Below are 56,005 nucleotides of genomic sequence, written 5' to 3' on the forward strand. Positions count from 1 at the left end.
CGTTGGTCTTGTTCAGGCTCTGCAGGGCGACCGCAGCGCCGTAGTTGGTGTTGATGCTGTTAGCCATTTTGGCTGTCCTTCTTCACTTCGTGATGGCCGACGCCGTTTTGGCGACGGGAGCGTTTTGCTCGGTGTTGGCGGACGGACGGAGCCGACCCCCGGTTAAGAAGCCTTGGCGCGACCCGCCGAAACGGGCTCACGCCTCCGGGCCTCAGCGGAATAGACTCAGCAGGATCGAGCTGGACGAGTTGGCGATGGACAACGCCTGGACGCCAAGCTGCTGCTTGGTCTGAAGCGCGGTCAGCTTGGCGCTTTCCTTGGCCAGGTCGGCGTCGACCAGGTTGCCGATGCCGGCCTCGGTCGCGTCCTGCAGTTTGTTGACGAAGGTGATCTGACGACCGACCGACTTGGACTGGGTGCCCAGGGTCGCCAGGCTGTCCGTGACTTTCTTGATGGCGGCGTCGACGTTCGCCACCGTCGCATTGGCGGCGGTGACGGCGCCGGTGTTGACGGCGGTCAGGGTCGCATCGGCCGACGGCGCGGCGGCGAAGCCGACGCCGTAGGTTCCGCCCGACGTGTTGGTCGTCAGATTGGTGAGGGCGGCCGTGGTCCACAGGTTCACGCCGTCGAAGCTGGCGCCCGACAGGGCCGAAGCCACCTCCTTGCCCAGGGCGTTGTAGTCGGCCAGGTAAGCCACTTGGGCGTCGCCGGTCGAGGAGGCGATGTTGACCGCCAGGGCCTTCATCTCTTCCAGGGCCGAGGTGGCCGTGTCGCCCGCCGCCAGGGCCACGTCGACGATGGACTGGCCGCGTTGCAGCGAGTTCTTGACCGCATCCATCGCGCCCATGTTGGCGCGCTGGGTCGTGGCGATGGCGAAGATCGCGCCGTTGTCCTTGGCCGAGGACACCTTCATCCCCGTGTTCACCCGGTTCTGGGTCGTCTCCAGGGCGGCGTTGGTCTTGTTCAGGTTTTGCAGCGCGATGGCCGCGCCATAGTTGGTGTTGATGCTGTTCGCCATTTTGGCAGGTCCTTCACTTCGGTGACGTCCGGCGACGTTTTGTCGCCAGGAGCTTTTTGCTCGGTGGGTAAGAAGCAATTGCCGGGCCGCGAGCATGGGCCGACAAATTTCATAAGCTACTGTTTTTGCTAGTTAACCTTTGATTTACCGTCCTTCCTGCCCGGCAGAAGTTGCCGAGGCGAGCCGCACCGCTCGGCAGGATTTGCCGGGCGACGGGCGAGGGGTGGGGCGGGAGGCCCGCCATGCTCGGGCCGTCCGCGTCGGATCGCGCCGAGAACCGTCGCCTTAGCTGCGGAACAGGTTCAGCAGGATCGAGCTGGACGAGTTGGCGATGGACAGCGCCTGCACGCCAAGCTGCTGCTTGGTCTGAAGCGCGGTCAGCTTGGCGCTTTCCTTGGCCAGGTCGGCGTCCACCAGGTTGCCGATGCCCGCCTCGGTCGCGTCCTGCAGCTTGCCGACGAAGGTGAGTTGGCGGCCCACCGATTTGGACTGGGTGCCCAGGGTCGCCAGGTCGGACGTGATCTCCTTGATGGCGGCGTCGACGATGGCGGTCGTGGCCCCGGCGCGCACGGCCGTGCCGGCCGAGACGGCGGTGACGGCGGCGGCGGCGGCCTTGTCCGTCGTGCCGAAGCCGATCTCATAGGTTCCGCCGCTGACGCTGGTGGTCAGGCTGGTCGCCGTGGTGGTGTTCCACAGGTTGACGCCGTCGAAGCTGGCGCCCTTCAGCGCCTTGTCGATCTCGCCGCCCAGGGCGTTGAAATCCTTCAGATAGGCGGTTTCGGCGTCGGAGCCGGCGACGGACGACTGGATGTTGACCGCCAGCTGTTTCATCTCTTCCAGGGCGGCGGTGACGGTGTCGCCGGCGGCCAGGGCCACATCGACGATGGATTGGCCGCGTTGCAGCGAGTTCTTGACCGCGTCCATGGCGCCCATGTTGGCGCGCTGGGTCGTCGCGATGGCGAAGATCGCGCCGTTGTCCTTGGCGGTGGCCACCTTCATGCCCGTGTTGACACGGTTCTGCGTGCGCTCCAACTGGGCGTTGGTCGCATTGAGGTTCTGCAGCGCGATGGCGGCGCCGTAATTCGTATTGATGCTGTTAGCCATTTTGGCTGTCCTTTTTCACTTCGTGTGATGTCCGGCGCCATTTTAGCGCCAGGAGCCTTTTGCTCGGTCGGATCAGGAGCAAGGGCGGGGCCAGGTTCGCCAATGGCCCGCGCGCGCCCCCCATCGCTGTTTTCATTGAACTTATCTCGCCGCCCAGCGAGGCGGCCCGGCAAGTCCGACCGCCGGGCGGGCAGAAGTTGCCGAGCCGTTTCTGCAGGGCGTCTAGCGCCGGCCGCCCTGCCCGCTCCTGTGGGCGTCCTGCATGGCCCTCTCCGCCAGCAGGGTCTCGACCGCCAGGCGGCGAGCGCCGTCGCAGGCGATGATCTGGGCCCCGCGCAGCACATAGGCGGCGTCCAGGTCCGCTGTCGTCGGCTCAGCCGGCAGGGTCGCCAGGGCGCAGGAGCGCGTCGCCGCCGGCGGCAGGGCCAGCCGCGGCGGCGCAACCGTCGAGATCGGGGGCGAGCCGGCACAGCTGGCCGTCATGATCGCGCAGGCGAACAGCGCGGCGGGGGTCCAAGGGGTGGTCGGCGTCATCGGCGCTCCTGGCCTGGACGACAGCGGCGGCGGTCGTCCGCTCCGCCGTCGTCGCGATGTGTTGATAGTGATCCACGCGCAGCGCCTGAGCCGCCGCGCCTTCGGCCTCCAGCCGCCGGGACTCGGCCTGGGCCGCGGCCGCGACGGACGCCTGGCGCGCCTGATCCCGAGCGGCGGCCAGGCGTTTCCGCTGGAGGTCCAGCGGATCCCAGCGAAAGCCCAGCCCGCCCAGCAAAACGGCCCCCAGCGCCAGCGCCGCCGCGCCCGCCGCCAGCCATCCCAAGAGGGTCGGCGCCCGCTTCGCCGCGCCGCTCATGGAAAGGCCTTTCGATCCAGTTCGAAATGCGGCCCGTCGCGCAGCGTCTTCCAATCGCCGCCCCAGACCAGGGGCGTCTTCAGATCGACCGCCGCCGCCTTGAACACCTCGGCGATCCGGCCATACAGCGGCCAGTCCCAGCGCACCTGCCCCTCCACCAGGGCGGCGACGTCCACGGCATGGCCGGTCAGGTGACGCGATCTCCGGGTCCGGCTGGCTCCGGCCTTGACCAGAGCCGCCTGACGCGCGGGCGTGCGCAGCCCCTCGGTGATCATGAAATCGACCGGCGAGCGGACGATGGCCGCCTCGACCACGGCGATCAGGGCCGGATGGACGCCCGCCAGACGGGCGCGCGAGCGGGCGGACAGACGAAAGCTCATGGCCGGCCTCCCGGAATCCGCAAGCGCGCATTGGCCGACAGGGCGATCAGCTGCTGCGCCGTCGGCGCGACCAGATAGAGGACCAGGATCAGGGCCAGCAGCCCCATCAGGCCCTCTGCCGTGCGGGGCAGCATCTGCGGCGGCATCCGCCGAACCACCTGCATCAGAAGCACCCATAGTCCGGTGCTGATCGCAAAGGCGTAGAGGCGGCGGTAAAGCCATCGTCCCTCGGCCAGCGGCTTGTGGTTCCGCCCGTTCATCGTTCATCCTCCTCGTCATAGGGGTTGGGGTCGCACCGGCCGTCCCAGCCGGAATGCGCCCGCCATTCGGTGTCGCTGAGACTGTCGGGGGCGTCCCAGGCCTCGTCCTCCAGGACCTCGACCGGCTCGGCCAGGTGTCTGCGCCGGCTCATCCGACAGCCGTGATGCGAACCACGCCCCCGGCGCCCGAACCGCCCGCGCCGCCGGCCGTCAGGCCCGCGCCTCCGCCGCCGCCGCCCGCGCCGAAGCCCCCGCCGGGTCCGCCGGCGGCGCCCGTTCCCTCGGCCGAGGCGTTTCCGCCGCCGCCGCCGCCGCCGGCCAGGGACAGGGCCGGATCGGGAGAGCCGCCCGCCGCGCCCGCTGCGCCGCCCGGCGTCCGCACCGTGGACCATCCCCCCGCGCCGCCGGTCCCGCCCGCGCGCGCGGCGTCGCCGGCGCTCAGTCCCCCGCCGCCCGCACCGCCGCCTGGACCGTCGGGCTGCTGGGTTTCGCCGCCCCGCCCGCCCGCTGAGGCGATCGCGGACGCCCCGCCCGGATTGCCCGCGGCCAGACCCAGGCCGCCGAGACCGCCCTGCCCCGCTGCGGACGTCCCCGCAGACCCCGCCGATCCGCCGGCCGCGCGCAACAGGACCAGGCCGCCTGTCGCAATCCGGCTCTCGCCGCCCGCGCCCTGACCGCCAACGTCCTGGCCGCCCGCCCCGACCGTGACCGAAAGGCCGCCCGCCAGGTCCTCGGCCGCCCAGCATTCCCGGCTGATCCCGCCCGCCCCGCCGCCGCCGCCGCCGAAACGCGGGGTTCCGGCAGGGCCGGACGCCCCCGCCCCGCCCGCGCCGCCCCCGCCGACGCAGACCGCCTCGATCCATCGCGCCCAGGCCGGGGGCGCATAGCCGCCGTCGGCGGTCATCAGAACGGTCTGGCGCCGCACCACGCCCCGGTCGAAGACGGCCCGGCCCGTGGCGCGGTCGATATGCAGGACCGATCGCCAGACGCCCGCCTCGTCGCAGGTCTTCAGCCCCAGATCATCCTCGCCGATCAGGCCCAGTTCGGCGCAGGCGGCGTATCCGCTCTGGAACAGCAGCGACAGGACATCGCCGGCCCCCGCCTTGTTGAAGGTCAGCCGCAGGTCGCCGTCCCCGCCTTCCGCCACGCCCCGGGCCGTGAACAGGGCGGCGTTCAGCTTGGCCGACAGGGGATTGGCCGCGTCCGCCGTCGTCCCCAGCCCCAGCCGCTCCAACCCCTGCGCCTCGCCCAGAACGGCGCCCAGCGGCGTCCAGCCCGCTTCGCCCCGGACCCAGACGGCCGGCACGTCCAGCACCAGGGCGACCAGGCCCGGCGGCGTCGGAACGGCGCTCCAGCCGCCCGCCTCGAACCGCATCAGATCGCCCTCGGACCGACCCGCCCAGGCCGAGCCTTCCGCCTCCGCCGGCAGGATGTAGAGGTCGCCGTCGCCGGGCTCGGCGGGCTGCACCGCCGTCGTTCGGCTGACCGCCGCCGTCTGCAACAGGGCGTCCAGCCGGGTCAGGGCCGTGTTCAGGGTCACGTGTTTCTGCATCTGCCCCGCCGCCAGATAGGGCAGGGCCAGACGCGCGGTGAAATCGTCGCTCATGGGGATCTCCGTTGTCGTCGGAGATCAGTCTGGACGCGCCGCGTCCTCAGGCCGGAAGATGGTCGCTGGTCGACCTCAACTGCTTGTTTTCAGACGGGTTCGATTCGCCCGATAGGATGGAGAGTCGGCGCCGACCCTCCTATTTCAGTCGTGCAGATAGACGATCCGCTTCAGCGCCTCGTCGGCCTGGACCGTGGCTTCGTGGCGCGCGTGATCGCCGCTGGCGCGGGCGTTGGCCTCGCTGTCCTCGACCCAGTGGGTGGTCTCGATGTGTTTCTGCAGCGCGCGCGCCGCCATCAACTGCCCCGGAAAGAAGGTGTCCACCAGATCGCCGGCGATGGGCACCGTGCCGGTCGCCGTATCGACGGCCATATAGGCGCCCATCCGCGCCAGGGTCGCCGGCGTCGCCCTGGCCCGCACGGCCTGAAGCATCAGCCAGCCGCCGGTGCCGACCGTATAGGCCGTGCCCACCACCGGAACCCAGGTCAGCAGCGCATCCAGGCCCATGCCGAACGGGCCGATGCCGATGACCCGGTCGGACAGCTTCTTGACGCCCTCGACATTGGACCAGATGTTTTCGATATCGCGGATCGACCGTGCGGCCATGTGGCCCTCCAAGCGTCGCCCTAACGCGGGGCGACGCGCCCTTGTTCAATCCGAAAGGTCGGTGCGCCGATGTCCCTGTTCAAGCTGACGGCGAACGTGCTGGCCGGACTGGCCCTGGCGGGGCTGGCGGTGTTCGGCGTCGCGGCCCTGAGCGGGATCGGCCATCGGTGGGTGGACATCCTGGCCCAGTTCGCCGCCCCCGCCCTGCTGGCGGCTGCAGCGACCACCGCCCTGTGCCTGTTGCTGCGGCTTTGGCCGGCGGCGGGCGTGGGCGCGGCCTCGTGCCTGATCCTGGCGCTCGCCGCCTGGCCGCAGTGGACGCCGCCGCGCGGAACGCCTGCGCCGGGCGCGCCCATCGTGCGGCTGTATTCGGCCAATCTTTGGGTCTTCAACACCGATGTGGAGGCCATGCGGCGCTCCATCGCGGCCGCCGACGCCGACATTCTGGTGCTGGTCGAGGTGGGCGACGCGCCGGCCGCCCGGCTGGACGAGCTGCTGGCCGGCTATCCCCACCGCACCGCCGTCGGGCGAAGGCGCGGGCCGGGCGATCACGCCCAGTCCATCGTCGCCTCGCGCTATCCGATATTGCAACGCCTGCCCGACCGGCCAGACGGGTTAAGCGCCGCAGGGGCCGTGGTCCAGACGCCTATCGGGCCGATCGACGTCTTCGCCGTGCATCTGACGCGGCCGTGGCCCTATCAGTATCAATGGGGCCAGATCACCCAGGTCATGGCCCTGACCGAACGGCGGCTGGCGGCGCCGGACAATCCCGTCATCGCCGCCGGGGATTTCAACAGCGTCTCCACCGCCCGCATCGGCAAGCAGATTCAGGCGGACATGAACCTGATCCCCGCGCCCGGCTGGCCCGGCACCTGGCCCAGTCGACTTCCCGCCTTCGCCTGGATCACCATCGACCAGGTCTATCGCTCGCCCGACCTGGCCCTGATCACCCGCCGCCTGGGCCTGGCCACAGGCTCGGACCACCGGCCGGTGATCACCGAGTTCACCCGCGCGGCGAGATAAGCGCCTTCAGCCGCGCCTCATGGCCGTCGACTGGAAAGTCGTCGGCGATCCAGCCGTCCTCGAACGCCTTCAGCAACCGGCCCGTTTCCGGCCCGGGCGGCACGCCCAGCCGCGCCAGGTCGCGCCCGTTGACCGGCGGCCTGGGCGGGGTCCAGTCCGCCGCCAGCGCCCGCAAGGCGTCGCCGTCGCCGCCGCCCGCCGCCTCGGCCCGCGCCAGCCGGTCCTCGAACGCGACCCGCCCCAGCCGATAAAGGGCCGCCCGCGCCTGGGCCGGGGCCATGTCCGGGGCGACGACCGGCCCCTCGGCCACCGCCGCGATCAGTCGATCCCGATCCGCATTGGACAGGCGCAAGGCCGCCGCCGCAGCCGCCGCCGCCCCGGCGTCGGCCGGCAGCAGGGCCGACAGCCGCAGCACCGGATCCTCCGTCACGTCGCACAGGGCCTGGAACAGCGTCAGCGGCTGAACCTGCGGCAGCACCTGGACCAGCACCCCCGTCTCGTTCATCGCCCGCACCGCCGGACGCGGATCGGGCGCGGCCAGCAGTTTCAGCAGTTCCTTGGACACCCGCTCGGCCGACAGCTGCGCCATGCCGTCCTTCAGGGCCGCGCAGGCCGCCAGGCCCGCCGCGTCCGGCGCGCCCCGTCCGTACCAGGCGCAGAACCGGAAGAAGCGCAGGATGCGCAGATAGTCCTCGCGGATGCGGGTCTCGGCCTGGCCCACGAAGACGATCCGTCCCGCCGCCGCATCGTCCAGCCCCCCCCCGGTCGGATCGAACACCCGCCCCTCGGCGTCGGCATAGAGGGCGTTCAGGCGGAAATCGCGCCGGGCGGCGTCCTCGGCCCAGTCCTGGGTGAAGGCGACCACGGCCCGGCGGCCGTCGGTCTCCACGTCCCGGCGCAGGGTGGTGATCTCGTACGGGCGGCGTTCCGACACCCCCGTCACCGTGCCGTGCTCCACCCCGGTCGGCACGGCCTTCAGGCCCGCCGCCTTCAGGGCCGCCATCGTCCGGTCGGGCGTCAGAAGGGTGGCGATGTCGATGTCGTCGACCGGCTGGCCCAGCAGGCTGTTCCTGACGCAGCCTCCGACGAAGCGCGCGCAGCCCGCCCCGCCCGCCGCCTCGAGCGCCGTCATCACCGCGCGGGTGGCCGACGCCTCCAGCCACGGCTGGCCGCGCATGGAAAGCGTCACGCCGCATCCTCGTCGGCGGCGGCGGCCGGATGGTCCTCGTCGCCGTATAGCCGGGCGTGCAGACCCTTCAGAATGCCCGCCGTCACGCCCCAGATGTAACGCTCGCCCCACGGCATGGCCCAGAACCAGCGCCGCAGCCCCTCGTCCAGGTCATAGAAATCGCGGCGATGGTTGGCCGCATCCATCAGAAAGTCCCACGGCGTCTCGAACACCTCCGCCACCTCGTCGGGCGACGGCGTGACGACCGGCGCGGCGTCCAGCCAGCCGATCACCGGCGTCACCAGAAATCCCGTGCCGGTCTCATAGGCGTCGGACAGGCCCAGCACCTGGACGGCGGACGGGTTCAGGGCCACCTCCTCGTCCGCCTCGCGCAGCGCCGCCTGGACCGCAGTCTCTCCGGGGTCCAGCCGGCCGCCGGGAAAGGCGATCTGGCCGGTGTGGCGCGCCAGGGTGTCCGCCCGGCGGGTCAGCAGCACCGTCGCCCCCTCGGGCCGCGCCACCACGGGGATCAGCACCGCCGCCGGCCGAAGATCGGTCGTCAGACGCGCGCTGCCGGGATTCAGGTCGTAATCGGATCGGCCCGGCTTCAGCCCCGGACGCCAGTTGTCGGCGGGGACCAGACGCCGGGCCAGGCGCGTCTTGAGCGTCTCCAGGCTCACGCCACGGCTCCAAGCGAGAAGGCCTGGCCGCCCGAGCGCACGACCAGCTGGCCGTCGACCTCCTCGGCCATTTCGACCAGTTGGTAGAAGACCGGCCGCGCGATCCGCGCCCACAGGTCGCGGCGCACATGGATGCGGGGCGCGGGTTCGCCCGTGATCGGATCGGTCTGCACCATGATGGGATCGTCGGGACCGGCGCGCACCTCGTCGCCCACATCGGTCACGAAGATCAGGTCATCCCCCTCGCGCCCCAGGCTCACGGCGCGGAACGGCAGGTCCTCGACCCGGATCCTCAACTTCTCGACCGGCGTGACCAGGTGATAGCCGTCGGGGTCTTTCCTCAGAACGGTCGAGAACAGCCGCACCAGTTCCTTGCGGGCGATGGGCGAACCCTCGTGCATCCAGACCCCGTCGCGCCGGATGACGATGTCGATCTCGCCGCAATGATCCGGGTTCCACAGATGGACCGGCGGCAGGCCCCGCCGCGTGGAGTCCCTGGGCGAGTCCCTGGGGGCCTGTTTCGCCGCCTGGGCCAGGGCGTTCAGCCCGTCCTTCGATGCCTCGTCGACCATCACGAAGACTTAGGCGCGCCGGATCGGTTCGTCACCTGTCCAGCGCGCCTCTGGCCGAAAGTCGATCAGAACTTCCGGCCGAAGCCGACGGACACGACCCAGGGGTCCAGGTCCACGTCGCTTTTCAGCGCGCCGTCGTTGATGTCGGCGTCGGTGTTGAACCAGACCTTCTTGACATCGACGTTCAGGCTCCACGGCCCCTTGACGCCGATGTCGGCGCCCGCCTGCAGGGCGTAGCCAAAGCCGTCGTCCAGCTTGACCTTGAAGTTGTTCTTATCCTTGCCGTTGAAGAAGACCATGTAGTTCACGCCCGCCCCGACATAGGGGCTGAAGCGGCCTTCGGTCAGCGGACGGTACTGCAGGGTCACGACCGGCGGCAGGACCCAGGTTTCGTGCACGGCGACATCCGTCGCGCCGCCCTGGGCGCGGATTTCATGCTGGGTCGCGCCCAGAATGGCCTCCACCGCCAGATGATCGGTCAGGAAATAGGTGAAGCCCAAGGTCGGCATGACGCTGTCGCCCACATCGACGTGCAGGCCGCTGTCGGCGCCGGCCGCCGTGGTGACGGCGTCGTCGGCCTGGGAGAAGACATCGGTCACGCGGCCGGTGACGATCCAGTCGCCGGCGCGCGGCGCGGTCCAGGCGTCTGCGGTCGAACCGGCGGCGCTCTGGGCCAGAACCGGCGTGCCGACGGCGGCCGCGGCGATGGCGACCAGGGTGGCGAACTTATAGGCTTTCACTTCGGTTATCCCCGACGTCCAGGCCGCCTGATGCGGCCGCTCTTCGGCGTCGGGGGCGTGATGCGCGCTGCGGAGCCAGGCCGCCTTGATCCAGCGCAAAAAGTCTTATCGCGCGATCGCCGCCCCGCCGGACGCGACCGTCACGCCCGTCGCCAGCCAAAGGACCCGCCCGCGATCCACCGGGCCGGGCAGCACGACTTGGGGCGCAGGGACGAAGCCGAACCGCTCGAAATAGGCCCGGTCGCCGACCAGCAGGACGCCCCCGATCCCCCCCCGGCCGCGGGCGTGATCCAGGCAGGCCTGGACCAATTCGGCGCCCAGGCCGTCGCTGCGGCGCCCGGCGTCCACCGCGATGGGGCCCAGGAACAGGGCCGGCGTCCGGCCGACGACGACAGGCCACAGCCGCACCGCGCCGATCACCCGTCCGTTCAGGCGGGCCACGAAACCGGCGGTCGGTTTCGATCCTTCGCGCAGCCGCTCGGCCGTCTTGGCGAACCGTCCCGGCCCGAAGGCGGCCATGACCAGCGCCTCCACGCCTTCGGCGTCGGCCGGGGTCTCGGCTTCGATACGGCTGACGACCGCGGGCATCACCAGGGCGTGCGACATGGGGCGCGCACCTAGAAGCAAAGCCGCGCCAAATCAAGGCGCGGTCTCGTGACGGTCAGCCGATCTTGGAAAAGTCCGGCGCGCGTTTCTGGGTGAAGGCGGTGAAGGCCTCCATCGCCTCGGGGCTTCGCATCTGCGATCCGAAGGCCTCGCCCTCGCGCTGCATCAGCGCCCAAAGCCCCTCGGCGTCGCGCATCAGCCGCTTGGTCTTGCGGATCGAGTTCGGGGCGCGGGCCGCCACCTTGGCCGCCAGGTCCGCCGCCGTCGCCTCGACCTCGCCGGCCGGGACCGCGCGATTGGCCAGGCCCCAGGCGAGGGCCGTCCTGCCGTCCAGCGGCTCGCCCAGGGCGAACAGTTCGAACGCCCGCTGATGTCCGATCGCGGCCGGCAGCAGCAGGCTGGACGCCGCCTCGGGCGCCAGGGCCAGGTTGACGAAGGGCACGGACAACAGGGCGTCCTCGGCCGCCACCACCAGGTCGCAGTGCAGCAGCATGGTCAGGCCGATCCCGACCGCCCGGCCCTTCACCGCCGCCACCGCCGGCTTGTCCAGGTCCGCCAGCGCCTTCAGGAAGCGGAACACGGCCATCTCGCCCGGTCCCGCGCCCTGCGATCCCAGGGCGATGAAGTCGCCGATGTCGTTGCCGGCCGAGAAATTGTCGCCCTCGGCGCGCAGCAGCAGCACCCGCACCGCCTCGTCGGTCCGCGCCCGCTCGGTCGCCTCGGCCATGGCCGAATACATGGCCTGGGTGATGGCGTTCTTCTTGTCGGCCCTGTCCATCGTCAGGGTCAGCACGCCGTCGGTCAGCTCTGTGCGGATATGGTCGCTCATATCGTTTCCTCGTCCTGTTCGACGGCGGTCCACCAATCGACGCCGTTCTCGTCGCGCGTACGCCGGGCGCGGCCGCGTCGTTCCAGATAGTTCAGATGCGCCTGGGCCTCGCCGGTGGCCATGCCCAGGACGCCGTCGCCGACCGCCCGACCGAACACGGCGGAAAAGGCGTCCACGACCCTGGACGGCTGACGCAACGTCCGCTCAAGCCGTTTCAGCGCGACCTCGTGTCCACGCTTGAGCGCGTCCAGCCGGGGGTGGACCCCATGGAACGGCTCCCCGTGGGATGGCAGGACGAAGGCCTCCTCCGGCAGCATCCCCCTCAGCTTGGCCAGGGACGCCATCCAGTCCTCCAGCGGGTCCGCATCCGGCTCGGTCGGCCAGACCGACACATTCGACGAGATTCGCGGCAGGATCTGGTCGCCCGAGATGAAGACGTCGTCCGATTTCCGCCACAGGCAGACATGTTCCGGGCTGTGCCCCGCCCCCATCACCACGGTCCAGGCGTCGCCGCCGATCGTCAGGACGTCCCCGTCTTCCAGGCGTCGGTACGCCCTCGGCAAGGGCGACACGCCCTGGGCGAAGCCGCCATAGTCCTGGCGCCAGGACACGATCTGCGCCTCGGTCCAGCCGGCGGCGCGATAGAAGATCTCGCCCTCCGCGGGCGCGTCCCCGGCGGTCTCCCCCGCCAGCGTTCGCCCGGTCAGATATTCCAGCCTCGACATCAGAAGCGGAGCCGCGGCTCGTTCACAAAGCCAGCCGGCCAGGCCGATATGGTCGGGATGCATATGGGTGCAGATCAGCCTGACGACCGGCCGCCCCCCCAACCCGGCGACAAGAACTTTCTCCCAGTCCTCGATGGCGGCCCTTGTTCGCAGTCCCGTATCGACGATGGTCCAGCCTTCGCCATCCTCGATGGCGAACACATTCACATGATCCAACTGGAACGGCAGCGCGAACCTCAACCACAGCACGCCCCGCGCGACCGCGATCGCCTCGCCCGGACCGGGGGCACCCGGCAGGGGATAGGTCAGACCGCGCGCCTCACTCGCCAGCTTCACCGCTACTGCATCGTCCGCCAAATGCGTCTCCAATTGAAACGGGCGACTGTATTCCGTTCTTCCGCCCTGCGTCCACCCGCCTTGACCCCGCACGATTAGACCGCCACGAAGCCTGCAACGTCCCCATTTCCGAGGTGTCCTCATGAAAGCCCGCTTCACCGCCGCCCTCGCGGCGCTGCTGTTCAGCGCAATCTCAATCGTCCCCGCCGCCGCGCAGACCAGGCGAGAAACGGACGCCGACGGCCGCCCCGTGGCGACAGAAGGCTCTTCGCGCGCGGGACGCACACGTGGCGGCCGCCAGCCGGCGGCGCCGTCTCCCGAACAGATTCGGGCGTCTGCTCAGGAACAGGCCGCCCTGGCCAACACCAACTGCCAGGTCAGCGAAGCCAAGCTGCTGGGCACGACAGCCGGGAACACCTCGGTCTATGAAATCGCCTGCGCCGCCGGCCCGGGCTTCATTCTTGAAACCAAGATCCCGCCCACGGCGACCAGTTGCATCCTGTTGGCCTATTCCGCCGAGACCCTGCGCGCGCGCGACCCGGCCGCCGATCCTGGCCCGCAATGCACCATCGCCGCCAACGCCGACACCCAGAAATTCCTGCGCGAATACGCCGTCCAGGCCGGCGTCGCCTGCACCGTCGACCAGGTGAAGGTTCTGGGTCAGTCGACCGATGGCGCCGTCATGTACGAGGCCGGCTGCTCGGACGGCGCCGGCTTCTGGCTCAAGCAACTGAACAACGCCTGGACCAAGATCCCCTGCATCCAAGTACTGGCGGAGAATGGAACCTGTGACTTCACCACCACGGCTGAGAACGCTGCCTTCGTGAAAGCTTATTTCGCCGGTTCGGAAGCCGCCTCCTGTGACGTGACCGAAGCTCGTCTGATGGGCCGCAACGCCAACGGCGTCTTCTATGAAGCCAAGTGCGCGAACGGCGACGGCGTCATCGCCCGCCTGAATGCCGAGAATATCGTGCAGCAGGTCTATCCCTGCGCCACCGCCCAGCAGATCGGCGGCGGCTGCAAGTTGACGACGCCTTCGGCCGCTGCTCCGGCGCCGACCGGCGGCCGTCCGTAAGCGACCGTCAATCACCAGATGAAGGGCCGCCGGAGCGATCCGGCGGCCCTTTTGTTGCGCGGCCTCTTTTCCGAACGCGAGACGCGGCCTAGCCTTCCCCTCATGCGCATCGCCACCTGGAACGTGAACTCGGTCAACGCCCGCCTGCCCACCGTGCTGGCCTGGCTGGAACAGGCCGCCCCCGACGTCGCCTGTTTCCAGGAGATCAAATGCGTGGACGAGAAATTCCCGCGCGAGGCCTTCGAGAGCCTGGGCTACAATGTCGAGACCCACGGCCAGAAGAGCTACAACGGCGTCGCGCTGCTGTCGAAATATCCGCTGTCCGACATCCGGCGCGGCCTGCCCGGCGACGAGACGGACGAACAGGCCCGCTATATCGAGGCCGTGGTCGAGGCCCCCCGCCCCATCCGCGTCGCCGCCCTCTATCTGCCGAACGGCAATCCGATCGGGACAGAGAAGTTCGACTACAAACTGGCCTGGTTTGACCGCCTGAACCGCCACGCCCGGGACCTGCTTCGGTTCGAGGAGCCGCTGGCCCTGTGCGGCGACTACAATGTCATCCCCGAGCCCGAGGACGCCAGGAACCCCGCCGCCTGGACGGACGACGCCCTGTTCCAGCCCCAGAGCCGCCAGGCCTTCCGCGCCCTGAAGAACCTGGGCCTGGCCGACGCCCATGCGGTCGGCGGCGAACCGGCCGGAACCTACACCTTCTGGGACTATCAGGCCGGCGCCTGGCAGCGCGACCATGGCATTCGCATCGATTTCGCCCTGCTGTCGCCCCAGGCGGCGGATCGTTTTCGCGGCGTCGAAACCCACCGCGACGCCCGCGACATGGACAAGCCCAGCGACCATGTGCCGGTGGTGGTCGAACTCGATCTGGAGGCCTGACGCCGATGGCCGACGTCTTTCGGGTGGTTCTGCTGATCGCCCTGGCGGCGGCCCTGCTGACGACCCTGGCGCTGGCCCTGTCCTGGTGGATGGAGCCGCAGCGCCGCCTGCGCCGCGCCATGCTCAAGGCCCTGGGCGCCCCGCCCGAGGTCGAGGCCCAGTCGCCGGGCGAGGGCCGGGCCTGCGCCCTGAACTTCGACGTCGAACAGGTGGTCGTCCTGTGGGCCAACGGCGCCCACGGCCTGGCCTACGCCTTCGACGAGGTGGAGGGCGGCGAGATCATCGTGGACGGCCATGTGGTCGCCCGCATCCGCCGGGGCGAGGCGCGCAAGTCGCTGGACATCCTGGCCCCCGACGCCGAACAGGTGGTCCTGCGCCTGATGTTCGCCGACGCCCGCCATCCCGAGTTCGAACTGGCCCTGTGGGACGCCGCCCTGCCCGTCCAGACGGGATCGCCAGGCGAGGCCCTGCGTCTGGGCCGTCGCTGGCTATCGCATCTCGAGGCCCTGCTGAAAGGCTGACAGGGACAATCGGCCCCTTTGCGATTATCGCCGGGGAGCGGTAGAAGCCCCCGCTCGTTTCAGTGACACGCCTTATTACGGGAGGCCGCCTTGGCCCGCCTTTTCGACGCCTATGTCGTCGCCGACTGGACCGCCGCCGAGACCAGGAAGCTGGGCGACGCCTCGCTGTGGATCGGCGTGGCCAAGCGAGACGTGCGGTTCCGCCTCTATGCCGAGACCCACAACGTCGCCACGCGCGCAGAGGGCGAGGCGCTCTTGGCCTCGATCCTGGCCGATCACCGAAAGCGCGGAGACCGGGTTCTGGTCGGGCTGGACTTCAACCTGGGCTTCCCGGTCGGCACGGCCGCGCGTCTGAAGCTGGAGGGGACGTCCGGGCAGGCCCCGTGGCAGCTGATGTGGAAATTCCTCGCCGCCAACATCGTCGACAAGCCCGACAACACCAACAACCGCTATCAGGTCGCGGCCAAGATGAACCGGCTGATGACGGACGAGGCCTGGCCCTTCTGGGGCGCCCCGGCCAAACAGGCGCAGCGCTGGCTGACCACGACCAAGCCGCCCGCAGGGGCCGGCGCCGACATCCCCGAGTTCCGCGCCGCCGAAGACGCCGCCCGCAAGGGCCGGCTTCAGCCCAAGAGCGTCTGGCAGATGCACGGCGCCGGCGCCGTGGGCGGCCAGACCCTGGTCGGTATCCCGGCGGTGCGCCGCCTGCTGGAAAGCCTGGGCCCCTCCGGCGCGGTCTGGCCGTTCGGCACGGGCTGGCGCGAACTGACGCCCGAAGACGTCGAACCATTGTCGGCCCTGGTGGTCGAGGTCTGGCCCTCGATGTTCGAGACCCGGCCGGAACCGGGCGAGTTCAAGGACCAGGCCCAGGTCCGCGCCGCCGCCGAGGCCCTGGCCCGGATGGACGACGCCGGGGACCTGTCCAGGGCCTTCGGCGCGCCCAAGACCGCCACGCCCGACCTGATCGAACAGGTCGAACGGGAAGAAGGCTGGATTCTGGGGGTCTGAGCCGCGCCCCCAGCCTATTCCGAAAGGAAACCCGCCGCCTTTTCAACGCCGTGACGGCGCGACGCCCCTTTCGACCTGACACGCTCCAAAACCGTGCGACACTGGGTTCGTCGACATTCTTGAATACAGGCGTCATTCCGGGGCTGAGCGGAGCGAAGAACCCGGAACCCAGGGCCACGGTCGCGCTGTTGAACGCATCAATGGCTGATGCTCGCCTCCTGGGTTCCGGGTTCGTCCTTCGGACGCCCCGGAATGACGGTCATGGAATGAATGTCGATTGAACCTGGTCGCCTGGTCTTTGACATTGATTTCCGTCGCAGGATTTCAGACGGTTCACACCATTCAGACGGTGTTTTTCGCGCCTGCACGGGTCGCCCGGTCTTTGACATTGCTGTCCGTCGCAGGATTTCAGACGATTCACACTATTCAGACGGTGTTTTTCGCGCCTGAGATCGGGCCAAAGATCGAGCCCCAAAGATCGAGCCAAGGCGCCGCTCGCCCGGCCTGTCGGATCGTCCCGGTCCGACCTGACCTAGCCGATCAACGCCCGCGCCGCCGCCCGCGCCTCGTCGGTGATGGCGGCGCCGGACAGCATCCGCGCGATCTCCTCGCGGCGGTGTTCCTCGTCCAGGGCGACGACGGTGGTGGTGGTCAGGCCCTCGTCCTCGGCCTTCCTGACCTTCCAGTGGGCGTGGCCGCGCGCGGCGACCTGGGGGCTGTGGGTCACGACCAGGACCTGGGCGCCGGTCGACAGCCGCTTCAGGCGCGAGCCGACGGCCTCGGCCACCGCGCCCCCGACGCCCTGGTCCACCTCGTCGAAGATCATCACCGGCTGGCGCACGTCCTCGCGGCTGGCCAGGGCGGCCTTCATGGCTAGGGCGAAACGCGCCAGCTCGCCGCCCGAGGCGATGGCGTCCAGCGGGCCGAAGTCGGTTCCGGCGTTGGTGGCGATCTGGAAACGCACGGTCTCCAGCCCTTCCGGTCCCCGCCGTCCCTCGATCCGCTCCAGCGCCACGCGGAACCGCGCCCGCTCCAGCTTCAGCGGCGCCAGTTCGCCCATGACGGCGGCGGTCAGCCGTTCGGCCGCCGCCTCGCGCGCCGAGGTCAGGAACTCGGCCGCCAGATCATAGGCTTCGGCCGCCTTGGCGGCTTCGCGGCCGGCATTGGTCAGGGCCTCCTCGCCGTCCTCGATCAGGCGCAGCTGCTCGCGCAGCCGCACGCGCAGCGCCGGCAGGGCGTCGACGGTGGTGTTCAGCTTGCGTGCGGTCGCGCGCAGGGCGAACAGCCGCTCCTCGGCCTTGTCCAGCCGACCGGGTTCGTAGTCGAAGGCGTCGGCGGCGGCGTCCACGGCCGCGACGGCCTCGGCCGCCTCGACCATGGTGCGGTCGATGGCCTCCACCGCGGCGGACAGTTTCAGGATGACCGGGTGGTCGCCCTCGGCCCCCGCCTGCCCCGCCCGCTGGCGCGCATGTTCGACGGCGCGCAGGGCCGCGCCCAGCTTCTGGCTCAACTTGTCGCCGCCCAGCTGGGTGCGGGCGTCGGCCAGGTCGGCGATGGCCTTTTCCGCCGCGCCCAGCAGGGCCCGTTCCCCGGCCAGCTCCGTCTCCTCGTCGGCGCGGGGGTCCAGCGCGTCAAGTTCGGACAGGTTCAGGGCGATCTCCTCGGCCCGCGCGGCGGCGTCGGCGGCCTGGGCCTTCAGTTCCGCCAGCTTCGCCTCTGCGGCCTTCAGCCGGGTCGCGGCGGCGGCGACGGCCAGAAGCTGGGGTTGCAGCCCGCCATAGGCGTCCAGCGCCGCGCGGTGGGTGCGCCAGTCCAGCAGGCCCACGGTCTCGTGCTGGCCATGCACCTCCACCAGGGCCGCGCCGATCTCGCGCAGGGCCGTCACCCCGGCGGGCTGGTCGTTGACATAGGCCCGGCTGCGGCCGTCCGCGCCCAGGACGCGCCGCAGGATCAGATCCTCCCCCGGCCGCGCCTCGAACCCCTTGTCCGCGATCAGGGCCAGAAGATCGGGATCGTCGGGGGCCGAAAACACCGCCGTCGCCACCGCCTGCCTGGCGCCGCGCCGCACCAGGCCCGCATCGCCCCGTCCGCCCAGCGCCAGGCCCAGGGCGTCCAGAATGATCGACTTGCCCGCCCCCGTCTCGCCGGTCAGCACGGTCAGCCCCGGCTCGACCTCGAGATCGAGCGCATCCACCAGGACGACGTCGCGGATGGACAGGGCGGTCAGCATGGGCGCACGCGATTCGACATCGCCGTCAGTCTAGCGCGGCGGATCAAAGAACAAATCAGGAATTACAGCCCCGACGCGCGCCGCAGGGCGGCGTTGATGCCGGACTGCCACCCCGGCCCCTTGGCGCGCCAATGCTCGATCAGGTCGGCGTCCATGCGCAGGGTGACTTGCTTCTTCGGGGTTTCCGACCTCGGTCTGCCGGGCGACCGCTTGAACTGGTCGATGATGTCGTCGGGCAGAACGTCTCGCGCGGGACGGAGCTTGGCCGCGCGCTCCGCGGTCAACTCCGGCGCATCATCGTCGTCGAGAAAGGGCTCGGTCGGCGCTTCCGACACGCCTTTGGTCTTCGACATATCTCTGCTCCCGGTCATTGGCCTTTCGCAGGCTGATCGCCCGCACGCTTCCGCCTCGAAGGGTGAACGCCAGAACGTGAAGTCGCTCATCCAGTTCGCCATAGGCGATCCATCGGGGCTCCCCGTAATCGAAGCGGTCGTCCACCTCGATCAAGGCTTCATCCATTTGCATGTCGCCGGCCCGCGAAAGGGAGACGCCATGCTTGGCGATATTGGCGGCGTCCTTGTCCGGGTCGAAGACGATCATTTATGTAGCTACATAAACTCTGATCGTCAAGAACGGCCTCAGCCCGGAATGAGGCGTTTCAGCCAGCTTTCGCGTTTGCCCTCCGGCGCCTTTTCGGGCGCCTGGCCGTTCTCGGTCAGCAGGGCGTAGGCCTCGGCGTACCAGGGGCTGCCCGGATAGTTGTAGCCCAGGACCGCGCCGTTCCGGGTGGCCTCTTCCTTCAGTCCCAGCTGCAGGTTCACCTCGACCAGGCGATACAGGGCCTCGGGCGTGTGCGAGGTGCGCTGATAGTCGGGATTGGCGATGACGGCCTTGTAGCGGTTCAGAGCGGCCAGCGGCTGGTTGGCGCGCTGATAGTAGCGGCCGATGTTCATTTCCTTGCCGGCCAGCTGGTCGTTGACCATGTCGATCTTGACCGCGGCGTCCGAGGCGTAGGGCGTGCCCGGATAGCGGCGCGCCACATCCTTCAGACCGGCCAGGGCGGCGGTGGCGTAGCCCTGGTCGCGACCGACGTCGGTGATCTGTTCGAAGTTGCAGACCGCCTTCATGTAGAAGGCGTAGGCCGCCGACGGATTGCCGGGGAACAGCTGGATGAACCGGTCGGCCGCCGCGATGGCGTCGGCGTAGTTGTTGTTCTGATAATAGGCGTAGATCTGCATCAGGATCGACCGACGCGCCCAGTCCGAATAGGGGTGCTGGCGTTCGACTTCCTGGAAATAGTCCACGGCGTCGGACCAGCGGCGCTGCTGCAAACGGTCGTAGCCGGTGTTGTAGAGCGCCTCGACCGGGCGCTCCTCATAGGCCAGACGCGGACGCTTTGTGCCCGAGCAGCCGGAAATCGTCACGGCGGCGAGCGCCGCGGCCATCAGCACCATGCCGGAACGGAACTTAGAAGCGGACAAGGACGACCCCATGACGTGTGAGGAAAGGCGCTGGGCCCCTTCCCCCGGAAACAACGCGGCGATCTCTAGCACCCGCGACCGGGCCGCGCCATGCCGAGGAAATCTCCGCATGTGACTTGCCCTGCCCGGCTCCGCTGGTAAAGAGCGCGCCAACCGACCGTCGTTCATGGGGGGCGGATGACGGCGAAAGGATGACCGGCCGATGAAGCTGCTCTCTGGCAACTCCAACCGTGCGCTGTCCCAGGCGATCGCCGACCACCTGGACGCCCCCCTGACCAAGGCCCAGGTCAAGCGGTTCGCCGACAACGAGGTCTTCGCCGTCATCGAGGAAAACGTCCGGGGCGAGGACGTCTTCATCCTGCAGTCGACCTCCTACCCTGCCAACGACAATCTGATGGAGCTGCTGATCATCACCGACGCCCTGGTGCGGGCCTCGGCCAGGCGGATCACGGCGGTCATGCCCTATTTCGGCTATGCGCGTCAGGATCGGAAGACCGGCGGACGCACCCCGATCTCGGCCAAGCTGGTGGCCAATCTGATCACCCGCGCCGGGGCGAACCGCGTGCTGACGATGGATCTCCACGCCGGCCAGATTCAAGGCTTCTTCGACATTCCGACCGACAATCTGGTCGCCACGCCCGTCCTGGCCCAGGACATCAAGGAAACCTACGGCCGCGACCCCAGTCTGATGATCGTCTCCCCGGACGTGGGCGGCGTGGTCCGCGCCCGCTCCCTGGCCAGCCGCCTGGACGCCGACCTGGCCATCGTCGACAAGCGCCGGCCCAAGGCGGGCGAAAGCGAGGTCATGAACATCATCGGCGACGTCCAGGGGCGTCGCTGCATCCTGTTCGACGACATCGTCGATTCGGGCGGCACCCTGGTCAATGCGGCCAAGGCCCTGATCGACCAGGGCGCGACCGAGGTCTCGGCCTATATCAGCCACGGCGTCCTGTCGGGCCCGGCGGTCAAGCGCATCAGCGACGGCCCGCTGAAGGAGCTGGTGATCACCAACTCCATCGAACAGCCCCACGAAGTTTTGAACTGCGCGAAAATCCGTGCGGTTTCCGTGGCTCCGCTGATCGGAGAGGCTATCCGACGGATCGCCAACGAGGAATCGGTCTCCAAACTGTTCGATTAACCCTCGGGTAATCATACGGATCGCCTTATAAGCGCCCATAGTGTTGGCGCTTTTGCGCGCGTGATCGCCTTGAGGATGTTCCAATGAAATCGGCCCCCCTGCGCCGCGGCGTTTCCGCCGTCGCCTTCGTCGCCGCCGTCATGCTCGCCAGCTGCGAGAGCGGACCCTCCAAAGCCGAGCTGGAAGCCCAGCGGCTGGCCGCCGAGGCCGCCGCCCGCCAGCCCCCGCCCATCTCCCTGAACCAGGGCGTGGCCGAGGCCGCCTCCATCTACGTCGCCTTCCTGCGCGAGGCCCGCACCATCCAGCCCGGCGGCTTCCCCGACGCGGAATCGATCCAGGCCGCGATCCGCAAGGGCGCCTCCTACGACGCCGAACAGCTGTCGCGCGGCCTGATCGCCTATGGCGCCATCATCGCCATGCAGTCGCCCGAGTTCGTCGCCGGGGTGCGCCAGTACGCCTCCAATCCGACCCAGCGTCAGCAGATGGTGGCCCAGATCGTCGCCGATCCGGCCTACGCCGCCACCCTGCCCGGCGCCGACGCCGCCGCCGGCCTGATCGCCAGCGCCATCGGCAAGGATGCGATCGCCATGCGCGCCATCGCCGAAGGCATCGAACAGGACGCCTATACGATCCAGGGCCGCAGCGATCCGCGCCGCCGCTGGGCCATCACCCCCATCGCCAACCGCGAGGTGCGGCTGGAGGGCGCCAAACATCTGTCGGAAGTGGACATGCTGCCCTCCGCCGAGGAATCGGCCCTGTTGTTCGCCGCCGGCAACAGCGGAACGGGCCTGGGGTTGGAGCCGGCGCGCAAGAGCCCGCCCTATACGCCCGCCGTCGTGCGCTCGCTGGCCATCGCCGCCCTGGGCGCCCTGGGCGCCGGCGGCGACGAGGCGCGGGTCAACACCGAGGCTCTGACCCGCGAGCCGAATAGCGAATTCTGCCTGAACATGTCCAAGCTGATGCTGTTCCAGTGCCTGGCCGCCTCGCGCCCCAGCTATGAGGACATCTTCTGCCTGGGCCGGCACGTCACGCGCGACCTGGCGACCTGCGCCACCGAGGCGACGCAGATCACCACCATCGTCGTCGGCGATCCGCAGGAGACGGGCGCCCCGGTCCGCACCCCCGTCGCCGCCACGGCGCCCGCCCCTGCCGCCGCCCCGGCCGCCGCGCCGGCCGTCACCACCACCCAGTCCCTGAACGCCGGCCCGACCACGAGCCGCTGACCGTTCTCCAGAACGACGAAAGGCCCGCCCCGAGCGATCGAGGCGGGCCTTTTTTATCGACGGGCGACCTATTCGTAGCCGTGGGCCGCCTCGTTGATCACCTGGGACGGCATGGACGAGAAGTCCACAGACACCGGATTGGCGATCTTGGCCTGATAGGTGCGAAGCACGTGCGTCATGCGCCGGCGCACCTCGCGCTCGGCCTCCGTGCCGGTATCCAGCGCCAGGGGGGCCAGACAGAAGTCGATGATGGCTTCGGTTCGGGTCAGCGGTTCCATTATGCGGTTCCTTTCCGGGTCAAGCCGCGTGGGTGAACTGGGCGGTCTCGGTCGAGTCCTTCAGCGCCGTGGTGGACGAAGTGCCGTTGGAGATGACCGTGGCGACCTGGTCGAAATAGCCGGTGCCGACCTCGCGTTGGTGGCGGGTGGCGGTGTAGCCGCGCGCCTCGTTGGCGAACTCGCGCTGCTGCAATTCCGAATAGGCCGCCATGCCGTTGTCGCGATAACCATCGGCCAGCTCGAACATCGAGTTGTTCAGGGCATGGAAGCCGGCCAGGGTCACGAACTGGAACTTGTAGCCCATTGCCCCCAACTCGCGCTGGAACTTGGCGATGGTGGCCTTGTCCAGCTTGGCCTCCCAGTTGAACGACGGCGAGCAGTTGTAGGCCATCAGCTTGCCGGGATATTTCTTCTGCACCGCCTCGGCGAACTTCTTGGCGTCTTCTAGGTCCGGGTGGCTCGTCTCCCACCACAGCAGGTCCGCGATAGTGGCGTAGGACAGGCCGCGCGCGATGCAATGGTCCAGCCCCGTGCCCTCTTTCAGGCGGAAGAAGCCTTCCGGCGTGCGGTTCTCCCGGTCGATGAAGGGCTGGTCCCGCTCGTCGATGTCCGAGGTGATCAGCTGGGCCGATTCGGCGTCCGTCCGGGCGACCGTGATGGTCGGCGTGCCCATGACGTCGGCGGCCAGGCGCGCGGCGACCAGGTTGCGTTCGTGCGCCTGGGTCGGGATCAGCACCTTGCCGCCCAGGTGGCCGCACTTCTTCTCGGACGCCAGCTGATCCTCGAAGTGGACGCCGGCGGCCCCCGCCTCGATGAAGGCCTTCATGATCTCGAAGCTGTTCAACGGCCCGCCGAAGCCGGCCTCGGCGTCGGCGACGATGGGGGCGAACCAGTCGCGCTTGGCGCCGCCTTCGGCGTGCTCGATCTGGTCGGCGCGTTGCAGGGTGCGGTTGATGCGGCGGCACAGCTCCGGCGCGGCGTTCGCCGGATACAGCGACTGGTCGGGATACATGGCCGAGGCGGTGTTGGCGTCGGCCGCGACCTGCCAGCCCGACAGATAGATGGCCTTCAGGCCCGCGCGGACCATCTGCATCGCCTGATTGCCGGTGACGGCGCCGAGCGCATTGATGAAGGGCTCGTCATGCAGCAACTGCCACAGGCGGTTGGCGCCGCGCTCTGCCAGCGTATGGGTGACGGGAACCGAACCGCGCAGGCGCAGCACGTCTTCAGGCGTATAGGGACGCTCGATGCCGTCGAAACGGCCGGCGGGCGAAGGAACCAGATCGGCGAAGGTGGTCATGATCGAACTCGGTCTCTGAAGGGCGCGGCCGCAGCCGCCGTCTCAAAGATAAGAACACGCCGAAGTCACGACTGACACATCGGTAAACGCGATATTGAAGTCATTTTGTCACATAATGACTTTGCAGTACTGGTCGTTTTATGACATTTTCGGCGCATGGACGTCGCGACCGACCGAAAGCTTTTCTTGGGCGCACGGCTGAAGCGGTTGCGGCGCGACCTGGCCCTGACCCAGACGGCGATGGCCGCGGACCTGGGCGTCTCCCCCAGCTATCTGAACCATATAGAACGCAATCAGCGGCCGGTTTCGGCCCAGCTTCTGCTGCGGCTGGCCGAAACCTACGACGTCGATCTGCGCAGCCTGAACCAGGCGGGCGCAGCCGACGAGGCGCGGCTGGCGGAAATCCTGAGCGACCCCCTGTTCAAGGGGCTGTCGGCGCCCCGCCACGAACTGGTGCAGCTGCTGGAAGAGGCGCCCGGCGTCGCGGACGCCCTGCTGCGGCTGTATCAGGCCTTCGACGACGGCCGCGCCAAGGCGCGCGCCGCCGCCGAGACCGGAGAGGGTCTGGTCGAGTCCAGCCCGGCCGACTGGGTGCGCGAACATATCCAGTCGCGCGGCAACCATTTCCCCGAACTGGACCAGATGGGCGAGACCCTGGCCGAAATCCTGTCCGCGGAGGCGCCGGCCCATGCCGACGGGTTCGAACCCGCCGCGCGTCAGCGCCTGGCGGCCCGGCACGACCTGGGCGTCCGCACCCTGCCGGCCGAGGTGATGGTGGAATGGACCCGCCGCTACGACCTGCACCGCCGCCGTCTGCTGCTGTCGGAGACGCTCGGCCCCGCGTCGCGCGCCTTCGCCATCGCCTATCAGCTGGCTCTGGTCGAACATGGGCCCGACCTGCATCGGATGGCGGAGGCTTCGGCCGCGCCGGACGCCCCCACCCGGTCCCTGTTGAAGGTCGCCCTGACCAACACGCTGGCCGCCGCCATCCTGATGCCCTACGCCGCCTTCCAGCGCGCGGCGGAAGAGACGGGCTACGACCTGGCCCGGCTCCAGGGCCGGTTCGGCGTCAGCTACGAACAGGCGGCGCATCGGCTGACCACCCTGTCGCGGCCGACCGCGCGGGGCGTGCCCTTCTTCCTGATGCGGGTGGACCAGGCGGGCAACATATCAAAACGCTATGCCGCCGGCGCCTTTCCCTTCTCCCGCTTCGGCGGCGCCTGCCCGCGCTGGCGGCTGCACTCGGCCTTCCGCACGCCCGGCCGCATCGTCACCCAGATCATCGAGACGCCCGACGGCAATCGGTGGTTCACCTTCGCCCGCACGGTCGAGCGCCAGGGCCACGACGGCCATGGCGAGCGGCACGACCTGGCCGTGGGCCTGGGTTGCGAACTGCGCCACGCCCATCGCCTGACCTATGCGCGGGGCCTGGACCTGGACAGCCCGGAGGCCACCCCCATCGGCCCCGCCTGCCGCCTGTGCCACCGCCACCCCTGCGCCGAACGGGCCGCCGCCCCCATCGACCGTCCGCTGGCGGTCGACGACTGGTCCAAGTCCGTCAGCCCCTACCCGTTCGGCGCGGCCTGACGCCTTAGCGCCGCTGGTCGGCCGTGCGGTCGCGGATGGCGTTGAACTCCGCCGTCGGCTTCCACGCGGGCCAGCTTTCGCTGTCCGCCACGGTCAGCCCCAGCCGATACAGCAGGTCCAGGTTCTGCAGGGCCGCCATGAAGTCGTAGTCGGCGCGCCATTCGTCGGTCAGCTTGTGATAGTACCGCTCCATCTGCCCTTCGTAATAGGGCTTGCCCGCCTCGATCCCGCCCTGGACGAAGTCGCGCCCGGTCCAGGGCATCAGGGCCGGCACGCCGCCCGCCGCGAAGTTGAAATGGTCGGAGCGGTAGTAGAAGCCTTCCTGAGGATAGCCGTCGCCGGTCACGACCCGCCCCTGCGCCGCCGCGAACCGGGCCAGGATGTCTTCCAGCTCCGACTTGCCGACGCCGAACACGGCCACGTCCCGCGTCGCCGGGGTGAAGGGCAGCATGTCGATGTTGATGTCCGCCGCCGTCCTGGCCAGCGGATAGACGGGATCGGCGGCATAGGCTTCCGATCCCAGCAACCCCTGCTCCTCGGCCGTGACGTGCAGGAAGACGACGGTGCGCTTGGGCGCCGGCCCGGCCTTGAACGCCCGCGCCATCTCGATCAGTCCGGCGGTGCCCGACGCATTGTCCCAGGCGCCGTTGAAGATGTCGTCGCCGTCGGCGTTGGGCGTCCTGGCCTTGCCGACATGGTCCCAGTGGGCGGAGTAGAAGACATATTCGTCCGGCCGCTCCGTGCCCGGAATCTTGGCCAGAAGATTGTTGGAATGGATGACCTCGGTCGTCTCGGCGATGTCCACGTCCAGCCGCGCGGGCAGGGCGACCGCCCCGCCAAGGGCGCCGACCTTGGCCTTGGCCAGAGCGGCCTCGAACGGCGCGCCCCCGATGGCGGTCGCCGTGGCCAGATTGATCGCTCCGGTGAAGCGCGCGTCCTCGGCGCCCTTGACCGTCATCTGGGGCCGGGACGCCCCGCCGACGGCCCGGCGCCAGCGGCCGTCCTGATCCTGAAGCGTGATGACGCCGACGGCGCCGCGTTTCAGCGCCTCCTGCATCTTGTGGGTGGTCGAGCCGTAGAAGTTGGGGTCCGCCCCCATGCTTTCGGGCTGGCCGCGCAACACGACGACGACCTTGCCGGTCAGGTCGGTCGATCCGTAGTCGTCCCAGGTCGGGCCCGAGACGCCGTATCCGGCGAAGACCAACGGGGCGCCGGCGATCTGGACCACCGGATCGGCCGCCCCGGCGCGCAGGGTGATGTCGGTCCCCGACGTCAGCACGTGACGCGCCCCGTCCGCCCCGGTCCAGGCCGCCGTCGGCGCCCGTTCGGGCGTGAACCGCACCAGCTCGACCGGCTGCAGCCACGACCCGTCGCGCCCGCCCGGCTCCAGCCCCATCGCCTCGTACTGGGCCTGCAGATAGGCCAGGGTCAGCCGCTCTCCGACCAGGCCGGGGAACCGCCCCTCCATCTGATCCGAGGCCAGGTATTTGATGTGGTCCGACAGACGCTGGGCGCTGAACTGCGGCGTGGCGGCCGAGGCGACGGCGAAGGCGTCGACCGGCTGGCTGGGGACAGGGATCGGCGTGGCGGCGCAGGCGGCCAGCGCCAGGGCGGCCAGGGCGACCAGGGGTGAACGGCGAAGAATCATAAGGCTTGCTCGACAGGAAACGGCGGACGGGACGAGAGGTCCCCCCGCCCCGCGTGAAGGATCGGTGAATCAGCGGCGCTCGGACGCCGTGGTCGCGCGCACGGGTGCGAACTCCGACCCCGGCTTCCACTGCGGCCAGTCGCGGCTGTCGGCCAGGGCGCGGCCGACATCGTAGAAGACGGTCAGATCCTCGATCATGCCGCGATAGTCCCAGTCCGGCGACCATTCGTCCGCCGCCTGGTGATAGCGTTTGGCCCCGTATTCCGACCGGGCGGCCTCGCGCACGGCGATCGGCTCGTCACGGAAATCGCCCCGGCTGCCGGCATAGGCCATCGGCACGCCGCGCTTGGCCAGCGGGAAATGGTCCGAACGATAATAGGTGCCGGCCGCGTTCTCGTGATCGGGAACCAGGGCGCGCCCCTGCGCCTGGGCCGCCGTCGCCAAACGCTCGTCGAAGTCTGACTGGCCGTATCCGGTGACGCCCAGGCCGGCGACGCGGCCATAGACGTTCATCGAATCCATGTTGAAGCCGCCCACCGTCCTGGCCAGCGGATAGACTGGGTTGACCGCATAGTATTCCGAACCCAGCAGGCCGCTTTCCTCGCCGGTGAAGCTGATCATGACGATGGAGCGTTCGGTGCGCGGCGCGCGGCCGAACATCCGCGCCAGCTCCAGCAGGCCCGCCGTGCCCGAAGCGTTGTCCACCGCCCCGTTGAAGATGCGGTCGCCGGTCGCGTCCGGCTCGCCCATGCCGATGTGGTCCCAATGGGCGGTGTAGAGCACCGTCTCGTCCGGATGGGTCGTCCCCGGCAGGCGGGCGATGACGTTGCGGCTCGTGACCTGGCTGGTCGCCACGTCGAACTCGGTCGAGAAGGACGCGCCGGCCAAGACGACGGGCTGGAAGTCGCGGCTGCGCGCCTTCACCTTCGACGCTTCGAAATCCAGGCCCGCGCGGCGGAACAGATCGACCGCCACGTCGCGCTGGATCCAGCCCTCCATCGGCACGCGCTCGGCCGCCGCATTCTGGCGCAGGATGTCGAACTGAGGCACGCCCCAGGAGTTGGCCACCGTCTGCCAGCCATAGGACGCCGGCGCCGTCTCGTGCACGATCAGAACCCCGGCCGCGCCCTGGCGCGCCGCCTCTTCGTACTTGTAGGTCCAGCGGCCGTAATAGGTCATGGCCTTGCCGCCGAAGGTGTTCAGCGCCGGCTCCTCGAAGTCGGCGTCGTTGACCAGCACGACCAGGATCTTGCCGTGCAGGTCCTGGCCCTTGAAGTCGTTCCACTGACGCTCGGGCGCGTTGATCCCATAGCCGACGAAGACCAGGGGCGCGTCCTTCAGGCTGACGCGCTGTGCCGGACGGCGGGTCGAGACGGCGACCTCCCGGCCCTGGGTCATCGGCAGGGTCCAGTCGCCCAGCTTCAGCGAGGCGTGGACGTTGGACTGGGTGAAGCGGTTAAGGATCACGTCCTGCGTCCATTGACCGTTCGGCCCGCCCGGCTGGAAGCCGGCTGCGGCGTAGCCTTCGCTCAGATAGCGGATGACTTTGTCCTCCGCCGGGGTGGCGATGCCGCGCCCCTCGAAACTGTCGTCCGACAGGGTCTTGATGTCCTGCGAAATCCGCGCCGCATCGAAGACGGGCGGGGCCTGCGTCGTCTCCGTGGTTGCGCAGGCGGACAGGGCGACGCCGGCCAGAAGGACCGCGGCGAACGAAGACACAAGACGCATGGTTGAGGGGCCCCACAGCCGGAAAAGATAGTGGACCCTAGGCGGCGAAATCCATCGTGTCGATTCCGCGCGCTGCGCCAAACGTCGCAAATGAAAAGGCCCGCCGAAGCGCGTTTCGACGGGCCAAAAGGTCGAACCGACGCAGGCTTAGTGGGCGACGCCCTTCCAGATGCGGCGATAGGCGGCGTAGGTGACGCCGGCGAAGATCAGCAGATAGATCAGCACGCCGAACCCGGCCTGTTTGCGCTCCACCATCTTCGGCTCGGACGTCCAGGCGATGAAGGCGGCCACGTCCTTGGCGTACTGGTCCACCGTCTGGGGCGAACCGTCGTCATAGGTGACGAGCCCGTCCGTCAGCGGCGGCGGCATGGCGATGAAGCCGCCGGGCGGCACATGGCCCTTGGTCTCGTCCCAGAACGGCGTCAGGTCGCCGGCCATATAGGGATTGTAGTGCTGGCCGTCGCGGATGGTCAGGCCGGCCGGCGGGTTCCGATACCCCGACAGCAGCGAATAGATGTAGTTGGCGCCGTCGTGGCGGGCCTTGGCCATCACCGACAGGTCGGGCGGCGCCGCGCCGCCGTTGCCCGCCGCCGCCGCCGTGGCGTTGGGATAGGGGCTGCGGAACTTGTCGGCGGGCGTGGCGTCGCGCTGGATCGGCTCGCCGGTCTCGCTGTCGATGTCGGCGACCTGCACCTCCCTGGCCAGGGCCTTCACGACGGGATTGTCGTTCGGGTTCGGATATTTCGGATTCCAGAACGGCCCGTGGCGGTCGCCCAGGTTCCGGTAATGCATCAGGTTCATGCTGTGACAGGCGGCGCAGACCTCGTGATAGACCTTGTAGCCGCGTTGAAGCTGGCCCTGGTCATAGGTCCCGAACGGCCCCTCGAAGCTGAAGCCCCCCGAGCGCGGATGAGCGGCCCCGCCCGCGGCCAGGGCGGGCGCGGCGGCGCCCAGCAGGCCCAGGGCGACGGCGGCCGAGGCGATGATCGTCTTGAACGACATGGTCTTGGTTCCGATCGGCATGCCCCTCACCCCTTGTGCTCGACGGCGTCGGCGCCGGTCAGCACCGGCTCGGAGATCGTCGCCGGGATCGGCAGGGGCGTCTCCTTCAGCCCCACCAGCGGCAGGATGATCAGGAAAAAGACGAAGTAGTAGAGGGTGAACAGGCGCGTCAGCCACAGATAGCTGTTCAGGTCGCCATCGAAGAGGGTGAAGGTCTTGAACGACCCGATCACCGGCGCGTCCGGCAGTTGCCCGCCACACCAGCCCAGGCCGACGCCCACCACCAGGAAGATGATGAAGAAGGTCCGCATCGTCGGGCGATAGCGCATCGAGCGCACCTTGGACGTATCCAGCCACGGCAGGACGAACAGCACGCCGATGGCGCTGAACATCGCCACCACCCCGCCGAACTTGTCGGGAACGGCGCGCAGGATGGCGTAGAAGGGCAGCATGTACCATTCGGGCACGATGTGCGCCGGGGTCTGCAGCGGGTTGGCCGGGATGTAGTTGTCGGCGTGGCCCAGGGCGTTCGGCTGATAGAAGACGAAGATGGCGAACAGGATCAGGAACAGGATGATGGCGAACCCGTCCTTGACCGTGAAATACGGGTGGAAGGGCAGCATGTCCTTCTTCTCGCGATCCTTGGGGATCAGGATGCCGACAGGGTTGTTCTGACCGGCCGCGTGCAGGGCCCAGAGGTGCAGGACGACGCAGCCCAGAATGGCGAACGGCAGCAGATAGTGCAGCGAGAAGAAGCGGTTCAGCGTGGCGTTGTCGATCGCCGGCCCGCCGCGCAGCCAGATCAGGATCGGCTCGCCGACGCCGGGAATGGCCCCGATCAGATTGGTGATGACCTCGGCGCCCCAGAAGGACATCTGGCCCCACGGCAGGACGTAGCCCAGGAAGGCGGTGGCGATCATCAGGAAGAAGATCACGCAGCCGATGATCCAGATCATCTCGCGCGGCGCCTTGTAGGAGCCGTAGTAGAGCCCCCGCAGCATGTGCAGATAGACGGCGATGAAGAACATCGACGCGCCGTTGGCGTGGACGTAGCGGATCAGCCAGCCGCCGTTCACGTCGCGCATGATCCGCTCGACCGAGGCGAAGGCCAGGTCGACGTTGGGCGTATAATGCATGGCCAGGACGATGCCGGTGACGATCTGCGTCACCAGGCACAGGGCCAGGATGCCGCCGAAGGTCCACCAGTAGTTCAGGTTCCTGGGCGTCGGCAGGGACATGTAGTCCGCGCCGAAGCGAATGATGGGCAGACGGCTGTCCAGCCACTTCTCGACGCCCGTCTTCGGGACGTAGGTGCTCTCGTGGTCGCTCATGGTCCCCCCTTGTCCTCAGCCGATCTTGACGCGGGTGTCGGACAGATAGTCGTAATCCGGCACCACCAGATTCAGGGGCGCCGGCCCCTTACGGATGCGGCCGGAGGCGTCGTAGTGCGAGCCGTGGCAGGGGCAGAACCACCCGCCGTAATCGCCCGCGCCAAAGGTCGGAACGCAGCCCAGGTGTGTGCACGATCCGACGACGACCAGATAGGGCTCGTGGCCGGCCTTGGTGCGTTCCTGGTCGGTCTGCGGCGGACTGCCCACCGCGCCCTCGGCCACGACCTTCTGGATTTCGGCCGGGGTGCGATAGCGCACGAACACCGGCTTGCCCTGCCATTTGATCACGACCTGCTGGCCTTCCTGCACCTTGGTCAGGTCGAACTCGATCGAGGCCAGGGCCAGGGTGTCGGCCGCCGGGTTCATCTGGTTGATCAGCGGCCAGGCGACCATCGCGCCCGCGCCGACCGCCGCGGCGCCCGCCGCGATATAGATGAAGTCGCGACGATTGGGATCGTCGCTTTCGGAATCGCCAGCGTCTTGGGTATGCACGACCGATTCGGCCAAGTTTCCACCTCCCGATCGCCGCAGGAAAAGCCCAAAGGCCTCCCCAGCCACGGCGCCAAACCAACCAGCGACGCCGGTGTTTCCCCACGGTCCCGACCTGCGCCCTCTTTCGCGCAAGCTGCTGACGTTTCTTGCGAAACGTTCGCAAATAGACCGCGACAAACCCCCTCGCCGCGCGTATCAACGGGCTTAGAATGCGTCTCGCCCTTTTTCAACCGGACATTCCTCAGAACGTCGGCGCGTGCATTCGGCTGTCGGCCTGTTTCGGCGTCGATCTGCATGTGATCGAGCCGACGGGTTTTCGCTTCGACGACCGGGCGATGAAGCGGGCGGCCCTGGATTACGGCCCTCTGTCGCACATGACCCGTCACGCCGACTGGGACGCCTTCCAGGCCGACCGCCCGGCCGGACGGCTGGTCCTGTTCACCACCAGGGGGGCGACGCCCCTGACCGACTTCGTCTTCCGACCCGACGACGTCCTGCTGTTCGGCAAGGAGAGCGCGGGCGCCCCCGACCATGTCCACGCCGCCGCCGACGCCCGCGTCGTCGTGCCGCTGCGCCCCGGCGCCCGCTCCCTGAACCTGTCGGTCACGGCGGGCGTCGCCCTGTGGGAGGGGCTGAGACAGACGGGGCAGATCGGCTGAAGCTGCGCATTTACCTCGTCCATTAGCGACAAGACAACTTCCGGTCGACAAGGTTTCCCTTCGGTGTGGCTGAAAGGGCGAGCATGGCGGATACAATAGCGGTCCTGGTGGCGATCGTGACTTTCATTGCGATCCTGGCCGCATGGGAAGCGGCGAGAGGACGCAAAAACCGCCGCAGAAAATGGGTCGGCCGACCCAGGCGCCGACCTCGCCCCGCCACCGTTCCCCCGACCGCAGCCAATCAGTTGGAAGCCGTCATGACGGCGGCTTTCGAAGCCCGCCCGATCATGTCGCGCGCCGAGGCTTCGGTCTTCTACGCTGCGGAACGCGCCGTGAAGCGCCTCGATATCAAGGGGCGCGTCATGGCCCAGGTTTGTCTGGGAGAAATTCTTCGTTCCCCCGATGACGTCGCCTATCGCGCAATAAACAGCAAGCGTGTCGACATACTGCTCATATCGAACAGCGGCTTTCCCTTGGCTGCCATAGAATATCAGGGCGAGGGCCACTATCAGGGCACGGCCCATGCAAGGGACGCGGTTAAGAAGGCCGCGCTTCAGCGCGCTGGGATCGCCTATATCGAAGCCACGCCGCAGCACAATGCGGACGACATCGAACGTGACATCGCCAGGGCGATGCAGGCGCGCGCATCCGATGCCAATCTGGTCGTGGCCTAACTCCGATTTCCTAATGTGATCGGTCGGCTTGCCGGATGACGCGGCGGGCGCGACGTGGTTCAAGCACGCATGAGCGACGCCGTCTTCTCCGATCCGCTCGACCTGAAGAAGGTCGAGACCCGCGCCTGGTTCGAGCATCTGCGCGACCGCATCCATGCGGCCTTCGAGGCGCTGGAGGACGCCGCGCCCGCCGATCTGTTCCCCGGAGAACCCGGCCGCTTCGTCCGCACCCCCTGGACGCGGCCCGGGGGCGGCGGCGGCGTCATGGGGATGATGCAAGGCCGGCTGTTCGAGAAGGTGGGCGTCCACGTCTCGACCGTTCACGGCGCCTTTCCCGCCGACTACGCCCGAACCGTGCCGGGCGCCGAGGTCGATCCGCGCTTCTTCGCCACGGGGATCAGCCTGATCTGCCATCCGGTCAGCCCGCGCGTGCCGGCCGTCCACATGAACACCCGTTTCATCGCCACGACCAAGCGCTGGTTCGGCGGGGGCGGCGACCTGACGCCGGTGCTGATAGCGGATCGGCGCCAGGACCATCCCGACACCCTGGCCTTCCACGCCGCGATGAAGGCCGCCTGCGACGCCCACGACCCGACCTGGCACGCCAAATACAAGGCCTGGTGCGACGAATACTTCTACCTGCCCCACCGCCAGGAGCCGCGCGGCACTGGCGGGGTCTTCTACGACCATCACGACAGCGGCGACTACGACCGCGACTTCGCCTTCACCCGCGACATCGGCCTGGCCTTCCTGGACGTCTATCCCCGGATCGTCGCCGCCCGCATGGCCGAGCCCTGGACGGCGGAGGAGCGCGAGGAACAGCTGGTCCGGCGCGGCCGCTATGTGGAGTTCAACCTGCTCTACGACCGCGGCACCCTGTTCGGCCTGAAGACCGGCGGGAACGTGGACTCCATCCTGTCGTCCATGCCGCCCGTGGTGAAGTGGCCTTGATTGCGGCACACAAGAATCCGCAGGATTGAGAGCATCAACGCATCATCGTTTGCTCGAAAACATCTCCCGCCCGGCTGCGATAGCGTTCCTTGTGCCTTAACAGGCGAAACGGCCTTTCCGGCAGGGTGAAGGGGGCCGTCGCCAGCCGACCGGCCGCGACCGAGGCATAGGCCACGCTTTCCGACAGGGCCGTGGCCCCCGCTCCCGCCTCGGCCGCCGCCAGCACCGCCTCGTTGGACGGCAGGGTCATCGACACCGACAGTTCGGCCGGATCGACGCCCGCCTCGCGCACCGCCGCCTCCAATGTCGAACGGGTGCCCGATCCGACCTCGCGCAGCACCCAGGGCTGGGTCGTCAGTTCGCGCGGCTGAAGCTGTCGCGAGCCCGCCCAAGGGTGGTCCGGCGTCACCAGCACCGCCAGGCGGTCGGATCCTACCTGCGTCTGCGCCAGGGCCGGCTCGTCCACCACCCCCTCGACCAGGCCGATCTCGGCGGCGCCGGTCAGCACGGCCAGTGTCGCCTCGCGCGTATTGCCGATCTCCACCGCAAGTTCGACGCCGGGATAGACGGCGTGAAAATCCACCAGGCGGCGCGGCAGCCAGTAGCTGGCGATGGTCTGGCTGGCGAACACAGCCAGTCGCCCGCGCCGCAGCGCGCTCATGTCCGCCAGCGCCGCCTCCGCCGCCTGGGCCCGCGCCAGCACCGCCTTCGCCTCGGGCAGGAAGGCCCGGCCCGTCTCGTTCAGCACGATCCCCCGCCCCACCCTGTCGAACAGGCGCACCCCATGCTCCGTCTCCAGGGCCGCGATGGCGTTCGACACGGCCGATTGGGTCAGGTTCAGCGCCCGCGCCGCCGCCGTCACATGGTCCCGCTCGGCGACGGCGACGAATATCCGCAGGCGTTCCAGGGTCACGATTGATCTCCTAATCGGATTGGAACGACCATAACTATCCGTTGGACCGCCGTCGAGCGGCGCCGCATGGCTTGGCAGGATGAAGACCGCCGCCCTGCCCGCTCCCGTCGCGCCGCCCCTCGCGGCGATCAAGGCGTTCGGTCGGTCCGTCGGCCCAGGCGTCGTTCTATGCCTGTTCGTCACCCTTGCCGCCGTCGGCCTGACCAGCCTCGAGCGCGACATCCTGGGCCACGTCTGGCTGGAGCCCCTGGTGCTGGCCATCCTGCTGGGCGCCGCCGTCCGCACCGCCTGGACGCCCGATGCGCGCTTCAAGGCCGGCGTCGACTTCTCGGCCAAAACGCTGCTGGAGATCGCGGTGGTGCTGTTGGGCGCCTCGGTCAGCGCGGCCACCCTGTCGGCGCTGGGCGCAGGTTTCGTGATCGGCATCCTCGGCCTGGTCGCCCTGGCCATCCTGATCGGGTTCGGCCTCGGCCGCGCCCTTGGCCTGAACCCGCGCATGGCGCTGCTGGTCGCCTGCGGCAACGCCATCTGCGGCAATTCGGCCATCGCCGCCGTCGCCCCCGTGATCCAGGCGGACGGCGAAGAGGTCGCCGCCTCCATCGCCTTCACCGCCGTCCTGGGCGTGATCGTGGTCCTGGCCCTGCCGCTGCTGGGCGGTCTGATCCATCTGAACGGCCTTCAGTACGGCGCCCTGGCCGGCCTAACCGTCTATGCGGTGCCCCAGGTGCTGGCCGCCGCCGCCCCCTTCGGCGCGGTTTCCATCCAGACCGGCACGGTGGTCAAGCTGGTGCGGGTGCTGATGCTGGGGCCGGTCGTCCTCGTCCTGTCGCTGATCCTGCGCGACCGCGCGCCGGGCGCCGCCAGGCCGGGCCCGACGCGGCTGCTGCCCTGGTTCATCGTCGGCTTTCTGGCCATGATCGCCCTGCGTTCGCTGGACCTGATCCCGCAAGCCCTGTTGTCGCCGATGGCGGCGACCTCCGGCCTTTTTACCGTGATCGCCATGGCGGCCCTGGGGCTGCAGACCGACATTCGCGCCGTGGCCCGCGCCGGCGGCCGGGTCGTCGCCGCCGTCCTCCTGTCCCTGGCCGCCCTGGTGCTGCTGGCGTTCGGGCTGATCTGGGCGCTGGCGCTTTAAATCCCGCTGCCCTGATCCTCGACCGGCGGCGGGGTCAGCAGCAGGAAGGCGCGAATCCAGGCCGTCAGCACCGCCCGGTCGTTCGGCCGTTTCAAGCTGTCGATGGCCGCGTCCGCCACGTCGTGGGGAATCCGCGCCCCGCGTCGTCCCTCGATCAGGGCCTGGGCGTATTCGGGCTGGAACTCCGGGTGGCACTGGAACGATATGGCGTCCTGCCCCCAGGCCAGTCCGGCGTAGGGGGTGAAGCCGCTGGAGGCGATGACCCGCGCATCGTCCGAGATCGCCGTCACCTGATCCTGATGCGACACCGGAATGGCGAGGGTTCGCGCGCGCGGATGCATCCACGGCTCGTCGGAATGCACCGCGTAGCGGTGCAGGCCCACGCCCCAGCCCTTGTGCGACTTCTCCACCGCCCCGCCGAAGGCGTGGGCCAGGGCCTGATGCCCGAAACAGATGCCCACCAGCCGCGTCCGGCCCCGCGCCGCCCTGAGCCAGTCCACCAGCTGCGGAATCCACGGCAGGTCGTCATAAACCCCGGCCGCCGAGCCGGTGACGATGGCGCCCTGGAACGCGGCCGGATCGTCGGGCAGATGGCCGGCCTGCACATTGAACCGCGTCGTCGGCACGCCCTCGCCCAGCAAGGCCCGAAAACGCGCCGGATAGTCGTCGAAGGCGTCTTTCAAGTCCTCCGGCGGATGGCCGGTTTCCAGAATGGCGATGCGGGTCATGCGCCGAACCCTATCCGATTGCGTCCCGCGCGCCAGCCGAAACACGGCCCAGCCATCCTAATCGCCGCTCGCGATCCCTTGGCGCACAAGGCTTTGCGGACCGCGCCGCGCAATCGACCGATCGCCCCGCCGACCTGGGTTATGATGACCGATCGGTCTTTGACATCGTCGCCTGCGCCCAAAAGTCGGACTCACTTGGACTCGTTGGACTGTTTTTTTTCGGAGTCCAACTTTTCAGAAGGTCCAGACCTCGGCCCGGCCGCCCGCCTCGCCCAGGGCGCCCGCGACCCAGCCGCAAATCTCGTTCGCCGCCGCCTCGCATCCGGCCGGCGGATTGACCACCACCATGGCGCAGCCGTTCATCTTCATCGGATCGGTCAGGGGCCGAAGGCGCGCCTCCGCCGCCAGGGTCGGCCCCACGCGCCCCTCAAGCCGCCGGATGAAGGCGTCGAAGGTCTCCAGATCCTTCAACGGCGTCCAGATCGCCACCGTCGCGCTCGGGTCGCGCCGCGCCACCGCGACCGCCGCCTCGGCGGCCCGCGCATAGTCGTCGGGCTTTTCGAACGGCGGGTCGATCAGCACCAGCGGCCCGCGCGCCCTGGCCGCCTCCGCTGGCGCTAGGTCGTAGCCGTCGCCCTCGCGCGCCTCGGCGTTCGCGCGTCCCGCCAGGGCTTCGGCCAGCATGGCGCGCACCGGCGGGTTCAACTCGAACCCGACATAGCGCCCCCCGTCGGACAGGGCGTCGGCGATCAGCAACGGCGACCCCGGATAATACCGCGCATCGCCGTCCGGGTTGTAAGCCGCCACCCGGTCCGCCAGGGCCTCCATCAGCGGCGTGCGCCCCTCGGCGTTCATCAGCCGCGCCACCCCGGCCTCGGCCTCCTTGGACCGCGCCGCGTCGCCCGACAGGTCGTAAAGCCCGGCCCCCGCATGGGTGTCCAGAACCGTCAGCGGCCCCTGCGCCTGGCGCGCCGCCGCCAGCCACAGCACCAGGGCGTGTTTGACCAGATCGGCGAAGTTTCCGGCGTGAAAGCTGTGGCGATAGTTCATGCCGCCTCGTCCCCCGGCGCGCCCTATCGGTCAAGCGGAACTCGCCCGCCCGGCCCCGCGTTCGTCGCTCGTCCTCGGCAAACGGCTGAAAGGCCAACGAAAAGGAAACGCGGCGAATGGCCGACGGATCGCACGCCTTCGATGCCGCCGCCGAAGTCCCCCAGGGTCTCGGCTACTGCAGCGACGCCTCTCCCGGCCTGACGCGCCGCCGTTCGGGCAATGGCTGGTCCTATCGCGACGCCAGGGGCCAGGCCGTCTCCGATCCAAAGACGCTGGCCCGCATCCGCGCCCTGGCCATTCCCCCCGCCTGGACCGACGTCTGGATCTGCCCCTGGGCCAATGGGCACATCCAGGCCACCGGGCGCGACGCCAAGGGACGCAAACAGTATCGCTATCACGCCGACTGGAGCACGGCCCGCTCGGAAAACAAGTTCGACAGGCTGCCGGCCTTCTCCCGCGCCCTGCCGAAACTGCGCGACAGGGTCGAACACGACCTGGGCCTGCGCGGCGTGTGTCGCGACAAGGTGCTGGCCACCGCCGTCCGCCTTCTGGAGATCACCCTGATCCGGGTCGGCAATGCGACCTACGCCCGCCAGAACCGCAGCTACGGCCTGACCACCCTGCACAAGCGGCATCTGGACGTGGACGGCGCCGCCCTGACCTTCGAGTTTCGCGGCAAGAGCGGCAAGGATCACGCCGTCAGCGTCAAGGACCGTCGCCTGGCCCGCGTCGTGCGCGAGCTGGAGGGTCTGCCGGGTCAGCAACTGTTCAAATACCGCACGGCCGACGGAACCCTGTGTCCGATCGATTCCGACGACGTGAACGCCTATATCCGCGAGGCGATGGGCGACCAGTTCTCGGCCAAGGACTTCCGCACCTGGGCCGGCACGGTCTCGGCAGCGCGCGCCTTGCGCGATACGGAGGCCCCGTCCTCGCCTGCCGACGCCAAGCGAAAGATCACCGTCTGCGTCAAGGCGGTGGCCGGCCTGTTGGGCAACACACCGACCGTCTGCCGCGCCTCCTACGTCCATCCCAAGGTCTTCGCCCTGTTCGAAAGCGGACAGATCGCCAAAGTCCTTCCTGGATCGGAGACCAAGGGTTTCGAAAAAGCCCTGATCAAACATCTGCTTGCCGCCTGACCTCAGCGGTTCTCATCGCTGGGATTAGAAATCTCCATTTGATCGCTAGGCTTTAAAACCGCCTCCTGCTCGTGGCGCAACCAGACGCCGCGAGGGGATCATGACCGCCACATCCGCCACTGTCCGAAGACTGCTGTCCGCCACGGCCCTCCTTACCAGCCTGGGCGCGCCCGCCCTGGCCTGGGCTGCGCCGGACGCGCCGCCCGCGCCCCAGGCGGCGACGCCCGGCGTGGCCAGCGTCGGCGACATCGTCGTCACCGCCCGCCGACGCGACGAGCGGGCGCAGGACGTGCCCATCGCCCTGACGGTCGTAAACGAGGAACTGCTGGACCGCACCGGCGCCTACAATGTCGGCCAGGTCGCCCAGCTGGCGCCCAGCGTCCAGCTTCTGACGTCGAACCCCCGGAACACCGCCATCACCATCCGGGGCCTGGGCGCCAGCTACGGCCTGGCCAACGACGGGCTGGAGCAGGGGGTCGGCATCTATGTCGATCAGGTCTATTACGGCCGCCCGGCCACCGCGACGCTGGACTTCGTCGATCTGGACCGGATCGAAATCCTGCGCGGGCCGCAGGGCACCCTGTTCGGCAAGAACACCACCGCCGGCGCCCTGAACATCACCACCCAGGCGCCGTCCTTCACGCCCGAAGGCCGCGCCGAAATGAGCTTCGGCGACTACGGCTTCCTTCAGGCCAAGGCCACCGTCAGCGGCCCCGTCGTGGACGACAAGGTCGCCGCCCGCGTCTCGGTCGTCTCCACCCGGCGCGATGGCGTGCTGGACAATGTCACCACGGGCGAGAAGCAGAACTCGCAACAGTCGATCAGCCTGCGCGGCCAGCTGCTGTTCCAGCCCACGGATCAGCTTCGCATACGGCTCTACGCCGACTACGCCGACCTGACGCCCGACTGCTGCACCCAGGTCTATGTCACGGCGGGCCAGACGCTGAAGCCCGCCGCCCAGCAGTTCGCCGCCCTGGCCGCCGGGCGCGGCTATGCTCCGCCCAGCACCGACCCCTACGACCGCCTCGCCGATGTCGACAGCCCGATCCAGGCCGACCAGATCCACCGCGGCGTCTCGGCCGTCGTCGACTACGATTTCGGTTTCGCCACCCTGACCTCGGTCTCGGCCTGGCGCGCCTGGGACTGGGGGCCGAAGAACGACCGCGACTACACCGCGCTCGACATCACCCGCCAGTCGGCCAATCCGTCGTGGCAGGATCAATGGAGCCAGGAGTTGCGGCTGTCCTCCAACGGATCGAACCGCATCGACTGGACCGTCGGCCTTTACGCCTTCCATCAGGCGGTCGAGACGCACGGCGTCACCGAATACGGCCGCGACGCCGTCTATTGGCTGATCGGGCCGAACCTGCCGACCGTGCCCGACGCCCTGCTGGACGGCTATATCGTGTATAACGACAGCCGGATCGAGACGGATTCATACGCCGTCTTCGGCCAGCTGACCTGGAACATCACTGACCGGCTGCACCTGACGCCGGGCCTGCGCTACACCAAGGAAGACAAGTCCGGCTGGTATCAGGCCACGACGGCTGGCGGCCTCGTCACCAACGATGCGGCCCTGATCTCGCGCCGTCTGGGCGTCGCCCGCCCCCAGGCCTATGGCGCCAGCCTGTCGGACGACGACCTGTCCGGTCAAGTGTCCCTAGCCTATGACGTCGCCGACGACGTCCTGACCTACGCCAGCGTCGCGCGGGGCTATAAGTCGGGCGGCATCAATATGGCGGGCATTCCCAACCTGCCCAACGGCCAGCCGTCCCTGACCAACGCCGTGGTCAAGCCCGAGGTCGTCACCACCTATGAGCTGGGCCTGAAGACCCAGGCGTTCGGCCGTCGCCTGACCGCCAACCTGGCCGCCTATCGCACCGATGTCGAAGACTATCAGGCCAATGTGGTCGACAGCGGCCCCGGCGCCCTGCGCGGCTATCTGGCCAACGCCGACAAGGTGGTGATCCAGGGCGTGGAACTGGACGCCTTCGCCAGGCCGAACCAGCATGTCGACCTCTACGCCAACGTCGCCTGGACCGATGCGAAATACGACGCCTTCGCCAACGGTCCCTGCCCGCTGGAGCGGATCGGGACATCGACCGTCGCCTGCGACCTGTCGGGCCAGGACCTGCCCGGCGTCTCGCCCTGGGCTGCGTCGGTGGGCGGCGAACTGCATGGCCGGGGCGGCTTCCTGGGCCTGCCGGGCGAGTTCTATGGCGGCGCCGACGCCAGCTATCGCTCGACCTACAACTCCGACGCCTCGGTTTCGCGCTATACCGAGATCGAAGGCTATTCCATTCTGAACCTGCGCGGCGGCTTCCGCGCCGACAACGGCTGGGAGGCCTTCGTCTGGGTCAAGAACGCGCTGGACGAGGACTATCTTCAGTTCGTCAGCGTCCAGTCCGGCAACTCGGGCCTGGTCATCGGCAATCCCGGCGATCCCCGCACCGTGGGGATCACCCTGCGGGCGCGGTACTAGACGGCGCAAGTCTCCTCCCCGCTTCGCAGGGAGGGGACGCCGGTTCTCAGGCCGCCTTGTCCCAGTCCAGAACGACCTTGCCCGACCGGCCCGACTTCATGGCCTCGAAGCCTTCGCGATAGTCGGCGTAGGCCAGCCGGTGGGTGATCAGGGGGCTGAGGTCCAGACCGGCCTTCAACAGGCCCAGCATCTTCCTCCAGGTGGTGAACATCTCGCGGCCATAGACGCCCTTGATGGTCAGCGCCTTCAGGATGATCGCGCCCCAGTCGGTCTCCATCGGCTTGGCGGGAATCCCCAGCATGGCCATGCCGCCGCCCATGATCAGGGTGTCGACGCATTGTCTGAAGGCGACCGGGGAGCCCGACATCTCCAGCGCCACGTCGAACCCGACCTTCAGGCCCAGTTCCTTCATTACGTCGTGGATGTCTTCCTTGGTGGTGTTCACGGTGCGCACGCCCGGCGCCACCTTCTGCGCCAGGTCCAGCCGGAAGTCGTTGATGTCGGTCAGGACCACGGTCCGCGCGCCCGCATGACGGGCCACGGCGGCGGCCATCATGCCGATGGGGCCCGCGCCCGTGACCAGGACGTCCTCGCCCAGCAGGTCGAACTGCTGGGCCGTGTGAACCGCATTGCCGAACGGATCGAGGATCGAGCCGATCTCGTAGGGCACGTCGTCGGGCAGTTCGATCACGTTGAAGGCCGGGGCCACGACGAACTCGGCGAAGGCGCCCTGGCGGTTCACGCCGATGCCGCGCGTGTGCGGGTCCAGGTGGAAGTGACCGGCGCGCGCCGCTTCGGAGTTCAGGTCGATGACGTGCCCCTCGGCCGAGACGCGCTGGCCGATCTTCAGCGGGCGATCCACCTCCTTGCCGACGGCGACGATCTCGCCGGCGAACTCGTGGCCGGTGATCATCGGGGTCGGGACGTTCTTCTGGGACCATTCGTCCCAGTTCCAGATGTGGATGTCCGTGCCGCAGACAGCCGTGCGATGCACCCGGATCAGCACGTCCTCCGGTCCCGCCTCGGGGATCGGCGCATCGATCAGTTCCAGGCCCTCAACCGGCCCGGTCTTGGCCAGGGCCTTCATGGTTTGGGTCATGATGACCTCTCCCTTGGTTATGCAGGAAGACCGTCCTCCTAGGCCTTGTGCCTAAGATCCAGACTCCCGGTCTCCATCGCGACCCCACGTCCACGACGGAGTTTATGTATCCTAGGCACAAGGCCTAGGATGACGGGCAAAATGTGGCGTCAGATGACGCCCAGTTCTCGACCCGCCTGTGTAAACGCCGCGACCGTCCGGTCGATCTGATCGAAGGTGTGGGCCGCCGACATCTGGGTGCGGATGCGGGCCTGGCCGCGCGGCACCACGGGGAAGGAAAACCCGATCACATAGACGCCCAGCTCCAGCGCCCGCGCGGCGAAATCCTGAGCCAGCTTGGCGTCGCCCAGCATGACGGGGATGATCGGATGTTCGCCGTCCAGCAGGGTGAACCCCGCCTCCGCCATCGCGCCGCGATAGCGGTGGGCGTTGGCCGACAGGCGCGTGCGCAGGGCGTCGCCCTCCGACCCTTGGGCGATGCGGATGGCTTCCAGCGACGACCCGCACACCGCCGGCGACAGGGCGTTGGAGAACAGATAGGGCCGCGCCCGCTGCTTCAGCAGTTCGACCACCGGTTTCCGGGCGCAGATGAAGCCGCCCATGGCCCCGCCCAGCGCCTTGCCGAAGGTGCCGGTGACGAAATCGACCTGAACGCCGTGATGGGCGAAAGAGCCTCGCCCCTGCGGCCCCAGGAAGCCCGTCGCGTGACAGTCGTCGACCATGATCAGGGCGTCGTATTTGTCGGCCAGCGCCCGGATCTCGTCCAGCTTGGCGATATAGCCGTCCATCGAGAAGGCGCCGTCGGTGGCGATGACGATGTCGCGCGCCCCGGCCGCGCGGGCCTCCTTCAGCCGGGTCTCCAGCTCGTCCATGTCCGAATTGGCGAACCGATACCGCTTGGCCTTGCACAGCCGCACCCCGTCGATGATCGAGGCGTGATTCAGGCTGTCGGACACGATGGCGTCGTTCTCTCCGAACAGGGGCTCGAAGATCCCGCCGTTGGCGTCGAAGGCGGCGGCGAACAGAATGGCGTCCTCGAACCCCAGATAGCCGGCGATGGCGGCTTCCAGTTCCTTGTGGATCTCCAGCGTGCCGCAGATGAAGCGGACCGAGGCCGTGCCCGCACCCCACTTCGCCTGCGCCGCCATCCCGGCCTGGGTCACGCGCTCGTCGCCCGCCAGGCCCAGATAGTTGTTGGCGCAGAAGTTCAGCACGTCGCGTCCGGCGACCTGGATCACCGGCCCCTGGCGCGAGGCGATGACGCGCTCCGGCTTGGTCAGCCCCTGGGCGTCGATGTCGGTCAGTTCGCCGGCGACGCGGTCGTAGAAGGTCTGGGTCATGGGCCGCGACCTACGCCGATTTTCGATCCGTTTCCACCCGCCTCAGGTCGCGGGCTGGGGGTCGGCCTCCGCCCGGATGGGACTGACGCGGATACGCCCGCCGCAGGGGGTGAAGGCGAACGGCAGGCTCAGGGCGGCGGTGTCGCTGGGCGCCGTGACCTTCACCGTCGCGGCGTCGGGGCAGGTCTTCTGCATCGTCTCGTTCGGCACCACGTTCCAGGCCATTTCGAACCAGGCCCTGGCCTGGGGCGCCAGTTCGACCGGCGTCGGCGCCTGGCCCTGACGAAAATAGCTGCCGGGGCTTTGTTCCGCGCGGACCGACGTCACGGCGCGGCCGCGCGCGTCCTGAAGCGTCACGACGGGATAGCCGGTCAGGCTGCAGGCCTGGGTTCCGATGTTCCGAAGGCTGAAGTTGCGCACCCGGTTGCCGGCGCCTGCGTCCCCTTCGCCCGCCTCCAGCTTCAGTTGCGGCGCCTTGCACGGCAGGGCCGCCGGCAGCACCCCGCCCGGCGCAGGCGTCGGCGTCCGGCCCGGCGTCGGGATCGGCCCCGGCGCCGCCTCCGCTCCGGGAATGGGCCGCGAACAGCGTTCCAGAACCGCCACCCCGGTCTGCCCGTCCGGCCCCAGCCGGCTCAGCGTGCCGCCTTCCTGACCATCGCGGGTCGCCGTCCACCATTCGACCCCTGCTCCGACATAGCGCGCGCCGCTGGCCGACTGGACAGAGCGCAGGGCATAGGCCTGGTTCCGATAGGTCACATTGGCGCTGTCGTTGTCGGCGTATTGCACCTGAAGCGTCGCCCCGCTTTCGCAGGCGAAGCCGACCGATGGGGCGGTCGAGGCGGGCGCCGCCTGCGGTTCCTCGGGCGCCGTCGACTGTTCCGGCGCCTGTTGCGAACAGGCGGCCCCGGCCAGGGCGGCGGCGGCGGCGAAGGCGGTCAGGCGGCGCGACATGATGACGTTCCCTCAGGTTTCGCCCTCAACGGGCGACCGCCCGAAAGGCTCCGCTTGCCGCGTTCAGTGATCGCCTTTCGGCGTTTCCATCAGTTCGATCAGCACCCCGCCCATCGCCTTGGGATGCAGGAAGACGACCGGCGTGCCGTGGGCGCCGATGCGCGGCTCGCCCGTGCCCAGGATGGTCACGCCCTTGGCCCGCATTTCCGCGACGGCGGCATGGATGTCGGCGACCTCGAAACAGACGTGGTGCTGGCCGCCCTTGGGGTTCTTCGCCAGGAAGCCGACGATGGGGCTGGTCTCGTCATAGGGTTCGATCAGCTCGATCTGGGCCGTGGGCGTGTCCACGAAACAGACCTTCACCCCCTGCGCGGGCAGGTCGAACGGCTCGCCGATCCGGGTCGCCCCCAGCACGTCGCGATACAGTTTGATCGACTCGGCGATGGACGGCGTGGCGACGCCGACATGGTTCAGGGCGCCGATCATGGCTTGTCCTTGCTCGGAGCGGGCTGGGCGTATCCCAGCCGCTGGTTCAGCTTCTCGATCAGGTCGACCGCCGTATCGGCGATGGCCGAGCCGGGCGGATAGACGGCGGCGGCGCCCATATCCAGCAAGGGCTGGACGTCCGACGGCGGAATGACGCCCCCGACCACGATCATGATGTCGGGCCGGCCCAGCTTCTCCAGCTCGGCCTTCAGCTCCGGGACCAGCGTCAGATGCCCGGCCGCCAGCGACGACGCGCCGACCGCATGGACGCCCTTCTCGACCGCATCCCTGGCCGCCTCGGCCGGGGTCTGGAACAGGCTGCCCGCCGTCACGTCGAAGCCCAGGTCGCCATAGCCGGTGGCGACGACCTTCTGACCCCGGTCGTGGCCGTCCTGGCCCAGTTTGGCGATCAGGATGCGCGGGGGGCCGCCGTCGTTCTCCACGAAGGTCGCCACCATGTCGCGGGCGCGGGCGAAGCGGGCGTCGGTTCCCGCCTCCTTGGCGTAGACGCCCGACACGGTCTGGACCGTCGCCACATGGCGGCCGAAAGCGGCCTCCAGCGCATCGGAAATCTCGCCCACCGTCGCCTTTGCGCGGGCGGCTTGAACCGCCAGTTCCAGCAGATTAGCGGTCCCCCGCGCGCCCTCTGTCAGGGCGTCCAGCGCCGCGTCGGTCTCCGCCTGGTCCCGTTCGGCGCGCAGCCGTTTCAGCTTGTCGATCTGGGCCGCCAGCACCGCCGCATTGTCGACCTTCAGCATCGGAATGTCGTCGGCGACGGGGTTCGGATATTTGTTCACCCCCACCACCGTCTGCTGGCCGGTGTCGATCCGGGCCTGAGTCCTGGCCGCCGACTCCTCGATCCGCAGCTTGGGTATGCCGGCCTCGATCGCCTTGGCCATGCCGCCCAGGGCCTCGACCTCGGCCATATGGGCGCGGGCGCGTTCGGCCAGTTCATGGGTCAGGCGCTCGACATAGAAGCTGCCGCCCCAGGGGTCGATCACCCGGGTCAGCCCCGTCTCCTGCTGCAGCAGGATCTGGGTGTTGCGCGCGATCCGGGCCGAGAAGTCGGTCGGAAGCGCCAGGGCCTCGTCCAGGGCGTTGGTGTGCAGGCTCTGCGTCTGGCCGCCCGCCGCCGCCATGGCCTCGACCATGGTGCGGGGCACATTGTTGAATACGTCCTGCGCCGCCAGCGACCAGCCCGAGGTCTGGCAGTGGGCGCGCAGCGACAGGGACTTGGGATCGACCCCGCCCTCTTTCCGCACCGCCTCGGCCCACAGCAGGCGGCCGGCGCGCATCTTGGCCACCTCCATGAAATAGTTCATGCCGATGGCCCAGAAGAAGCTCAGGCGCGGGGCGAACCGGTCGATGGCCATGCCCGCCGCGACGCCCGCCCGCAGATATTCGATCCCGTCCGACAGGGTGTAGGCCAGTTCGATGTCCGCCGAGGCCCCCGCCTCCTGCATATGATAGCCGGAGATGGAGATGCTGTTGAACTTGGGAGTCTCCTGCGCCGTCCAGGCGAAGATGTCGGCGATGATCCGCATCGAGGGCTCGGGCGGATAGATGTAGGTGTTCCTGACCATGAACTCCTTCAGAATGTCGTTCTGAATGGTCCCGGTCAGCTTTTCGTGGGGGACGCCCTGTTCCTCGGCCGCGACGACATAGAGGGCCAGGATCGGCAGCACCGCCCCGTTCATCGTCATCGACACCGACATCTGGTCCAGCGGTATGCCGTCGAACAGGGTGCGCATGTCATAGATGCTGTCGATGGCCACGCCCGCCATGCCGACGTCGCCCTTCACGCGCGGGTGGTCTGAGTCATAGCCACGGTGCGTCGCCAGATCGAAGGCGATGCTCAGCCCCTTCTGGCCGGCCGCCAGGTTGCGGCGATAGAAGGCGTTGGACTCCTCGGCGGTGGAGAAGCCCGCATATTGCCGGATGGTCCACGGATTGCCCGCATACATGGTCGGATAGGGGCCGCGCACGAAGGGGGCGAACCCAGGCAGGCCGTGCTGATGATCCAGTTCGGCCGCGGCGTCGGCTCCATAGACGGTCGCGACCGTCAGCCCCTCGGGCGTCAGCCAAGGCTCGCGCGCCGGCCCCTGCCCCGTGGCGTCGAGGCTCAGGGAGATGCGGGTGAAGTCAGGGAAATTCCCAGAAGCGCTCATTGGCCGGCCTCCTCAAAGGCTGCGGCGAAGCGGATCGGGCTCAGGGGTTCGCAGACCCGTGCGACCGCCGCAGCGGCCTCATCGCCCGCCTCGACCGGCGCAGGCCGCACATCCGTATCCACATATTTGGTCACGCCGACCATCTGGGCCGCGCCGTTCGCCAGCGCCGCCTCGCGGACCTGACGGGCGCGGGCGATGCGGGGCTGGACGATCCCGCCCTTCAAGGCCTGCACCAAGCCGCCTTCGCCCTCGATGGCCTGGAACTCGGCCCAGCCGGCCTGGGCCAGGTCATGGGTGCGCGCGTCCAGATACCAGCTGCCTGAGGCCGGATCGTCGACCCGCCCCAGGTTCGATTCCTCCATCAGGATCAACTGGGTGTTCCGGGCCTGGCGCCGGGCGAAGGCGTCGGGGCGCCCCTCGGCGCGGGTGAAGCCGTCCAGCACCACCACGTCCGCCCCGCCGACCGCGCCCGCGAAACCCGCGGCCGTCAGCCGCAGCAGATTGGGCCAGGGATCGCGCGCCGACAGCATCCGCCGCGACGACCGCGCCTCGATCACGGCCGGGGCGTCCACGCCGAAGGCGCGCGCCAGGTTCGCCCAGATCAGCCGCATGGCCCGCACCTTGGCCAGGCTGTCGAAATATTCCTGATCGACCGACAGGCCGACCGCCGTGCCGCGCAGGGCCGCCTCGGCCGTCAGGCCCGCCTCCGTCGCCGCGCGGACATAGGCGACGACGGCGCCGGCCGCGAACGCCAGCTCCTGGGCGATGGAGCCGCCCGCCTCGTGCGCGACCCGCCCGCCGGCCATGAAGAAACCGGCCTCGGGATAGGCGCCGGCGTGACGCGCCGCCGCATCGGCGGCCAGGCGCAGATGATCCTCGATGGCGCGCGGCGCCCCGCCCGCTGCGGCGAAGGCCGAGATCGGATCCATGTGAAAACGCAGTTTCGCGCGCGGCGCGCCCTTGGCGACGACGGCCAGGGCGTCGGCGGCCTCCGGCCCGTCGATCCCGGCGTCCAGCGCGACCGGCGCCAGTTCCAGCGCCACCCCCTCCAGCGCCCGGCCCAAAGAGGCGGCTCCAACCAGCAGCCCGCCCGTCAGCAGCACCGAAGCCGCCCCGTTCTCCAGGTCGGTCAGGACGGCGGCGTTGGCCGCCTCGGGCTCGTCGCCTTCGACCAGGGTCCGCAGGTCCCAGGCCCGCCCCTCGGCGTCTGACGGCCGCGGCGCGAAGATCGGCTGCCCCCCCGTCGCCTCGGCGTAGAGCGGGCGCGTGACCAGATGGTCGGCGTCCAGATGCAGCAGGCTTTCGAGCGGCCTGTCCTTGAGCGCCTTCTGGGCCGACTCGCGCCATTCCAGGGGCGTGGGGGTTGGGAAGGTCATGCGACGTTCCCGTTTGTGCAGCGGGCGAGCATCACCCGAACTCCACCAGCACGTCGTCGGCCGCCACCGGATCGCCGTCCTTGGCCCCCACGGCCTTGACCACCCCGTCGCGCTCGGCCTTCAGGATGTTCTGCATCTTCATGGCCTCGATGATGGCCACGGTCTCGCCGGTCTTGACCTCCTGGCCGACCGTCACCGGGATCGACACCACCAGGCCCGGCATCGGCGACAGCACCATCTTGGAGGTGTCCGCCGCGACCTTCTCCGGCAGGCGCGCATACAGTTCGGCGACGTGCGGCCGCAGCACCCGCACCCGCGCCTTGGCCGCCCGGTGGCGGATGTCGAAGCCGTCGGCGACGCGCCTGACCTCGGCGGTGAAGGGCTCGCCGTCCAGCTCGGCCTTGAACTGGGCCAGGCCGGGCCGCCAGTCGATGTCCGACAGGCGGATGTCGCCGCCGCCCGTCAGGGTCAGGATCATCTCCTCGTCCTCGTCGTAGGACAGGCCGACGCCGTGCGGCGTCTTGTCGATCATCACGATCCAGTCGGTGCGATCGGACGGATCGCCGTCCTGTTCGGCGATCACCTCATGCATGGCCAGCGCCGAGGCGATCAGGATGCGCTGCTGCTCCACCGTCGGATGCAGGCCGTTGAAGCCGTCCGGGAACTCGTCCTTGATATAGCTGGTCGACAGTTCGCCCGACCGGAACCGGTCCTGGTCCATCACCGCCGCCAGGAAGGGCACGTTGTGCCCCAGGCCCGCCAGGTGGGTGTCTTCAAGCGCGCGGGCCATGCCCTCGACCGCCGCCTCGCGCGTCTCGCCCCAGGCGCACAGTTTGGCGATCATGGGGTCGTAGAACATGCTGATCTCGTCGCCCTCGCGGACACCGGAATCATTCCTGACGGTGTAATCGCCCTGATCGCCTTCTTCGGGTTGCTCGTAGCGAACCAGCCGCCCGATCGAGGGCAGGAAGCCGCGATAGGGGTCTTCGGCGTAGATGCGGCTCTCGATGGCCCAGCCGTCGATCTTCAGATCGTCCTGCTTGAATGCCAGGGTCTCGCCCCAGGCCGAACGGATCATCTGTTCGACCAGATCGACCCCGGTGATCAGCTCCGTCACCGGATGCTCGACCTGCAGACGCGTGTTCATCTCCAGGAAGTAGAACGACTTGTCCTGACCGGCGACGAACTCGACCGTCCCGGCCGAGTCATAGTTCACGGCCTGGGCCAGGGCGACGGCCTGCGCCCCCATGGCGGCGCGGGTGGCCTCGTCCAGCAGGGGCGACGGCGCCTCCTCGATGACCTTCTGGTTGCGGCGCTGGATCGAACATTCGCGCTCGAACAGGTGGACCACATGGCCGTGCTTGTCGCCCAGCACCTGGATCTCGATGTGGCGCGGATCGACGATGAACTTTTCCAGGAAGACCCGGTCGTCGCCGAACGCGTTCAGCGCCTCGGCCTTCACCGCCGCGAACCCCTCGGCCATGTCGGCGTCCGAATGGGCCACGCGGATGCCCTTGCCGCCGCCGCCCGCCGACGCCTTGATCATGATCGGATAGCCGATCTCGTTGGCGATCCTGACCGCCTCTTCCGGCGTCTCGATCAGCCCCATATGCCCCGGCACGGTCGAGACCCCCGCCTCGGCCGCCAGTTTCTTGGAGCTGATCTTGTCGCCCATGGCCTCGATGGCCTCGGGGTTGGGGCCGATGAAGGCGATGCCCTCGTCCCTCAGCCGCCGCGCGAACCCGGCGTTCTCGCTCAGGAAGCCAAAGCCCGGATGCACGGCCTGCGCCCCCGTCTGGCGCACAGCCTCGACGATCTTGTCCGCCAGCAAATAGGACTGCGCCGTCGGCGCCGGCCCGATCAGCACCGCCTCGTCGGCCATCTCGACCGCCAGCGACCCGGCGTCGGCCTCCGAATAGACCTGCACCGTCTGGATGCCCATCCTGCGGCAGGTCTTGATGATCCGAACCGCGATCTCGCCCCGGTTGGCGATGAGGATTTTGGAGAACATGGTCAGTCCTTCAGTCTGAAAGCGTCCAACCATTCGGCCAGGCTTTCGGAGTCAGTGTCGGGGGTAGAAATGTAGGCCGGCAGTAGCGCAAGAACGGCTTCGCGGTCAGCCTCGGGCCAAGTCGTGAAACCTGATGTCTCCAGTTTCAGACGAACCATTTCACCGAGTGTTATCCAGCCGTCCCCATAGGGTTCGCGAATAACTCTACGCAGAAATTCCGGAAGGACCCGAGGGATAATCTTGTCAGAATCTATGGTGGTAGCGGCTCGGAAAAGCAGCAGGTCAACGTCTCGATCAGACCATTCCTCAGGGCGCAAGGCGTCCATCCGGATCAGCCGCTCGCTATCCTCATTTCGAACGCAGTGGACCGCCGCTGGATCGATGACACCAAGTGAGCCCATCACAGCGGAATGTTGTCGTGCTTCTTCCAGGGGTTCTCCTGGACCTTGTTCTTCAGCGTCCGCAGGGCCTTCACCAGCCGCCGCCGCGTGCCGTGGGGCATGATGACGTCGTCGATGTATCCCAGGCCCGCCGCCACGAACGGATTGGCGAAGCGGTCCTTGTACTCGGCCTCGCGCGCGGCCAGGGCCGCCGGATCGCCGGCCTCCTTGCGGAAGATGATCTCGACCGCCCCCTTGGCGCCCATGACGGCGATCTCGGCGGTGGGCCAGGCGTAGTTGACGTCGCCGCGCAGGTGCTTGGAGCTCATCACGTCATAGGCGCCGCCATAGGCCTTGCGCGTGATCAGGGTCAGTTTCGGCACCGTCGCCTCGGCATAGGCGAACAGCAGCTTGGCTCCGTGCTTGATCAGGGCGCCGTACTCCTGCTTCGTCCCCGGCATGAAGCCCGGCACGTCCACCAGCGTCACCAGCGGAATGTCGAAGGCGTCGCAGAAGCGCACGAACCGGGCGGCCTTGCGGCTTGAATCGATGTCCAGCACACCCGCCAGAACCTGGGGCTGGTTGGCGACGATGCCGACCGTCTGGCCGTCCAGCCGGCCGAAGCCGGTGATGATGTTCTTGGCGAAGTCGGCCCCGATCTCGAAGAAGTCGGCCTCGTCGACCACCTTCAGGATCAGCTCCTTCATGTCATAGGGCTGGTTCGGATTGGCCGGGACCAGGGTGTCCAGCGAGGGCTCGTCGCGATCCGGCTCGTCATAGCTCTCGCGCACCGGCGGCTTTTCGCGGTTCGACAGGGGCAAAAAGCCGATCAGGCGGCGGACCTCCGACAGGGCCTCCAGATCGTTCTCGAACGCCCCGTCCGCCACGCCCGACTTGCCCGCATGGACCCGCGCGCCGCCCAGGTCCTCGTGGCTGACCACCTCGTTGGTGACGGTCTTCACCACGTCCGGGCCGGTCACGTACATGTAGGAGGTGTCCTTCACCATGAAGATGAAGTCGGTGATGGCCGGCGAATAGACGTCGCCGCCCGCGCAAGGGCCCATGATGACGCTGATCTGGGGGATGACGCCAGATGCCAGGGTGTTCTGCAGGAAGATGTCGGCGTAACCGGCCAGGCTCTCCACCCCCTCCTGAATGCGCGCGCCGCCCGCATCGAACAGGCCGATGATCGGCGCGCCCGCGGTCAGGGCCATCTTCTGCAGCTTGACGATCTTGGCCGCATGGGCGCCCGACAGCGAGCCGCCGAAGACGGTGAAATCCTTGGAGAAGACATAGACCAGCCGCCCGCCGATGGTCCCGCGCCCCGTCACCACCCCGTCCCCGGGGATGCGCTGATCCTGCATGCCGAAGTCGTGGCTGCGGTGCTCCACGAACATGTCGGTCTCCTCGAAGGAGCCTTCGTCCAGCAGCACGTCGATCCGTTCGCGCGCGGTCAGCTTGCCCTTGGCGTGCTGGGCGGCGATACGCTTTTCCCCGCCGCCCAATTTCGCGGCGGCGCGGCGGCGCTCCAGTTCTTCGAGGATGGCTTGGGTCATGTTCCGTTCGACCGTCCCTGTTGTTGTTCGCTGTTCTTGTCCTATGGAGTGGCGACTTCATCGCAAATACGCAAATGCAACTTCGCAAAAAGTGTGGAACTGCGCGGGCTTGCAAAGGACGCCGAGATGATTTGCAAAGTTGCGAATGGCTGAGAAGCTTTTCCTGGGCGCAAAGCTGCGCAAGCTGCGCGAGGCGCGCGGCTGGACACTGGAGGCCTGCGCCGAACGGCTGGGCCTGTCGCCGTCCTATCTGTCGCAGATCGAGACCAACCAGCGCCCCGCCACCGCGCGGGTGCTGATCGCCCTGACCCGCGCCTTTCACGTCGACGCCAGCCTGTTCGACCTGGAGGGCGACGCCCGCCTGATCGCCGACCTGCGCGAAGCCACCACCGATGTCGCGGGCCCCATTAGCGGGGGCGCGGAGCCGCCCACAGCCGCCGAACTGAAGCAGGCGGTGGCGAACACCCCGCGCCTGGCCCGCCAGTTCCTGGCCCTGCACCAGACCTTCCGCCGTCTGGATGAGCGGGTGAAGGCGCTGGACGACACCCTGGGCCGTGACGAACACGGCGCCAGCGTCGCCTTGCTGCCCTATGAGGAGGTGCGGGACTTCTTCCACTATCGCGACAACTACATCGACGCCCTGGACACGGCGGCGGAAGGGCTGTCGGCGTCGGTGGCGCGCGACGGCCAGATCGAACGGGCTTTGGAGACGGTGCTGGCGAACCTGCATGGCGTGCGGGTGGTCGATGTGGCGGGCCAGGCGGCGCTGCGCCGCTACGACCCCGCCAGCCGCGTTCTGACGCTGGACGCCTGGCAGCCCGGCGCGACCCGGTCGTTTCAGTTGGCGCACCAGTTGGCCCTGCTGTCGTTCCGCGACCTGATCGAGACCGAGCTTGACCAGGCCGCTTTCCGCACCGACACGGCGCGCGACGTGGCCCGCGTGGGCCTGGCCAACTACGCCGCCGGCGCCCTGCTGCTGCCCTATCGCGCCTTCCTGGAGGCGGCGCGTCAGGAAAAGCACGACATCGACCGGCTGCGGACCCGGTTCCAGGTCAGTTTCGAACAGGTCTGCCATCGTCTGTCGACGCTGCAGCGACCCGGCTGGCGCGGCGTGCCCTTCTATTTCGCCCGCGTCGACATGGCCGGCAACATCACCAAGCGCCACAGCGCGACGCGCTTCCAGTTCGCCCGCTTCGGCGGCGCCTGTCCCCTGTGGAACGTGCACGAAGCCTTCGCCACGCCGGACCGGATCGGGGTGCAGCTGGCCGAGATGCCGGATGGATCGCGCTACATCTCCATCGCCCGCAGCGTGTCCAAGGCCAGCGGCTCCTATCTGGCCAACGACCGCCGCTACGCCCTGTCGCTGGGCTGCGAGGTCGAGCACGCCGGGTCGCTGGTCTATGCGGCGGGCCTGGACCTGAACGGCCCGGCGACGCGAATCGGCGTCAGCTGCCGCATCTGCGAGCGCACCGATTGCACCCAACGCGCCTTTCCGCCGCTGGACCGCGCCTTGCGGGTGCCCGAGAACGAACGCGGCGTCATCCCCTATGTGCTGGATGGTCCGCGCCCCGACCGCTATTGATCGCGGACATGACTTCAAACGCACACATTGGCGTCGCCGTCGTCGGCTACGGCCTGGCCGGACAGACGTTCCACGCACCGCTGATCCAGGCCACGCCAGGCCTGGCCCTGCGCGCTGTCGTCTCCTCGCGGCCCGAGGCCGTGCACGCCGATCTGCCGGATTTAGAGGTGCTGCCCGATCTGGACGCGGCCCTGGCGCGCGCCGACATCGGCCTGATCGTCGTGGCCACGCCCGACGCCCTGCACGCCGAACAGTCGATCGCCGCCCTGAAGGCCGGAAAGTCTGTGGTGGTGGACAAGCCCTTCGCCGCCGCGCTGACCGAAGCGGAAGGCGTCGCCGCTGTGGCGGCCCAGGCGCCGGGCGTCTTCAGCGTCTTCCAGAACCGTCGCTGGGACGCCGATTTCCTGACCCTGCGCCGCCTGCTCGCCGAGGGCGAACTGGGCCAGATCGCCGTGTTCGAAAGCCATTACGACCGTTTCCGCCCCGCCGTGACCGACCGATGGAAGGACAGGCGCGACGGCGGGGTCTGGGCCGATCTGGGGCCGCATCTGGTCGATCAGGCGGTCCAGCTGTTCGGCCCGCCGCTGGGCGTCTACGCCGATCTGCAGGCCCAGCGTCACGGCGCGGCGGCCATCGACTACGCCCACGTCCTGCTGCGCTACGACCGGCTTCGGGTGATCCTGAACATGGGACACCTCGTCGCCGAATCCGGCCTGCGCTACGTGGTGCATGGCGACCGCGGCAGTTTCATCAAACACGGCCTGGACCCCCAGGAGGGCCAGTCCAAGGCGGGCCTGCGTCCCGGCGACGCGGACTGGGGGATCGAACCCTGCCCCGGCGTGCTGACCACGATCAGGGACGGCCGGCCCGTCCGCACGACGCCTGCGCCCGAACGCGGCGACTATCCGGCCTTTTACGCCGCCATGCGCGACGCCATCCGGGGCGAAGGCCTGCCGCCCGTCCCCGCCGATCAAGCCCTCGCGGTGATGCGCATCCTCGACGCCGGCCTGCGGAGTTCGGCCGAAAGACGCGAGATCGCGCTTTAACACCTGATCCCGGCCGTCATCTCCAGTCACACCTGCCCGCCCGCAAGCCGGTTGACGGGACTCGACGCAACCGTCGCAGGCGGTCGCGTCGTCAACGATCGACAGACGACCGGCTTCCGTCGCCGCTGGGTTCGTGCGATGGCGGGGCATGACTAAGACGACGCCCAAAACTCGACCCAAGGCGCGCCCCTTCCCGACCCTGGCGCTGGAGACCGTGCTGATCCAGCGCGTCGGCGGCCTGGTGTGCGGGGTGGACGAGGCGGGGCGCGGTCCCTGGGCGGGGCCGGTGTCGGCCGCGGCCGTGATCCTGAACCCCGACGATCTGCCCGCCGGCATCGACGACTCCAAGGCCCTGACCGAAAAGCGCCGCGCCGCGCTGGAGCCGGAGATAAAGACCCGCGCCGTCGCCTGGGGCGTCGGCTTCGCCTCGGTGGAGGAGATCGAGGACCTGAACATCCTGCACGCCACCGGTCTGGCCATGTGCCGCGCCATCGAGGCGCTGGCGGTCCAGCCCGTCGCGGCCCTGGTCGACGGCGCCTACCGGTTCAAGCTGCCGTGCGAAATCCAGACGGTGGTCGGCGGCGACGGCCTGTCCCTGTCCATCGCGGCCGCCTCGATCCTGGCCAAGACCGCGCGTGACCGGCTGATGATCGACCTGGACGCCCAATATCCCGGCTACGGCTTCGCCGCGCACAAGGGCTACAACGCTCCGATCCATCAGCACGCCCTGAAAACGCTTGGTCCCTGCCCCGCGCACCGGCGGGGCTGGTCCCCGATCAAGGCCCT

General features: G+C 68.7%; 54 protein-coding genes (1 of these 54 cut by a window edge). 17 read left to right on the top strand and 37 right to left on the bottom strand.

The features are described 5' to 3' along the window. Positions 1-211: 211 nt before the first annotated feature. The 8 genes from DI624_RS04940 to DI624_RS04975 all read right to left on the bottom strand — a co-directional run bounded on the left by DI624_RS04940 (position 212) and on the right by DI624_RS04975 (position 5,824). The gene (locus tag DI624_RS04940; RefSeq protein ID WP_291536385.1) at positions 212-1,018 is read right to left on the bottom strand and encodes a flagellin; all 807 of its coding nucleotides are present in this window, start codon (positions 1,016-1,018) and stop codon (positions 212-214) included. 285 nt (positions 1,019-1,303) lie between these two features. Next, the gene (locus DI624_RS04945; RefSeq protein WP_291536386.1) at positions 1,304-2,122 is read right to left on the bottom strand and encodes a flagellin; all 819 of its coding nucleotides are present in this window, start codon (positions 2,120-2,122) and stop codon (positions 1,304-1,306) included. Between the two features lie 373 nt (positions 2,123-2,495). Continuing rightward, positions 2,496-2,972 carry a hypothetical protein gene (locus DI624_RS04950; RefSeq protein WP_291536387.1) on the bottom strand — a complete coding sequence of 159 codons (477 nt, stop codon included), beginning with the start codon at positions 2,970-2,972 and terminating at the stop codon, positions 2,496-2,498. Continuing rightward, the gene (locus DI624_RS04955) at positions 2,969-3,352 is read right to left on the bottom strand and encodes a M15 family metallopeptidase (protein ID WP_291536388.1); all 384 of its coding nucleotides are present in this window, start codon (positions 3,350-3,352) and stop codon (positions 2,969-2,971) included. The genes DI624_RS04950 and DI624_RS04955 overlap by 4 nt, the downstream gene beginning before the upstream one ends. Beyond that, positions 3,349-3,612 (bottom strand): hypothetical protein, encoded by a 264-nt coding sequence (locus DI624_RS04960; RefSeq protein WP_291536389.1) that lies wholly within the window; start codon positions 3,610-3,612, stop codon positions 3,349-3,351. The genes DI624_RS04955 and DI624_RS04960 overlap by 4 nt, the downstream gene beginning before the upstream one ends. Beyond that, the gene (locus tag DI624_RS04965) at positions 3,609-3,764 is read right to left on the bottom strand and encodes a hypothetical protein (protein WP_291536390.1); all 156 of its coding nucleotides are present in this window, start codon (positions 3,762-3,764) and stop codon (positions 3,609-3,611) included. Before DI624_RS04965 ends, DI624_RS04960 begins: the two co-directional genes overlap by 4 nt. Beyond that, complete coding sequence (locus tag DI624_RS04970; protein WP_291536391.1) at positions 3,761-5,218, bottom strand: DUF2793 domain-containing protein; 1,458 nt, start codon at positions 5,216-5,218, stop codon at positions 3,761-3,763. The genes DI624_RS04965 and DI624_RS04970 overlap by 4 nt, the downstream gene beginning before the upstream one ends. A 144-nt stretch (positions 5,219-5,362) precedes the next feature. After that, positions 5,363-5,824 (bottom strand): DUF4112 domain-containing protein, encoded by a 462-nt coding sequence (locus tag DI624_RS04975; protein ID WP_291536393.1) that lies wholly within the window; start codon positions 5,822-5,824, stop codon positions 5,363-5,365. A gap of 69 nt (positions 5,825-5,893) precedes the next feature. On the opposite strand from DI624_RS04975, the gene DI624_RS04980 reads away from it, so the two are divergent. Further along, on the top strand, positions 5,894-6,847 hold the full coding sequence (locus tag DI624_RS04980) for an endonuclease/exonuclease/phosphatase family protein (RefSeq protein WP_291536394.1): 954 nt from the start codon (positions 5,894-5,896) through the stop codon (positions 6,845-6,847). Here the strand turns inward: DI624_RS04980 and DI624_RS04985 are convergent. The 7 genes from DI624_RS04985 to DI624_RS05015 all read right to left on the bottom strand — a co-directional run bounded on the left by DI624_RS04985 (position 6,828) and on the right by DI624_RS05015 (position 12,524). Continuing rightward, entirely contained in the window at positions 6,828-8,036 is a 1,209-nt protein-coding gene (locus tag DI624_RS04985) for a CCA tRNA nucleotidyltransferase (RefSeq protein ID WP_291536395.1), read from the bottom strand. The genes DI624_RS04980 and DI624_RS04985 overlap by 20 nt on opposite strands. Continuing rightward, positions 8,033-8,695: a CoA pyrophosphatase gene (locus DI624_RS04990; RefSeq protein ID WP_291536396.1), complete on the bottom strand. Its 663-nt coding sequence runs from the start codon at positions 8,693-8,695 to the stop codon at positions 8,033-8,035. Before DI624_RS04990 ends, DI624_RS04985 begins: the two co-directional genes overlap by 4 nt. Continuing rightward, complete coding sequence (locus tag DI624_RS04995; protein WP_291536398.1) at positions 8,692-9,267, bottom strand: DUF1285 domain-containing protein; 576 nt, start codon at positions 9,265-9,267, stop codon at positions 8,692-8,694. The genes DI624_RS04990 and DI624_RS04995 overlap by 4 nt, the downstream gene beginning before the upstream one ends. Positions 9,268-9,332: 65 nt before the next feature. Beyond that, positions 9,333-9,944 carry an OmpW family protein gene (locus DI624_RS05000; protein ID WP_367142083.1) on the bottom strand — a complete coding sequence of 204 codons (612 nt, stop codon included), beginning with the start codon at positions 9,942-9,944 and terminating at the stop codon, positions 9,333-9,335. Between the two features lie 168 nt (positions 9,945-10,112). Continuing rightward, positions 10,113-10,613, bottom strand: a complete 501-nt coding sequence (locus tag DI624_RS05005) for a GNAT family N-acetyltransferase (RefSeq protein ID WP_291536400.1) — start codon at positions 10,611-10,613, stop codon at positions 10,113-10,115. A gap of 55 nt (positions 10,614-10,668) precedes the next feature. Further along, the gene (locus tag DI624_RS05010; protein ID WP_291536401.1) at positions 10,669-11,442 is read right to left on the bottom strand and encodes an enoyl-CoA hydratase; all 774 of its coding nucleotides are present in this window, start codon (positions 11,440-11,442) and stop codon (positions 10,669-10,671) included. Continuing rightward, positions 11,439-12,524 carry an MBL fold metallo-hydrolase gene (locus tag DI624_RS05015; RefSeq protein WP_291536402.1) on the bottom strand — a complete coding sequence of 362 codons (1,086 nt, stop codon included), beginning with the start codon at positions 12,522-12,524 and terminating at the stop codon, positions 11,439-11,441. Before DI624_RS05015 ends, DI624_RS05010 begins: the two co-directional genes overlap by 4 nt. 121 nt (positions 12,525-12,645) lie before the next feature. Here DI624_RS05015 and DI624_RS05020 point away from each other — a divergent pair, with 121 nt between their 5' ends. The 4 genes from DI624_RS05020 (at position 12,646) to DI624_RS05035 (ending at position 15,995) form a co-directional block, all read left to right on the top strand. Beyond that, positions 12,646-13,578 carry a hypothetical protein gene (locus DI624_RS05020; RefSeq protein WP_291536404.1) on the top strand — a complete coding sequence of 311 codons (933 nt, stop codon included), beginning with the start codon at positions 12,646-12,648 and terminating at the stop codon, positions 13,576-13,578. Positions 13,579-13,680: 102 nt separating this feature from the next. Next, a complete protein-coding gene (xth, locus tag DI624_RS05025) occupies positions 13,681-14,466 on the top strand; it encodes an exodeoxyribonuclease III (RefSeq protein ID WP_291536407.1) in 786 nt (261 codons plus the stop codon). Between the two features lie 5 nt (positions 14,467-14,471). After that, the gene (locus DI624_RS05030; protein ID WP_291536408.1) at positions 14,472-14,987 is read left to right on the top strand and encodes a hypothetical protein; all 516 of its coding nucleotides are present in this window, start codon (positions 14,472-14,474) and stop codon (positions 14,985-14,987) included. Between the two features lie 90 nt (positions 14,988-15,077). Next, entirely contained in the window at positions 15,078-15,995 is a 918-nt protein-coding gene (locus tag DI624_RS05035) for a cobalamin biosynthesis protein CbiG (RefSeq protein WP_291536410.1), read from the top strand. A 532-nt stretch (positions 15,996-16,527) separates the two neighbouring features. Here DI624_RS05035 and recN read toward each other — a convergent pair. The 4 genes from recN to DI624_RS05055 form a co-directional block, all read right to left on the bottom strand. Continuing rightward, complete coding sequence (gene recN / locus DI624_RS05040; RefSeq protein WP_291536412.1) at positions 16,528-18,225, bottom strand: DNA repair protein RecN; 1,698 nt, start codon at positions 18,223-18,225, stop codon at positions 16,528-16,530. A gap of 62 nt (positions 18,226-18,287) precedes the next feature. Then, complete coding sequence (locus DI624_RS05045) at positions 18,288-18,560, bottom strand: BrnA antitoxin family protein (protein WP_291536413.1); 273 nt, start codon at positions 18,558-18,560, stop codon at positions 18,288-18,290. After that, the gene (locus DI624_RS05050; RefSeq protein ID WP_291536415.1) at positions 18,520-18,825 is read right to left on the bottom strand and encodes a BrnT family toxin; all 306 of its coding nucleotides are present in this window, start codon (positions 18,823-18,825) and stop codon (positions 18,520-18,522) included. The genes DI624_RS05045 and DI624_RS05050 overlap by 41 nt, the downstream gene beginning before the upstream one ends. A gap of 38 nt (positions 18,826-18,863) precedes the next feature. Continuing rightward, positions 18,864-19,718 carry an outer membrane protein assembly factor BamD gene (locus DI624_RS05055; protein ID WP_291536416.1) on the bottom strand — a complete coding sequence of 285 codons (855 nt, stop codon included), beginning with the start codon at positions 19,716-19,718 and terminating at the stop codon, positions 18,864-18,866. A 190-nt stretch (positions 19,719-19,908) separates the two neighbouring features. Between DI624_RS05055 and DI624_RS05060 the strand changes: the two genes are divergently transcribed. Further along, positions 19,909-20,844, top strand: coding sequence for a ribose-phosphate pyrophosphokinase (locus DI624_RS05060; RefSeq protein ID WP_291536417.1), 936 nt, complete (start codon positions 19,909-19,911; stop codon positions 20,842-20,844). Between the two features lie 83 nt (positions 20,845-20,927). Then, complete coding sequence (locus DI624_RS05065) at positions 20,928-22,067, top strand: hypothetical protein (RefSeq protein ID WP_291536418.1); 1,140 nt, start codon at positions 20,928-20,930, stop codon at positions 22,065-22,067. 68 nt (positions 22,068-22,135) lie between these two features. On the opposite strand, the gene DI624_RS05070 is transcribed toward DI624_RS05065, so the two are convergent. After that, positions 22,136-22,345, bottom strand: coding sequence for a hypothetical protein (locus DI624_RS05070; RefSeq protein WP_291536419.1), 210 nt, complete (start codon positions 22,343-22,345; stop codon positions 22,136-22,138). Positions 22,346-22,364: 19 nt separating this feature from the next. Further along, positions 22,365-23,645 carry an isocitrate lyase gene (gene aceA / locus DI624_RS05075; RefSeq protein ID WP_291536421.1) on the bottom strand — a complete coding sequence of 427 codons (1,281 nt, stop codon included), beginning with the start codon at positions 23,643-23,645 and terminating at the stop codon, positions 22,365-22,367. Between the two features lie 156 nt (positions 23,646-23,801). On the opposite strand from aceA, the gene DI624_RS05080 reads away from it, so the two are divergent. Then, a complete protein-coding gene (locus DI624_RS05080; RefSeq protein ID WP_291536422.1) occupies positions 23,802-25,232 on the top strand; it encodes a short-chain fatty acyl-CoA regulator family protein in 1,431 nt (476 codons plus the stop codon). Positions 25,233-25,236: 4 nt separating this feature from the next. Here DI624_RS05080 and DI624_RS05085 read toward each other — a convergent pair whose 3' ends face one another. The 5 genes from DI624_RS05085 to petA all read right to left on the bottom strand — a co-directional run bounded on the left by DI624_RS05085 (position 25,237) and on the right by petA (position 31,508). After that, on the bottom strand, positions 25,237-26,880 hold the full coding sequence (locus DI624_RS05085; RefSeq protein ID WP_291536424.1) for a M28 family peptidase: 1,644 nt from the start codon (positions 26,878-26,880) through the stop codon (positions 25,237-25,239). Between the two features lie 69 nt (positions 26,881-26,949). Beyond that, a complete protein-coding gene (locus tag DI624_RS05090; protein WP_291536425.1) occupies positions 26,950-28,608 on the bottom strand; it encodes a M28 family metallopeptidase in 1,659 nt (552 codons plus the stop codon). 147 nt (positions 28,609-28,755) lie between these two features. Beyond that, positions 28,756-29,631 (bottom strand): cytochrome c1, encoded by an 876-nt coding sequence (locus DI624_RS05095; protein ID WP_291536426.1) that lies wholly within the window; start codon positions 29,629-29,631, stop codon positions 28,756-28,758. Positions 29,632-29,636: 5 nt separating this feature from the next. Beyond that, a complete protein-coding gene (locus DI624_RS05100) occupies positions 29,637-30,941 on the bottom strand; it encodes a cytochrome b N-terminal domain-containing protein (RefSeq protein ID WP_291536427.1) in 1,305 nt (434 codons plus the stop codon). Positions 30,942-30,956: 15 nt separating this feature from the next. Beyond that, positions 30,957-31,508: a ubiquinol-cytochrome c reductase iron-sulfur subunit gene (gene petA, locus DI624_RS05105; RefSeq protein ID WP_291536428.1), complete on the bottom strand. Its 552-nt coding sequence runs from the start codon at positions 31,506-31,508 to the stop codon at positions 30,957-30,959. A gap of 194 nt (positions 31,509-31,702) precedes the next feature. On the opposite strand from petA, the gene DI624_RS05110 reads away from it, so the two are divergent. The 3 genes from DI624_RS05110 (at position 31,703) to hemF (ending at position 33,777) form a co-directional block, all read left to right on the top strand. After that, on the top strand, positions 31,703-32,152 hold the full coding sequence (locus tag DI624_RS05110; protein ID WP_291536430.1) for a tRNA (cytidine(34)-2'-O)-methyltransferase: 450 nt from the start codon (positions 31,703-31,705) through the stop codon (positions 32,150-32,152). Between the two features lie 107 nt (positions 32,153-32,259). Further along, positions 32,260-32,826, top strand: coding sequence for a DUF2726 domain-containing protein (locus DI624_RS05115; RefSeq protein ID WP_291536431.1), 567 nt, complete (start codon positions 32,260-32,262; stop codon positions 32,824-32,826). 69 nt (positions 32,827-32,895) lie between these two features. Beyond that, positions 32,896-33,777: an oxygen-dependent coproporphyrinogen oxidase gene (gene hemF / locus DI624_RS05120; protein ID WP_291536433.1), complete on the top strand. Its 882-nt coding sequence runs from the start codon at positions 32,896-32,898 to the stop codon at positions 33,775-33,777. A 34-nt stretch (positions 33,778-33,811) separates the two neighbouring features. On the opposite strand, the gene DI624_RS05125 is transcribed toward hemF, so the two are convergent. Beyond that, the gene (locus tag DI624_RS05125) at positions 33,812-34,690 is read right to left on the bottom strand and encodes a LysR family transcriptional regulator (RefSeq protein WP_291536435.1); all 879 of its coding nucleotides are present in this window, start codon (positions 34,688-34,690) and stop codon (positions 33,812-33,814) included. A gap of 79 nt (positions 34,691-34,769) precedes the next feature. On the opposite strand from DI624_RS05125, the gene DI624_RS05130 reads away from it, so the two are divergent. Beyond that, positions 34,770-35,825, top strand: coding sequence for a putative sulfate exporter family transporter (locus DI624_RS05130; RefSeq protein ID WP_291536437.1), 1,056 nt, complete (start codon positions 34,770-34,772; stop codon positions 35,823-35,825). Here DI624_RS05130 and DI624_RS05135 read toward each other — a convergent pair. Together DI624_RS05135 and rlmJ are read right to left on the bottom strand one after the other, a co-directional pair. After that, complete coding sequence (locus DI624_RS05135; protein WP_291536438.1) at positions 35,822-36,553, bottom strand: type 1 glutamine amidotransferase; 732 nt, start codon at positions 36,551-36,553, stop codon at positions 35,822-35,824. The genes DI624_RS05130 and DI624_RS05135 overlap by 4 nt on opposite strands. 234 nt (positions 36,554-36,787) lie before the next feature. Next, the gene (rlmJ, locus tag DI624_RS05140; protein WP_291536439.1) at positions 36,788-37,603 is read right to left on the bottom strand and encodes a 23S rRNA (adenine(2030)-N(6))-methyltransferase RlmJ; all 816 of its coding nucleotides are present in this window, start codon (positions 37,601-37,603) and stop codon (positions 36,788-36,790) included. A gap of 116 nt (positions 37,604-37,719) precedes the next feature. Between rlmJ and DI624_RS05145 the strand changes: the two genes are divergently transcribed. Together DI624_RS05145 and DI624_RS05150 are read left to right on the top strand one after the other, a co-directional pair. After that, complete coding sequence (locus tag DI624_RS05145) at positions 37,720-38,742, top strand: DNA topoisomerase IB (RefSeq protein ID WP_291536440.1); 1,023 nt, start codon at positions 37,720-37,722, stop codon at positions 38,740-38,742. A gap of 100 nt (positions 38,743-38,842) precedes the next feature. Continuing rightward, positions 38,843-41,224: a TonB-dependent receptor gene (locus DI624_RS05150; protein ID WP_291536441.1), complete on the top strand. Its 2,382-nt coding sequence runs from the start codon at positions 38,843-38,845 to the stop codon at positions 41,222-41,224. A 46-nt stretch (positions 41,225-41,270) separates the two neighbouring features. Here the strand turns inward: DI624_RS05150 and tdh are convergent, their stop codons facing one another. From tdh to DI624_RS05190, 8 genes are all read right to left on the bottom strand, one after another. Further along, entirely contained in the window at positions 41,271-42,311 is a 1,041-nt protein-coding gene (gene tdh, locus DI624_RS05155; protein WP_367142084.1) for an L-threonine 3-dehydrogenase, read from the bottom strand. A 161-nt stretch (positions 42,312-42,472) separates the two neighbouring features. Further along, a complete protein-coding gene (locus DI624_RS05160; RefSeq protein WP_291536443.1) occupies positions 42,473-43,663 on the bottom strand; it encodes a glycine C-acetyltransferase in 1,191 nt (396 codons plus the stop codon). A gap of 42 nt (positions 43,664-43,705) precedes the next feature. Next, on the bottom strand, positions 43,706-44,614 hold the full coding sequence (locus DI624_RS05165; protein ID WP_291536444.1) for a DUF4232 domain-containing protein: 909 nt from the start codon (positions 44,612-44,614) through the stop codon (positions 43,706-43,708). Positions 44,615-44,677: 63 nt separating this feature from the next. Next, entirely contained in the window at positions 44,678-45,100 is a 423-nt protein-coding gene (gene mce / locus DI624_RS05170; RefSeq protein WP_291536445.1) for a methylmalonyl-CoA epimerase, read from the bottom strand. Continuing rightward, positions 45,097-47,268: a methylmalonyl-CoA mutase gene (gene scpA, locus DI624_RS05175; protein WP_291536446.1), complete on the bottom strand. Its 2,172-nt coding sequence runs from the start codon at positions 47,266-47,268 to the stop codon at positions 45,097-45,099. Before scpA ends, mce begins: the two co-directional genes overlap by 4 nt. Then, complete coding sequence (locus tag DI624_RS05180) at positions 47,265-48,644, bottom strand: methylmalonyl-CoA mutase family protein (protein ID WP_291536447.1); 1,380 nt, start codon at positions 48,642-48,644, stop codon at positions 47,265-47,267. Before DI624_RS05180 ends, scpA begins: the two co-directional genes overlap by 4 nt. Before the next feature lie 31 nt (positions 48,645-48,675). Continuing rightward, a complete protein-coding gene (locus tag DI624_RS05185) occupies positions 48,676-50,655 on the bottom strand; it encodes an acetyl/propionyl/methylcrotonyl-CoA carboxylase subunit alpha (protein WP_291536448.1) in 1,980 nt (659 codons plus the stop codon). Positions 50,656-51,055: 400 nt separating this feature from the next. Next, positions 51,056-52,591 carry an acyl-CoA carboxylase subunit beta gene (locus DI624_RS05190; RefSeq protein WP_291536449.1) on the bottom strand — a complete coding sequence of 512 codons (1,536 nt, stop codon included), beginning with the start codon at positions 52,589-52,591 and terminating at the stop codon, positions 51,056-51,058. Positions 52,592-52,736: 145 nt separating this feature from the next. Here DI624_RS05190 and DI624_RS05195 point away from each other — a divergent pair, with 145 nt between their 5' ends. The 3 genes from DI624_RS05195 to DI624_RS05205 form a co-directional block, all read left to right on the top strand. Continuing rightward, positions 52,737-54,173, top strand: coding sequence for a short-chain fatty acyl-CoA regulator family protein (locus DI624_RS05195; RefSeq protein WP_291536450.1), 1,437 nt, complete (start codon positions 52,737-52,739; stop codon positions 54,171-54,173). An 8-nt stretch (positions 54,174-54,181) separates the two neighbouring features. Beyond that, positions 54,182-55,219: an oxidoreductase gene (locus DI624_RS05200; protein ID WP_291536451.1), complete on the top strand. Its 1,038-nt coding sequence runs from the start codon at positions 54,182-54,184 to the stop codon at positions 55,217-55,219. 148 nt (positions 55,220-55,367) lie between these two features. Next, positions 55,368-56,005, top strand: partial view of a ribonuclease HII gene (locus DI624_RS05205; protein WP_291536452.1) — the 5' portion only. The gene runs 16 nt beyond the window's last position; only the first 638 of its 654 coding nucleotides appear in the window; it begins with the start codon at positions 55,368-55,370; its stop codon lies off the right edge, out of view.

It is taken from the genome of Brevundimonas sp. (assembly GCF_003248455.1).
GTDB lineage: Bacteria > Pseudomonadota > Alphaproteobacteria > Caulobacterales > Caulobacteraceae > Brevundimonas.

Excerpts from the sequence above, each read along its gene's own strand:
- rlmJ (WP_291536439.1), bottom strand. The coding sequence starts at position 37,603 with ATGAACTATCGCCACAGCTTTCACGCCGGAAACTTCGCCGATCTGGTC.
- DI624_RS04940 (WP_291536385.1), bottom strand. The coding sequence starts at position 1,018 with ATGGCGAACAGCATCAACACCAACTATGGCGCGGCCATCGCGCTGCAA.
- DI624_RS05200 (WP_291536451.1), top strand. The coding sequence starts at position 54,182 with ATGACTTCAAACGCACACATTGGCGTCGCCGTCGTCGGCTACGGCCTG.
- DI624_RS04970 (WP_291536391.1), bottom strand. The coding sequence starts at position 5,218 with ATGAGCGACGATTTCACCGCGCGTCTGGCCCTGCCCTATCTGGCGGCG.
- DI624_RS05160 (WP_291536443.1), bottom strand. The coding sequence starts at position 43,663 with ATGACCCAGACCTTCTACGACCGCGTCGCCGGCGAACTGACCGACATC.
- DI624_RS05020 (WP_291536404.1), top strand. The coding sequence starts at position 12,646 with ATGAAAGCCCGCTTCACCGCCGCCCTCGCGGCGCTGCTGTTCAGCGCA.
- DI624_RS05145 (WP_291536440.1), top strand. The coding sequence starts at position 37,720 with ATGGCCGACGGATCGCACGCCTTCGATGCCGCCGCCGAAGTCCCCCAG.
- aceA (WP_291536421.1), bottom strand. The coding sequence starts at position 23,645 with ATGACCACCTTCGCCGATCTGGTTCCTTCGCCCGCCGGCCGTTTCGAC.
- DI624_RS04975 (WP_291536393.1), bottom strand. The coding sequence starts at position 5,824 with ATGGCCGCACGGTCGATCCGCGATATCGAAAACATCTGGTCCAATGTC.
- DI624_RS05030 (WP_291536408.1), top strand. The coding sequence starts at position 14,472 with ATGGCCGACGTCTTTCGGGTGGTTCTGCTGATCGCCCTGGCGGCGGCC.
- DI624_RS04955 (WP_291536388.1), bottom strand. The coding sequence starts at position 3,352 with ATGAGCTTTCGTCTGTCCGCCCGCTCGCGCGCCCGTCTGGCGGGCGTC.
- DI624_RS04960 (WP_291536389.1), bottom strand. The coding sequence starts at position 3,612 with ATGAACGGGCGGAACCACAAGCCGCTGGCCGAGGGACGATGGCTTTAC.
- DI624_RS05065 (WP_291536418.1), top strand. The coding sequence starts at position 20,928 with ATGAAATCGGCCCCCCTGCGCCGCGGCGTTTCCGCCGTCGCCTTCGTC.
- DI624_RS05190 (WP_291536449.1), bottom strand. The coding sequence starts at position 52,591 with ATGACCCAAGCCATCCTCGAAGAACTGGAGCGCCGCCGCGCCGCCGCG.
- DI624_RS05005 (WP_291536400.1), bottom strand. The coding sequence starts at position 10,613 with ATGTCGCACGCCCTGGTGATGCCCGCGGTCGTCAGCCGTATCGAAGCC.
- DI624_RS05010 (WP_291536401.1), bottom strand. The coding sequence starts at position 11,442 with ATGAGCGACCATATCCGCACAGAGCTGACCGACGGCGTGCTGACCCTG.
- DI624_RS05165 (WP_291536444.1), bottom strand. The coding sequence starts at position 44,614 with ATGTCGCGCCGCCTGACCGCCTTCGCCGCCGCCGCCGCCCTGGCCGGG.
- DI624_RS05060 (WP_291536417.1), top strand. The coding sequence starts at position 19,909 with ATGAAGCTGCTCTCTGGCAACTCCAACCGTGCGCTGTCCCAGGCGATC.
- DI624_RS05095 (WP_291536426.1), bottom strand. The coding sequence starts at position 29,631 with ATGCCGATCGGAACCAAGACCATGTCGTTCAAGACGATCATCGCCTCG.
- DI624_RS04965 (WP_291536390.1), bottom strand. The coding sequence starts at position 3,764 with ATGAGCCGGCGCAGACACCTGGCCGAGCCGGTCGAGGTCCTGGAGGAC.
- scpA (WP_291536446.1), bottom strand. The coding sequence starts at position 47,268 with ATGAGCGCTTCTGGGAATTTCCCTGACTTCACCCGCATCTCCCTGAGC.
- DI624_RS05090 (WP_291536425.1), bottom strand. The coding sequence starts at position 28,608 with ATGCGTCTTGTGTCTTCGTTCGCCGCGGTCCTTCTGGCCGGCGTCGCC.
- DI624_RS05100 (WP_291536427.1), bottom strand. The coding sequence starts at position 30,941 with ATGAGCGACCACGAGAGCACCTACGTCCCGAAGACGGGCGTCGAGAAG.
- DI624_RS05150 (WP_291536441.1), top strand. The coding sequence starts at position 38,843 with ATGACCGCCACATCCGCCACTGTCCGAAGACTGCTGTCCGCCACGGCC.
- DI624_RS05070 (WP_291536419.1), bottom strand. The coding sequence starts at position 22,345 with ATGGAACCGCTGACCCGAACCGAAGCCATCATCGACTTCTGTCTGGCC.
- DI624_RS05135 (WP_291536438.1), bottom strand. The coding sequence starts at position 36,553 with ATGACCCGCATCGCCATTCTGGAAACCGGCCATCCGCCGGAGGACTTG.
- DI624_RS05050 (WP_291536415.1), bottom strand. The coding sequence starts at position 18,825 with ATGATCGTCTTCGACCCGGACAAGGACGCCGCCAATATCGCCAAGCAT.
- DI624_RS04980 (WP_291536394.1), top strand. The coding sequence starts at position 5,894 with ATGTCCCTGTTCAAGCTGACGGCGAACGTGCTGGCCGGACTGGCCCTG.
- DI624_RS05195 (WP_291536450.1), top strand. The coding sequence starts at position 52,737 with ATGGCTGAGAAGCTTTTCCTGGGCGCAAAGCTGCGCAAGCTGCGCGAG.
- recN (WP_291536412.1), bottom strand. The coding sequence starts at position 18,225 with ATGCTGACCGCCCTGTCCATCCGCGACGTCGTCCTGGTGGATGCGCTC.
- tdh (WP_367142084.1), bottom strand. The coding sequence starts at position 42,311 with ATGAAGGCCCTGGCCAAGACCGGGCCGGTTGAGGGCCTGGAACTGATC.
- DI624_RS05055 (WP_291536416.1), bottom strand. The coding sequence starts at position 19,718 with ATGGGGTCGTCCTTGTCCGCTTCTAAGTTCCGTTCCGGCATGGTGCTG.
- DI624_RS05080 (WP_291536422.1), top strand. The coding sequence starts at position 23,802 with ATGGACGTCGCGACCGACCGAAAGCTTTTCTTGGGCGCACGGCTGAAG.
- DI624_RS05180 (WP_291536447.1), bottom strand. The coding sequence starts at position 48,644 with ATGACCTTCCCAACCCCCACGCCCCTGGAATGGCGCGAGTCGGCCCAG.
- DI624_RS05085 (WP_291536424.1), bottom strand. The coding sequence starts at position 26,880 with ATGATTCTTCGCCGTTCACCCCTGGTCGCCCTGGCCGCCCTGGCGCTG.
- DI624_RS05130 (WP_291536437.1), top strand. The coding sequence starts at position 34,770 with ATGAAGACCGCCGCCCTGCCCGCTCCCGTCGCGCCGCCCCTCGCGGCG.
- mce (WP_291536445.1), bottom strand. The coding sequence starts at position 45,100 with ATGATCGGCGCCCTGAACCATGTCGGCGTCGCCACGCCGTCCATCGCC.
- DI624_RS05110 (WP_291536430.1), top strand. The coding sequence starts at position 31,703 with ATGCGTCTCGCCCTTTTTCAACCGGACATTCCTCAGAACGTCGGCGCG.
- xth (WP_291536407.1), top strand. The coding sequence starts at position 13,681 with ATGCGCATCGCCACCTGGAACGTGAACTCGGTCAACGCCCGCCTGCCC.
- DI624_RS04995 (WP_291536398.1), bottom strand. The coding sequence starts at position 9,267 with ATGGTCGACGAGGCATCGAAGGACGGGCTGAACGCCCTGGCCCAGGCG.
- hemF (WP_291536433.1), top strand. The coding sequence starts at position 32,896 with ATGAGCGACGCCGTCTTCTCCGATCCGCTCGACCTGAAGAAGGTCGAG.
- DI624_RS05185 (WP_291536448.1), bottom strand. The coding sequence starts at position 50,655 with ATGTTCTCCAAAATCCTCATCGCCAACCGGGGCGAGATCGCGGTTCGG.
- DI624_RS04950 (WP_291536387.1), bottom strand. The coding sequence starts at position 2,972 with ATGAGCGGCGCGGCGAAGCGGGCGCCGACCCTCTTGGGATGGCTGGCG.
- DI624_RS04945 (WP_291536386.1), bottom strand. The coding sequence starts at position 2,122 with ATGGCTAACAGCATCAATACGAATTACGGCGCCGCCATCGCGCTGCAG.